Origin of the sequence: Microbulbifer harenosus (genome assembly GCF_005771435.1) — a bacterium.
GTDB classification, from domain to species: Bacteria; Pseudomonadota; Gammaproteobacteria; order Pseudomonadales; family Cellvibrionaceae; genus Microbulbifer; species Microbulbifer harenosus.
This window is the reverse complement of the sequence record NZ_VANI01000010.1, coordinates 1-57,671: the sequence shown is the minus strand read 5'-3', so window position 1 is coordinate 57,671 and position 57,671 is coordinate 1. Positions and strand designations below refer to the sequence as shown.

Sequence of the window (57,671 nt, the reverse complement as noted above, 5' to 3'; positions counted from 1 at the left end):
GAGTGATAAAAGCCTGCTGCCCGCACTGGTCGCACTGCTGCTGCTTGGCAGCTGTGTCTCCCTTGCAGTGGGCGCCATGACTATCGGCTGGCGGGATGTGCTGGCAGGCCTGATCCACTGGAGTTGGCCCGGTTTTCTTGAGCTGGATGTGCCCGAGCAATACGCACTGGTGCTGGGTGAAATCCGGCTGCCGCGACTCGTAATGGGGTTGATGGTAGGTGGCACCCTGGGACTCTGCGGTGCGGTTATGCAGGGGTTGTTCCGCAACCCGCTGGCAGACCCGGGAATTATCGGTGTTTCTGCTGGGGCCGGTGTGGGGGCCGCGTTTGTGCTGGTATTTGCCAGCGGTGCCGCGCTGACCACATTTGCCGGTGGCATATTCAAGGACCTGCAATGGTTTCTGTTGCCGCTTGCGGCCAGCCTCGGCGGGGCGCTGTCTACCTGGCTGGTATATCGTCTCGGCGATCGCGGCAAGTCGGTGGTAATGATGTTGCTGGCCGGTGTTGCGATTAATGCGTTGGCGGGCGCGGCGATCGGCCTGCTCAATTATGTGGCAGATGACCGCGCCTTGCGGGATATCACCCTGTGGCAAATGGGTACCCTCGGCGGTGCTACCTGGGGAACGGTGGCCGTGTCTGCATTGGTCCTGATGATTGGCGGCGCGTTATTGTGGCGGCGCGCTCCGGCGCTGAATGCGCTGCTGCTGGGAGAATCCGAAGCCCGCCATCTGGGGGTGGATGTAGTGCGGCTCAAGCAACTGATGATCGTATTGACCGCCATTGCCATGGGGGCTGCGGTTTCTGCGGCTGGGATGATCGGCTTTATTGGCCTTGTCGTCCCGCATACCATTCGCCTGCTGCGCGGGCCCGACCATCGTTATCTGCTTCCCTATAGTGTTCTCGCCGGCGGTCTGCTGCTGGTGCTCGCGGATACCGTGGCGCGCACCTTGGTGGCGCCGGCGGAAATGCCGGTGGGTATCATTACCGCATTGTTGGGTGCGCCCTTCTTCATTTATCTGCTGTGGCAGCAGCGCCAGCAGATATTCTGAGGGGACAACCGTGTTGCTCGAAGTCACCGACCTCACCATCCAATATCCCCGCGCGACCGCGCCGCTGCTGGAACACATTTCCCTCGGCTTTGCCTGCGGTGAAGTCACCGCGCTGCTCGGGCCCAATGGCTGCGGCAAGACATCTTTGCTGCGCGCCATCAGCGGCGAACTGGATTACCGCGGCAACATCCAATTGTTCGGCCGCCCGCAGGCGGACTGGTACCGCCGTCAGAATGACCACCGCGCACTGGCGCGGCGCTACGGCCTGCTGCCACAGCACTCGAACCTCAATTTTGCGTTTACCTGTGGCGAAGTGGTGCAGTTGGGTCTTGCCCCCGGCAGCCTGTCGCGCGCGGAGCAGGAAGAGCGCATCGGGCACTTCATGCAGCGCGCCGACGTGTGGCACCTTCGCGACCGGCTTTTCCCCAGTCTCTCCGGCGGGGAAAAGCAGCGGGTACAGCTGGCACGGGTGCTGTCACAACTGAGCCTTGCCGACGCCGGCGACAAAAAAATCCTGCTGCTGGACGAGCCCACTTCCGCCCTCGACCTCAAACACCAGCACGACGTGTTGGCGCTCGCCCGCGAGGTGGCCGGCGACAATACCGCGGTGGTCACCGTGCTCCACGACCTCAACCTCGCCGCCCGCTACGCCGATCGTTTGGTGATGCTGGCCAATGGTCTGGTACAGGCCGACGGTAACCCGGCGGAGCTGCTGCAGCCGGAACTGGTAGAGCAGGTTTACGGCTACCGCGGACAGCTGGTGGATGTGGCTGGCTACCGCGCGCTGCTGTAACGGCGTGTAATCCCACAGGGCTGTTGGCGCCGAACTGATTCCAATAGAATGTCGCCTCCAATAACAAGACAGAAATTTCTGGGGGCTCAAATGATGAAGAAAGCGTTGGCCGTTGCGGCCATGGTGTGCTGCTCCGCCACTGTTCAGGCGGCGGAAGGTGGCTACTGGGGTGCTGTTGGCGGCCTGATGAATGTCGATATCGACGGCGATAACCCGTTCAACGTCGGTGTTCGCGGCGGCTACAGCTGGGCGTCTGGTTGGGGGGTCGAGGGTGAAGTGACCACCTCTGCGGTCAAGGGCACCTTTGATTACGACTATTACTACTCTGCAGGCGAAGTGGAATATTCGCTGACCACCGTGGCGCTCTACGGCACTTACCGCAGCCAGGGCGATGTGTACTTCAAGGGCAAGCTCGGCTTTTTGAATGAGAATGTCGACGTTGAAGGGTACGGCGCGGACGACAGCGGCCTGTCACTGGGGGTGGGTGCGGGGTTCAACCTCAGTGAAAACCTGAACCTGGAAACCGAGTACACCATCGTGGAACAGGATGTAGGTTTCTTCTCCGGTTCGCTGGTGTTCCGCTTCTGATCGCTATTGCGTCACGGCAGCGAGAAAACGCGGCTTCCGGGCCGCGTTTTGCGTTGTGGCCTGCGGGATTCTTCAACATGAACAAAACCCGGCACTGAATTGAATTTGTTTCACGTGCATCCTTTGCACTGCGGGCTACCCCTTGGTGTACAATGCGCCGCTTTCTGGGGCGGGCCGGTCACAAACGGGTCGGTAAATGCCCTTGCCGAGATTATGCTTGCGCGATCTGCGCCTTATCCGAGGGATTACCATGTTTGATAAATCAGTCACTCTCGCCTCCTACGACGCCGACATCTGGAGCGCGATTCAGGAAGAGAATCGCCGCCAGGAAGAACACATCGAGCTGATTGCCTCGGAAAACTACACCAGCCCGGCTGTCATGGAAGCCCAGGGCACCAGCCTGACCAACAAGTACGCCGAAGGCTACCCGGGCAAGCGCTACTACGGCGGCTGTGAATACGTCGACAAGGTGGAAGCGCTGGCCATCGAGCGCGCCAAAGAGCTGTTCGGTGCCGACTACGCCAACGTCCAGCCGCACTCCGGTTCCCAGGCCAACGCCGCGGTGTACCAGGCCCTGTGCGCCCCCGGCGACACCGTGCTGGGTATGAGCCTGGCCCACGGCGGCCACCTGACCCACGGTGCCAAGGTCAACTTCTCCGGCAAAATCTACAACGCCGTGCAGTACGGCCTGAACCCGGAAACCGGCGAAGTGGATTACGAGGAAGTGGAGCGCCTGGCGCTGGAGCACAAGCCGAAGATGATCGTGGCCGGCTTCTCCGCCTACAGCCGCATCATGGACTGGGCCAAGTTCCGCACCATCGCCGACAAGGTGGGCGCCTACCTGATGGTGGACATGGCCCACGTGGCGGGCCTCGTGGCTGCGGGTGTCTACCCGTCGCCGATCCCTCACGCGGATGTGGTGACCTCCACCACCCACAAGACCCTGCGCGGTCCCCGCGGCGGCATTATCCTGGCCAAGGCCAACGAAGAGATCGAGAAGAAGCTGAACAGCGCGGTATTCCCGGGCGGCCAGGGTGGCCCGCTGATGCACGTGATCGCGGCCAAAGCGGTTTCCTTCAAGGAAGCCATGAGCCCCGAGTACAAGGCCTACCAGAAGAAGGTTGTGGAAAACGCCCGCGCCATGGCGGCCACCTTCCTGGATCGCGGCATCAACATCGTGTCCGGCGGCACCGACGACCACCTGATGCTGGTGGACCTGATCGGCAAGGAGTACACCGGTAAGGACGCGGACGAGGCCTTGGGCAACGCCAACATCACCGTGAACAAGAACGCCGTTCCCAACGACCCGCGCTCCCCGTTCATCACCAGCGGCCTGCGCGTGGGCACTCCGGCCATCACCACCCGCGGTTTCGGCGTGGAAGAGACCAAGCAGCTCACCCACTGGATCTGCGACATCCTCGACGCGCTGGAGAAGGGCAACGCCGAGGCTACCATCGCCGACGTGAAAGGGAAGGTGCTGGAAATCTGCGCCCGCTTCCCCGTCTACAAGTAATCGCCCGCGATTCGCTGCAGACAACGGCCCCATTTGGGGCCGTTTCTGTTTGCGGCTGGCGCGTGCGGCGCAAGATCGCCTGAAATGCGGTCAATGGCCACCTGTGTGGTAAACTGCCGCCCATTTTCCAAAGGGCTCACTCCTCATGCACTGTCCATTCTGCAGCGCAGAAGAAACCAAAGTCGTAGACTCACGCCTCGTCGCCGATGGCGATCAGGTGCGGCGCCGTCGCGAATGCCTGCAGTGCCACGAGCGCTTCACCACTTTCGAGACCGCCGAGCTGCTGCTGCCGCGCGTGGTCAAGCAGAACGGCCAGCGCGAGCCCTTCAACGAAGACAAGCTCCGCGCCGGCATCCAGCGCGCCGTGGAGAAACGCCCGGTCAGCACCGAACGGGTGGAAGCCGCCGTCGCGCAGATCAAGCACGCCCTGCAGGCCACCGGCGAGCGCGAATTGCCCGCCATGCATATCGGCGAGCTGGTCATGGAACAGCTGCGGGAACTGGATCAGGTGGCGTTCGTGCGCTTTGCCTCCGTTTATCGCCGGTTCGAGGACGTCAGCGACTTCAGTGATGAGATCGAACGCCTCAATACCCGCAAGGCCAAGAGCGAGGAGCGCGGGTGAGCCCTCGTGAACTGATGGCCCGCGCCATCCAGCTGGCCGAGCGCGGCCTTTATACCACCATGCCCAACCCCCGCGTCGGCTGCGTGATTGCCGACAGCGCAGGCAATATCGTGGGTGAAGGCTGGCACAAACGCGCGGGCGAAGGCCACGCGGAAGTTGAGGCGCTGGAGGACGCGGGCGAGAAGGCGCGCGGCAAGATCGCCTACGTGACCCTGGAACCCTGCAGTCACCGTGGCAAGACCGGCCCCTGCGCCGATGCCCTGATTGCCGCCGGTGTCGCCAAAGTCGTTTACGGCATGGAAGACCCGAATCCCACCGTGGGTGGCAATGGGTTACAGAAACTGCGCGATGCGGGCATTGAAGTGGAAGGCCCGTTGCTGGAAGAATCCTGTCGCGCGCTGAATCCCGGGTTTATCAAGCGCATGACCCTCGGTCTGCCGCTGGTGCGCTGCAAGTCCGCCATGAGCATCGACGGCCGCACCGCCATGGCCAGTGGCGAATCCAAGTGGGTCACCGGCCCCGCCGCGCGCGCCGACGTGCAGCGCCTGCGGGCACGCAGCTGCGCCATCGTCACCGGCGTTGATACTGTCCGCCACGACAACCCAAACATGAACCTGCGTCCGGAAGAGATGGGCCTGCCGGCGGACGAAGCCGCCGCTGCGGCACACAAACAACCACTGCGAGTGGTGGTGGACAGCAAACTGCGCACCCCGGCCAAGGCCTTTATATTGCAGGGCGACGCCCCCACATTGGTGGTCACTACCGAGGCATCGGACCCGGAGCGCCGCGCGCGGCTGCAGAAGAGTGGCGCCGAAGTGCTGGTACTGGACGCGGACAAAGACGGCCGCGTACATCTGGGCGCACTGTTAAAGGAGCTCGCGCGCCGCGAGTGCAATGAAGTGCTGATCGAGAGCGGCGCGACCCTCTCCGGTGCCTTCATGTACCAGGGGCATGTGGATGAAATCATCGTCTACATGGCCCCCAAGATTCTCGGCTCCAGCGCCCGGCCGCTGTTTGAACTGCCGATCGAACGCATGGGCTCGATGCTGCCCATCACCATTACCGACATGCGCGCGGTCGGCCACGACTGGCGCATCACCGCCACCACGGATATTGAGCGGTGACTGATAGGCGCGAGGGTGCTTCTAAAAAGCAGGATTTTCGCGTGAGGCTGGAAAGCCCCGCGCGCAGGACCGGAATGTATATGAATACATGAGGATCCGAGCACGGAGCTGACGACGCCCTCGCGGGAAAAGACAATTTTTAGGAGTGCCCGGGTTGTTTACTGGAATCATTGAAGCGGTTGGCACCATCACCGCGCTGCAGCCCAAAGGCGGCGACCTGCGCCTGCGCGTGAATACCGGCAAGCTGGATCTCACCGACGTCAAACTCGGCGACAGCATCGCCACCAACGGCGTCTGCCTGACGGTCGTGGATCTGCCCGGCGACGGCTACTGGGCCGACGTATCCGCTGAAACCCTGGCGGTGGCGACCCTGAAAAACTGGAAGCTCGGCGACCGGGTCAACCTGGAGAAGGCCTTGACGCCCCAGACCCGCCTGGGCGGGCATATGGTGAGCGGTCATGTGGACGGTATCGGTGAAGTGGTGTGGCGCAAAACCACCGCCCGCGCCGAACAGTTCCGTCTGCGCGCCCCGGATGAGCTGGCCAAATACATCGCTCACAAGGGTTCCATCACTGTGGATGGCACCAGCCTTACGGTAAATGCGGTGGACGGTGCCGAATTCGAACTCACCATCGTGCCCCACACCATCGCGGAAACCGTGATCGGTGGTTATCAGGCGGGCACCAAGGTGAACCTGGAAGTGGACCTGATAGCGCGCTACCTCGAGCGACTACTCTTGGGGGATGCCGCGGCCAAGCCCAAAAGCGACGGCCTGACCATGGAATTCCTGGCCCAACACGGGTTTTACAAGGCCTAAACGAAGCACCCTGTAGGAGCCTGCCTGCAGGCGAACCGAACAGTGCCACAAAAGTTCGCCTGCAGGCAGGCTCCTACGAGAAATTGTGGCTGAAAAAATTTCCAAACACGATTTGAGAGAGTTATGGAACTGAACAGCGTTGAAGAACTGATCGACGATATCCGCCAGGGCAAAATGGTCATCCTGATGGACGACGAAGATCGCGAGAACGAAGGCGATCTCGTCATGGCCGCCGAGCAGGTCCGCCCGGAAGACATCAACTTCATGGCCACCCACGCCCGCGGTCTCATCTGCCTGACCCTCAGCGCCGAGCGTTGCAAGCAGCTCGACCTGCCGCTTATGTCACGCGAAAACGGCGCCCAGTTCAACACCGCCTTCACCGTCTCCATCGAAGCCGCCGAAGGCGTCACCACCGGCATCTCCGCCGCCGACCGCGCGCGCACCATTCGCGCCGCCGTCGCCCGCAATGCCAAGCCGTCCGACATCGTGCAACCCGGCCACATTTTCCCGATCAAGGCCCAGCCGGGCGGCGTACTCAGCCGCGCCGGTCACACCGAAGCCGGCTGCGACCTCTCGCGCCTTGCCGGCTTCGAACCCGCCGCTGCCATAGTAGAAATCATGAACGAAGACGGCACCATGGCGCGCCGTCCCGACCTGGAAAAATTCGCGCAGCAGCATAACCTCAAGATTGGCACCATTGCCGACCTGATCAACTACCGCGCGCTGAACGAGAAAACCGTCGAATGCGTCAACGAGCGCAAGGTGCATACCGAATTCGGCGACTTCAAACTGCGCACCTACCTCGACAAAGCCCGTCGCGAACGCCACTTCGCGTTCTATTTAGGCGATTTCAAACCGGAAGAGCCGACCCTGGTGCGCGTCCACGTCGCCAGTACCCTGCGCGATGTGTTCAGCCTTCGTCGCGGCGACGAGAAATACGCCCCCTGGACCTTCCGCAGCGCACTGAAAAAAGTCGCACAGGAAGGCAAGGGCGTGGTCGTGGTGATCTGCCACAACGAAACCACCGATGAAATCGAAGAGAGCATCGACTGGCTGATCAGCGGCAAGCAGCAGCGCCCGAGCCAGGACCTGGTATACAAGCAGGTTGGCACCGGCTCGCAGATTTTGCGCGATCTGAAAGTGCGCAAAATGCGCCTGATGAGCGCCCCGTTCAAGTTCAGTGCAATCTCGGGCTTCGATCTCGAAGTCGAGGAATACCTGAACGCGGAAGAGATCTAAAATCTCTCCCTGTAGGAGCCTGCCTGCAGGCGAACAGATCCAGAATCCGAACTGTTCGCCTGCAAGCAGGCTCCTACAGGACAACAAAAAATTAAATGGAAAACGTCATGAGCAATATCAAAGTCATCGAAGGGGATTTCGTAGGTTGCACCGGCAAATTCGCACTGCTGGTAAGCCGCTGGAACAGCTTTGTAGTGGAGAGCCTGAAAGACGGCGCGCTGGATACCCTGCGTCGCAAAGGCATTAAAGATGAAGACATCACCATCTACTACGCCCCAGGCGCCTTCGAATTCCCGCTGGCCGCGCAGAAAATTGCCGAAACCAAAAAGTTCGATGCCGTTATCGCCCTTGGCGCCGTTATCCGCGGTGGCACCCCGCACTTCGAATACGTCGCCGGCGAATGCACCAAAGGCCTCGCCCAGGTCTCCATGAACACCGGCATCCCAGTGACCTTCGGTGTACTGACCGTAGACTCCATCGAACAGGCCATCGAACGCTCCGGCACCAAAGCCGGCAACAAAGGCTGCGAAGCCGCAGAAACTGCCCTGGAAATGGTTTCCCTGCTGGGCAAAATCTGACTGAGAAACGACTGAAATGACCGTAACCGCATCCGCCCGCCGCAAAGCCCGTCACTACGCCATGCAGGCGCTTTACCAGTGGCAGATGGCCGGCGCCAGCCTCAATGCCATCGAAGCCGAGTTTCATGCCGACAACGACATGAGCAAAACCGACGTGGCCTACTTTCGCGAACTGTTCCACGGCGTGGCCAAAAACCTCGACGACGTCGAGGGCACCTATGCGCAGTATCTGGACCGCAGCGTGGAAGAACTCGACCCGGTGTCCCGCGCACTACTGCGCATGTCCACCTACGAGCTGAAAAACCGCGTCGACGTACCCTACAAGGTCGTCATCAACGAAGCCGTTGCGCTGGCCAAGAAATTCGGCCCCACCGACGCCTTCAAATTTATCAACGGCATTCTCGACAAGGTTGCGGCAAAAGAACGCAGCGTCGAAGTCAAAGCCGATAAAGGCTGACACCCGCCATGGCCGGGCCCGGAGAATTCGAGCTGATTCGGGAGTATTTTACCTCCCGGTTTCAGCCTGACGCGGAGACCGCCTCGTCGGCGGTGGGCCCGGAGTTCGAACAAGGTGTGGAGCTCGGCATTGGCGATGACTGTGCCCTGCTGATTCCTCCCGCCGGCAAACGGCTCGCCACCAGTGTGGATACCCTGGTGGCGGACGTGCATTTTCCCGCGCACGCCGACCCCTACCGCATTGCCAGCCGCGCGCTGCGCGTGAATCTCTCTGACCTCGCCGCGATGAACGCCGATCCCCTGTGGTTTACTCTGGCGCTCACCTTGCCGCAAAGCGATCCGAATTGGCTGGAACCCTTTGCGCGAGGGCTCGCGGAGACGGCGCGACGGTTCGGCATTACCCTCGTCGGCGGCGACACTACCAGGGGACCGCTGTCCATCACCATCCAGGTCACCGGCGCCTGCGAAAATCCCCTGCGTCGCGACGGCGCCAGTGCAGGGGATACAGTATTTGTCTCCAACAAACTCGGCGCCGCCGCCGCCGCACTGCCCATCGTGCTCGGGCGGGTGACCGGCAGCGAACAGCAGCAACAATGGGCGGATGCCGCCTATTATTTTCCCGAGCCGCAGTTTGCCGTCGCCCGAGCAATCGGTCAGTACGCCAGCGCGGGGCTGGATATTTCCGATGGATTGCTGGGCGATATCGCGCATATTTGCAGCGCTAGCGGACTCGGTGCCGAGCTGCAGCTGGAAACGCTGCCACAAGCGGAACTCGTAGCGGAAATAAACGGCGGAGATGCGCTGGAAACTGCGCTCACCGGTGGCGACGACTATCAACTCTGTTTTACCGTGCCGGAAAAACATCTATCCGCGCTGGCGGCGTTGCAACTACCGATTACCGCTATTGGCCGCATGACCGCGGACCAGGGCGTGCGCTGCCTGCTGAACGGCGAGCCCTGGCAGGCCCGCGGCAACGGTTACCGGCACTTCTGAGCGGTGGAGAATTACAACAAGATGACCCCGACGTTTTCCCAGCTGATACGCAGCCCGGTGTTGTTTCTGGCCTTCGGTTTTGGCTCCGGCCTCGCCAAAAAGGCCCCCGGCACCTTCGGCACCCTCGCCGCGGTGCCGCTCTGGTACGGGCTGCAGTTCCTGACGCCGGCACTGTATCTGGTGGTGCTTGTTATCACTTTTGCCCTGGGTTGCTACCTGTGCGGTGCCGCCTCGCAGAAGCTCGGGGTACACGATCACGGCGGCATCGTGTGGGACGAATTTGTCGGTTACTGGCTCACCATGTTTATGGCGCCGGCAGGTTGGCTCTGGGCCCTGTACGGCTTTGTGCTGTTCCGGATTTTCGATATTGCCAAACCGCAGCCCATTGGCTGGGCCGACCGCCGCGTACATGGTGGTCTCGGCATCATGCTCGACGATATACTCGCCGGCATCTACGCCGCGCTGGTGTTGCAGGGCACGGTTTATCTGTTAACGATTTTCTGAGGCCGGATGCCCATGAAATTCCGATTTCCGCTACTCGCACTATTTCTGGTTGTCCTGCCGCAGCTTTCCGTCGCACAGGACGTGCGACTGCAGGCCATCTTCGGCACCAGCGCCATGTTCGAAATCGACGGCAGGCAGCGGTTGCTCAAAGCCGGCAAGACCTCGCCGGAAGGCGTAACACTGAAGTCGGTGACCAGTGACTATGCCTTGGTACAGATCGATGGCCGCGAGCAAAAATTGACATTGGCGGCGCCGGTGGCCGCGAGCTATGCCTCGGTGGAGCGCGCGGAAGTCCGCCTGAGCCCGGATAGCCGCGGCCACTACAACACGAGCGCCTGGATCAATGGCCGCCGGGTGGAGGTGATGGTAGATACGGGCGCGACCAGCATTGCGTTCAATTATCCCACCGCGAAAAGCCTCGGCCTGGATCTGGCCCGCGCGCAGCCGATGACGGTGTCCACCGCCAGTGGCGTGGAGCGGGCCTACCGCCTGCAACTGAGCAGCGTCACCATTGGTGGCATCACGGTGCACAATGTGGATGCGACGGTGCTGGGCAATGATTTTCCCCGGGTGACTCTGCTGGGTAACAGTTTTTTGAGCCGTGTGGATATGCAGCAACAGGATGGCCTGTTGCTGCTGCGCGCGCGCGATTGATGACATACATTGATGGATCGCGAGGTATCGGTTTGACCATTCGCTATGTGGAATCCTCCAAGTTGCCCACTTCCTGGGGCATGTTCGAGATGCACGGATTCGAGGAAGTGGAGACAGGCAAGGAACACGTTGTCCTGTCCATGGGCGACCTGGACACCGATGAACCGGTGCTGGCGCGCATTCATTCCGAGTGCCTGACCGGTGACGCGCTGTTCTCTCTGCGCTGCGATTGCGGCGCGCAGTTGCAGTACGCGCTGCACCGGATTGCCACCGAAGGCCGCGGTGCGGTGTTTTACCTGCGGCAGGAGGGCCGCGGTATCGGCTTGTTGAATAAGATCCGCGCCTACAAGCTGCAGGACTGCGGTGCGGATACGGTGGAGGCCAACGAGCAGCTGGGTTTTGGCGCGGATATGCGGGATTACTCGATCCTGAAGCCGATGATCGAGCATCTGGGGATCAAGTCTATCCGCCTGATGACGAACAATCCGCGCAAGGTAAAGGCGCTGCAGGATCTCGGAGTGAATGTCACCGAGCGCCTGCCGCACCAGTCGGGTCGCAACCCGCACAATGTGAATTACCTATCCACCAAGAAGGGTAAGCTCGGGCATCTGTTGGAGGACGATGAGGACTCCGACAAGTAACGCGCCCCGGGCTGTTTTCGCTGTCACAAACCCTTCATAAGAGTGTCACTTGCAAGAAACCAATTAACGCCATTCTGTGCTGGAGCAAGGCGCTGATCCTGCGGATTGCCAGGGAAGAGCAAAACAGTCATTTACGGAATGGCGGGATCAGAGAGTGCGTCTATACTCAACTTATCTGAGCGCTTGAAGTCGAGAAAGGTGATGTACTGACAGCGATCCGATATCAAGGCCGGCTAAATGCCGGCTTTTGTTTTTGTGCCTCACGGAAACTCTGCTCCTTTGAAGCTGGCTCTGTGGCAGCACAGCACGAGGGCAAAGGTTTTGAAACCGCTGTGAATACATCCCTGTACGCTCTGTCGCAAACATCCCTGTTTGCGACAGTTTCAAAACCTTTGCCCTCGCACCGTGCTTTCAGCAAATCCACATCACTTCGAATCACGACTTTTATGGACTTGCGGTGATTTCCGAGGCCTGCTAGATTGCGCGAAATTCCACCAGCGGAGGATTGTTGATGATTGTATCCAAGCCCCGCCGGGCCAGCCGCGACTGATATCGCCTTTTGCCCGGCAATCTTCTTTTGTCGGGTTTCCCCATTCCATTGGAAACCCTTTCCGAAAGCGCCCAGACTTGGGTATGAATGATGTGTACCTGCGCATTGAGCGTGCAGGATACTTTTGAGGGTTCAGAACCTTGAGTAAATCCCTGATTTCACGCCGCCGGGCTTTCCGGCGCGGTGCTTTCGCTGGCAGCCATGAAAAGGTCGTCAGCGCGGAAACTCCACTGCGCGCATTGGGCTGGAAGCCGTTCTTCCAGCAACAGCTGTCGCTGGAGGAACTGACGGATTGCGAGCCGCTGCGGGTGATGGCGGTGCATCGCAGCCAGATCGAAGTTTCCGGCGAGCGCGGTGACGAAGTGGTACTGGTGAACGGCCCGCTGTTTGAGGATGCACAAGAGAAGCCTACCGTGGGCGACTGGCTCCTGCTCGAACGCGACAGCCGCAGACCAGTGCGCCGCCTTGAGCGCAGTAGCCTGTTCCGGCGCATGGCGCCGGGGGCGAAGCAGGTGCAACTGATTGCGGCGAACATCGACAATGTGCTGATCGTCACTTCCTGCAACGATGATTTCAATCTCTCGCGTATCGAGCGCTATCTGGCGCTGGTCAAGGAAGCCGGCTGCCGTGCGTGCGTGGTGTTGACCAAGTCCGACCTCTTGAGCGAACACGACCAGTATCGCGAAGCCCTGAAAGGCTATCGCGACCTGCCGGTGGTGCTGGTCAATGCATTGGACCGTGCCAGCGTCGAACCCCTGCGGGATTACTGCCGCAGCGGTGAAACCCTCGCGCTGCTCGGCTCCTCCGGGGTCGGCAAGTCCACCCTGCTGAACAGTCTCGCCGGCAGCGAACTTGCCGCCACCGCCGGCATCCGCGAAGACGACAGTAAGGGCCGCCACACCACCCGCCATCGCGCGCTGTATACCATTCCCGACGGCGGACTGCTGCTAGACAGCCCGGGTATGCGTGAGCTCGGCCTCGCCGATATTGGCGATGGGCTCGCGGCGGCGTTTTCCGATATCAGCGAACTCGCCACTCAGTGCCGCTTCGCCGACTGTGCCCACCAGACCGAACCCGGCTGCGCCGTGCGTGCGGCGATGGATGCCGAAGAGCTGGACGAGCGGCGGGTGCGCAACTGGCGCAAGCTGGAGCGGGAAGTAAAGCGGAATAGCCAGACGCTGGCGGAGTCCCGTGCAGACGAGCGTGCCTTTTCGCAATTGGTGCACAGTGCGCTGAAAGATTCACGCTCGCGCAAAAACAGGATCTGACGGCCTTTCTGATTCTGTCCACAACACACAAGCGGCGACCGGTGGCATAGAGAAAATGCCAGTGGTCGCCGCCTTTTTGTCTGGGGTTTTGGTAGTCTGTCTGCCAGTTATTCCAGCCAGATTTCTGTGCCGCCATGAACCCCGCCCCCACGCGCGTTTTATCCACAGCTCCCGCCCGTATCCTGATTGCCGAAGACGATACCGAACTGAACCGGCAGATTGCCGCGATGATGCGCGAGGCCGGTTATCAGGTGGACAGTTGTGTCGACGGTGAGGCGGCATTACTGGAAGCCTCAAAGCAGCGTCACCAGCTGATCCTGCTGGACCTGATGCTGCCGGGGCTCGACGGGTTGTCGCTGCTGCGGTTGCTGCGCAAGACCAGCCAGGTGCCGGTCATCATCGTGTCGGCGAAGGGCGCGGAAGAAGAGCGGATACAGGGGTTGCGCCACGGCGCGGACGACTACATCGCCAAACCGTTCAACCGGGTGGAATTGATGCTGCGGGTGGAGGCGCTGCTGCGCCGCAGCCAGTTGGTGGCGCCGGCCCATGGAGATGTGCTGGCGATCGAACAGCTGGAGCTGCGCCTGTCGGATCAGCAGGCGGCGGTGGGTGCGCGGCAGATCGAGCTCACCGCCATCCAGTTCAATCTGCTGTGGGAGCTGGTGGCAAACCGCGGGGAGGTGCTGAGCAAGGCCTATCTCTCACGCGAGGTGCTGAACCGCCCCCTCGGCGCCTATGACCGCAGCCTGGATATGCATCTCAGCCGGGTGCGGCGCAAACTCTCCGAGGCCGGCTGGCGCGGTGAGCGCCTGCAGACGGTGCGCGGACAGGGGTACTGTCTGAAATGAACCGCCGATTGTTGTGGAAACTGATCCTGCTGATCACCGCCGGCATCGTCGCTATGTTTTATCTGATCAACTACGTCACCGTGCGCGCCGAAGAAGAGATGAGCATGTTGAGCCAAGCCCACCGCGACGAGCTGCGCGGCTGGGGGCGCGAGGCGCAGGCGCTGTATTCTGCCGGCGACGCGGCATCGCTGGAGCGCTGGCTGGATGCCCTGCAACAGCGGGAGTCGACCCTGGCGGCGGTGGTGGGATACAACATCCATCATGTGGCCGGCAGCCGCGGCCTGGAAGACCGCTACAGCGGCAACAATCTGGGGCGGGACGTGGAGTGGAAAATCCACCTGTATTTTGAAGCCAACCCGGTGATGGAGATCCCGTTCGAGGATTCGGACACCAGCTTTATTGTCCTGCTCCCGGACCGGATGCGCCCGGGCAGTTACTGGCAGACGACCCGCCTGCTGTTACAGATTTTCCTGCCGGCGCTGATCCTCGCCATTTTGTCCGTGCTCCTGTACCGGCACATCATGCAGCCGCTCGGCAGCCTGCAGCGGGCCACCCGGGAGTTCAGTCGCGGGGACTTTTCCGTGCGGGTGCGCCCGCAACTGGGCTCGCGCCGGGATGAGTTCAGCGAGCTCGCGTCCACCTTCGACCAGATGGCGGCGCGCATCGGTGAGCAACTGCTGAATCAGCGCCAGCTGATCGCGGATTTCTCCCACGAATTGCGCACGCCGCTGACCCGTCTGGAAATCGCGATCGAGAGTCTCGGCAAGCACTACCCCGACGACCCCAATGTGCAGCGCCTGTACCGGGAATCCCGGCATTTCCGCAAACTCACCGAAGATACCCTGGCGCTGGCGTGGCTCGACAACGAGCAACCGCGTCTGACCCAGGAATCCATGGACCTTGTCGACCTGATCGATGTGATCGTCGACGACGCCCGCTTCGAATTTCCCGACCGTCCGATACAGACCCACCTGCCGGATTCCGCCGGGCTCCACAACAGCAGCCACCAGGCCGTCGGGCAGGCGCTGGAAAATATCCTGCGTAATGCCCTGCGCTATAACCCGGTGGGCAGGGCGGTGGAGGTTGCCCTCGAGGACTGCCAGCTGGCGTCGGGGGAGCGCGGGTTTCAGGTCACCGTCAAAGACTGTGGCCCCGGTGTGCCGGAAGACCTGCTGGAAACCATCTTCCGGCCCTTTTATCAGGCCGATCCTTCGCGCAACGCGCGCGGCACCGAGTCCGGCGGTGTGGGGCTCGGCCTGGCGCTGGCGCGGCGGCAGCTCAAGGCCGTGGGCGGCCAAGTGGTGGCCAGCAACCGTTCGGGCGGTGGTCTGTGTATGACCATCTCACTACCGGCCAACTGATACTGCAGGAATTACCGCGACTTTCTATCAGGTTTCCGCCACGTTTCCATCTGGGACTAGCGCCCAATGTAACAATTGCAACAGCGCTGTACTTTGATAGGGCTAATGGGAATAATTCGCGTTTACGGTTAATAACCCCTGCGAATCCACCCGGAAGGAATGCCCAATGCCCAACAAGACCCTGCTCAACCACTGCGCGCTGCTGCCGCTACTCGCTACCGGTGTATTCGCCGCAGCCCCCGCGTTTGCCGAAGAGATGCCCGCCCTGGCCGCGGAGAAAAAGGCCGCGCGGGACAACCTGGAAACCATGGTCGTAGTCGGCGTGGCCACCGATACCGAAATCACCCCCGAGCAACTGGAAAAACAGCAGGCCAACGATCTGGCCGATATCTTCCGTCACATTCCTTCGGTGTCCGTGGGGGGCTCCCTGGGTATCGCCCAGAAGGTCTATATCCGCGGTATGGAAGATACCCTGCTGAACGTCACCGTCGACGGCGCCCCGCAGACCGGTACCCTGTTCCACCATATCGGTCGCGTTTCCATCGAACCGGAGTTGTTGGACACCGTGGAAGTGCAGTCCGGTGCCGGTGAAGCCACCAGTGGTCCCGGTGCCATCGGTGGTGCCATCCGCTTCAAAACCAAAGATGCCAACGACCTGCTCCGCAGCGGCGAGCAGTTTGGCGCTCGACTGAAGGGCGGCTATTTCAGCAATGACGGTACCAAGGGGAGCGCCTCCGTCTACGGCAAACTCGGCGCGAACTGGGGAGTGATCGGCTCCTTTGTTCAGGTCGAGCGGAACAATATGAAGGACGGCGCCGGCAATGAAATTCTCGCAACCGCTGCCGACCAGAACCTGGCATTTGTCAAAGTCAGCGGCGACATTACCGAGAACCAGAAGCTGACCGTCAGCTACGAACAGCGTGAAGAGTCCGGCGAACTGGGTCGCAGACCAAACTGGTTCGTACTGGAAGGTGACACGCTGTATCCGATGGATGCCGAGCGCGAAACCCTGGTGGCCAACTACAGTGCCAGCCTGAATGATGCCGTGAACCTGGAAATTACCGCCTACGACACCAACTCCGACATGGTGCAGGATGGCCCCTGGGGACTGTACGGTGGTAATACCGCGTCGATTGGTTTTGATATCCGCAACACCAGCAGTTTCGGTCAGCATACCTTGACCTATGGTATTGAGCGGCGAAATCAGAAGGTGGTTGCTGGTGGGCGTGAAGTGGATTCCACATCCAGTATTTCCGAGACCGGGCGAGTGCAGGGCGCCTACATTCAGGATCACTGGCAGGTGACCGAGCCCCTGCTGCTTAGCTTCGGTGTGCGTTACGACGCTTACGAACTGACACAGAATAATTTTGACGGTGAGTTCAGTAGTGACGATGTCAGCCCGAATGTCGGTTTCTCCTATGCACTGAGCGATACCTGGACGCTTTCTGCGGGCCATGCCCAGGCTGTGCGCGGCAAGGAAGTTGGTGATTCCTTTACCCTGGAAAGCGCCGATATCGATCCGGCCCTGAAGGCAGAGTCTGTCGACAACAATGAGCTGGCCCTGGAATATATTGGTGGTTCCCTGGCGGTGAAGGCTGCGGTTTACCAGAGCACCATTGACGATGTTATTTACGACGAAGACCTGTTTGAGAATATCGGCAAACTGGAATCCGATGGTTTCGAACTGAGCGCCGCTTATTCCTACGAGAGCTGGTATCTGACAGCTGCCTACAGTCACAACGACTCTACCCTGAATGGCAACGATATCGAGGGCTACGAGCACAACGGGCTGGGTAATACCCGCGGTGATACCCTGACACTCGCGGTAGATTACGCGCTTACTGATCGCCTCGACCTGGGTTGGAACCTGACCCAGGTTCAGGGGATCGACGTTGAGGTACTGCATCGCTCGGTTGAGCTGGGCTGGATTGACAGCGTGCAGACGATCGACAAATCCGGTTATCAGCTGCACGACATCTATTTGCGTTGGCAACCACTGCAGGACGAGAGCCTGGCAGTAAACTTTGCCGTGCAGAACCTGTTTGACGAGCACTACCGCGACCACTCCAGCGTAGGGGATTATTCCGATATTCCCGGTTGGGGCATTGTTTCCGGTGTTTATGAAGCGGGTCGCGACGTCCGCCTGTCTGTAGATTATCGTTTCTGATTTCTGCCGGTAGCGAAAATAGAGGCGCGGTGTGCGAACACCGCGCCTTTTTCTTTACCGTGGGAGTGTTTGTTGTTGGCGTCTTTGAAAATTAAATAAAATTATGAAATCCAGAACCCGTTTTCTGTGGATAAAACTCCACACGTATTTTTCCTGCTTCTTCCTCCCTTTGGCGATAATGTATCTCGCCACCGGTATGCTGCATATGATGGATGTCGACGGTGGTGTGCGCAGCGAGAAGCAATTCGAAGTAACCCTGCCCGATGGCATTCCCGAAGCAGAGGAGGATGTGCGGGCCATCATGCTGCCACTGATGCGGGAAAAAGGGCAGGATATGACGTTGCCTGCCGATTACTACTACGAACCCAAAGAGCGTTATATCGGTTGGTACGGTTACAAGGGGCAGGTGTACTTTGAGCCGCTGGCAGAACCGGAAAAGGCGATTCTGCACATTAAAAAGCACGACCTCTGGCACCAGTTCCTGCTGATCCACAAGGGGCATGCGGGGCCGATTTTCTGGGTGGTGGGATTGCTGTTCGGGCTCAGCCTGCTGTTCAGCCTGGTCAGTGGGCTGGTGATTGCCATTGCGGTGCCGATGTTCCGCAGAACATCGATCGTATTTACCCTGCTCGGGGTTGTGGCGCTGACGGTGGGGATTACGCTGGGGGTGTGAGGCCTGTTGTTATTTGATCGCCCCGGAAAGCTCCGGGGCGATCTGTTGTTTAGCAGAATTTTGTCAGCTGGAAGCCGCCTTTGTGGCAGGCTGTGGATTGATCGGCGCCAGGCTAATTTCCCCACGCTGAGACTCGATCCATTTATTCATGCGCGTCTCCAGCACATTCAGCGGCAGCGCGCCCGCCCCCAGAAGCGCGTCGTGGAAACGGCGGATATCAAAATTATTCCCGAGCGTCTTTTCTGCGCGCGCGCGAAGTTCCTTGATTTTCAACTGCCCGATCTTATACGCCAGCGCCTGCCCGGGCCACACCAGATAGCGGTCCACCTCCACCACGATATCGTGCTCCGGCTTGGGGCTGTTTTCCTTGAAGTAGGCGATGGCCTCATCCCGGCTCCAGCCGAGCTGGTGCATACCTGTATCCACCACCAGCCGCACCGCGCGCCACATGTCGTAGGTCAGCGCGCCGAACTCGTTGTACGGATTCTTGTACAGGCCGAGATCGTAGCCGAGGCTCTCGGAATACAGGCCCCAGCCTTCCACAAATCCCGTGTACATCTTGGTGCGGCGCAACGGGTGAATATCCTTTTGCTCCTGCGCCAGTGCAATCTGCAGGTGGTGCCCCGGCATTGCTTCGTGCACCGTGAGCGCTTCCATTTCCCAGGTCGGGCGGCTTGCCAGGTCATAGGTATTGGCAAAGAACACACCCGCGCGTCCGGCTTCCATCGAACCCGGCTGATAGTAGGCGGTGGTCTGGGATTTCTCCGAGTAAGCAGGGATCGGCTTCACGCCATAGGGCAGGCGCGGCAGGGTGCCGAACAGCGCGGGCAACTCGCCGTCGATACGCTTGGCTATGTCCCGGTAGTTTTTCAGTAACTCTTCTTTGCTCTGGTAGTAAAAACGCGGATCATTGCGCAGGAAATCGTTGAACTCCTGAAAGCCTCCGGTAAATCCGGTTTTTTCTATAATCGCTTCCATTTCGCTGCGGATACGGCGCACTTCGGCAAGGCCGATGCGGTGAATTTCCTCCGGACTCAGCTCGGTGGTGGTTTCCTCGCGCACTTTGTGGGTGTACCAGCGAACGCCGTCATCATTCCTGGTGAACGCGGTTTCTGTACTCGCATTGGGAATATATTCCCGCTCCACATACTCCGCGAATCGCTGCCAGTTTGGTACCAGCGTTTTCTGGTAAATATTCTGTGCGCGCTGGCGCAGGCGGGTCTGTTGTGCGGCGGGAATACTTGCGGGCATTTCGTTAAATGCCTTTAACAGCGGGCTCTGCTGCGGATCGGCGGGAATCAGCGCACGGATCTGGCCGGGGAGCTCGCGCAGGGTGATCTGCGGCGGGGTCAGCTTTTGCTTCAGGCCCTTTTCCATCAGGATTTGGGTCTGCTCGATCAATCCGGGCAGTTTCTCCAGGCGCGCGAGGATATTTTCATAGTCTGCGGCATTGCGCTTGGGCATGGCGCTGAGTACGGATGGCACGCTGCGCTGGATGCCGCTCATGTGGTTTACCGGCAACAGGTGGTCGGGGAACTGGTAGCCGCGGACCTGGAGCAGGAGGTCCTGGTACAGCAGTTGGTAGTCGAGTTTTTCGTTTTCGAGCAATCTCGATTCATCAATGTGGCGGCTGGCGGCGAGCAGTTCGCGGGTCTGGCCTTTGCGCCGCTCGATGCCTTTGGTGGATTGATCGGTCCACTTTTTTTCCACCCCGGGGTAGCCTTCGTAGGTTCCTCTTTCCGGGTAGCTTTCCATGATCCAGCGGTAGCGCAGGTCCTGCAGGGCCTGAAGCTTTTCGCTCGCGCCTTTTTTGGAGAGCGCATTCAGGTCTTTTTCAAAAACTTTCTGGTCCATGGCCTGGACATTGAAGCTTGCGGCCATGATGGCGACGGATAATCCGACGGATTTAGAGTTCAGGATTTTTTTGAATGAAGTGGGAAAAAGCATGGTACTTCCTGTCTCTGATTGTTCTATTTGTAAATAATTTTTGTATTCGGAGCACCGAGACTGCGCTTTGTTCTGGCGGCTGTGGCGGCCAGGCATCGGGTATTCGTTTTCGAAACCGCTGTGAATACATCCCTGTACGCTGCGTCGGCGACGTGGCCCGGCCGCTTCAACGCGGCGCCTACGGCCCCTGTCGCCGACGCTTTCGAAAACGAATCCCCGACACCCGGCCTTCGCTTTAAGTTATGTACTTCGTAGCGGATACGTAATCAGATAGCAGCAGCCTGGCCGTTGAAATTGTTGTTGCCCATGGCTTCAATTCTTCTGCGAATTTGTTCTTCGATGCCTTTGGCATCCAGGCCGATTTCCGCGAGTAATTTCTGGTGCTTGCCGTGCTCGATGATTTTATCCGGCAAGCCCAGCTGCAACAGTGGTACCGGCCTGATTCTCTGATTCAGGTATTCCGCTACCGCGCTGCCGGCGCCACCGGCAATGGTGTTTTCTTCCAGAGTGACAAGAAGTTCGTGGCTGTCGGCCAAGCGATTGATCAGCTCCTCGTCCAGCGGTTTTACCCAGCGCATATCCACCAGCGTTGCGCCGAGCCTTTCCGCCGCCTCGCGCGCCGGCGCCAGCAGGGTGCCGAAGCTCAGGATCGCCACACTGGCCCCCTCGCGGATGACCCGCGCCTTGCCGATTGGCAGCTCGGTCATTTCCTGTTTGATCTCCACTCCCGGGCCGGTACCGCGCGGGTAACGCACTGCGGCGGGACCTTTGTGCTGGTAGGCGGTGTAGAGCAGCTGGCGGCACTCGTTCTCATCGCTGGGAGCGGCGATGACCATATTGGGCAGGCAGCGCATGAACGTTAGGTCGAAGCTGCCCGCGTGGGTGGGGCCGTCCTCGCCGACGAGACCGGCGCGGTCGATGGCGAAGGTCACATCCAGGTTCTGGATCGCCACGTCGTGCACCATCTGGTCGTAGCCGCGCTGCAGGAAGGTGGAGTAGATCGCCACTACCGGCTTTTGGCCCTCACAGGCAAGACCGGCGGCGAGGGTGACCGCGTGCTGTTCGGCGATCGCCACATCGTGATAGCGCTCAGGGAAGCGCTCGGCAAAGTCCACCATGCCGGAGCCCTCGCACATGGCGGGGGTGATGGCGATCAGCTTGTCGTCCAGCGCGGCGGTATCGCACAGCCACTGGCCGAAAATATCCTGGTACTTCGGACCTTTCTTTTTGGTCTCTGGAGCCGCGACCTGAACCTTGGGTTCCGGTTCGAGCTTGTTCAGTGCGTGATAGCCCACCGGGTCTTCTTCCGCCGGGCCGAAACCCTTGCCCTTGGTGGTGACGATGTGCAGTAGCTGCGGGCCGCGCTGGTTGCGCAGGTTGCGCAGGGTATGCACCAGATCCTGCATATTGTGGCCGTCCAACGGGCCAACATAGTTGAAGCCCAGCTCCTCGAACAGGGTGCCAGGTGTGATCATGCCCTTCACGTGTTCTTCGGTGCGCCGCGCCAGCTGCCAGGCTTTGGGAATCACCGACAGGATCTTGCGACTGCCCTCGCGCATGCTGAGATACGTTTTGCTGGCGAGGATGCGCGCGAAGTAGGTGGCGAGGCCGCCCACGTTCTTGGAGATCGACATGCGGTTGTCGTTCAGCACCACCAGCATGTCTCGGCCGGTGTGCGCGGCGTGGTTCAGGGCCTCGAAGGCCATGCCGGCGGTCATGGCGCCGTCGCCGATGACGGCAACCACCCGGCGCTCGTCCGGGGAGCCCAGTGCCATACCCAGCGCCGCGCTGATGGAGGTGCTGGAATGGCCCACGCCGAAGGTGTCGTAGGGACTTTCACTGCGCTTGGGGAAGCCGGACAGGCCGCCCTGCTGGCGCATGCTCAGCATCTGTTCGCGGCGGCCAGTGAGGATCTTGTGGGGGTAGGTCTGGTGGCCAACATCCCACACCAGGCGGTCTTCCGGGGTGTTGTAGATGTAGTGCAGGGCGATGGTAAGCTCGACGACGCCGAGGCCGGCACCGAAGTGGCCGCCGGTCTGGCCCACACAGTACAGCAGGTATTCGCGCAGTTCGGTGGCCAGCTGGGGCAGTTGTTTTTCCGGCAGGGCGCGCAGTTGAGCCGGATCGTCGATCTGGTCGAGCAGCGGTGTATGCGGGCGCTGGCGGGGTATCTGGTCGAACATCTAGGGTCCTGAATTCGGGCGTTCGGGCCCGTCTTCACGCCCCGCTTGGCGATGGCAAGCGGCGCTGGGCCCAAAGTATCAATTGCAACTGATAATGGAAGGGGATTGTATGCCCACGGGCGCGAGATTGCATCCCAAGGGAAGGAGGCTTCGAATTGCACCTGGGGCGCCAGATCGACTGGTACGGCTTCGATTCGGGGGTTTTTACTACGCCACCAGTCAGTGGTCCCGATGGACTATATAGTCCGCCAGCTGCTGCAGCACGGCAGTATTGCCGCCCAGTTGCGCGAGGGCGTCAGTGGCTTCGCGGTGTAGCTCGTCGGCTTTGGCGCGGGCGCCGTCGAGGCCGAGCAGGGAGACGTAGGTGGGCTTGTTGCGGGCGGCGTCGGCGCCCTGGGTTTTGCCCAGAGTGGAGGTATCCGCGGTCACGTCGAGGATGTCGTCCTGTACCTGAAACGCGAGGCCGATGGCCTCGGCGTAGCGGGTGATGGCCGCCAGTTGCGCCTCATTGGCGCCGCCGATCAATGCGCCCATTCTGGCGCTGGCGCTGATCAGGGCGCCAGTCTTGAGGCGGTGCATCTGCTTCAGTTGTTCCAGTGACAGGGACTGGTTCACTGCGGCGAGGTCGATGGCCTGCCCGGCGACCATGCCGCGGGCGCCGGCGGCGTGGGCCAGTTCGGCAACGAGGCGAATGCGCAGTTCCGCGGACAGTGGTGCGCCAGCGAGGAGTTCGAAGGCCTGGCATTGCAGGGCGTCGCCGGCGAGGATCGCGGTGGCTTCATCGAACTGGATATGGCAGGTGGGACGGCCGCGGCGCAGGTCGTCGTCGTCCATGGCCGGCAGGTCGTCGTGCACCAGCGAGTAAGCGTGCACACACTCCAGCGCGGCCGCCGCTTCATGGCTTTTATCTGCTGCGGCGGTACCACCAAGGGCCTGGGCTGCGGCGTATACCAGCGCCGGGCGCAGGCGCTTGCCGGGGCCGAGGGCGGCGTAGTTCATGGCGGCGAACAGCGCGCTGGCATCGGACTGCTCCGCCAGCGCCGCTTTCAGGGTCTGTTCGACCTGGAGACCGGAGGATTGCAGGAAGGCTCTGAGTTTTGCGGGTATTGCGACCGGGGAATGGGTTTGGGGGGAAGTGCTCACTTACTCCGCATCTCCGGAGAATTCGTCTTCCGCGTCGAACGGCAGTTCCTGTACCTTGCCGCCTTCTTCCATCAATACCTTGACCTTCTGCTCGGCGCTCGCCAGTTTCTGCTGGCACTCGCGGGTGAGCTTCACGCCCCGCTCAAAGTCCGCCAGTGCCTCGTCCAGCGGCAGGTCGCCGCTTTCCAGGCGCTCCACCAACTGTTCCAGTTCCTCCAGTGCGCTCTCGAAGGTAGCGGTTTTCTTTTTCGCGGCCATGACATTGTCCCGATAATAGTCCCGATAAATGGCGTGGGTATCCAATTGCGGGCAACCTTAGCGGCTGCGGCGGAGGGGGTCAATTGGCGGCGCAGGTCACACCCCCTGCGACAATATGGCGCACTTGCGCGGGCGGCGTTTCCGATAGCATTTCCGGGTTTAGAAAAAAAGGAAATTGCCGTGCGCCCTGCATCTCAGTACCGCCATTGGCGGGGAGATGCTGGCGGCGCGCAGAAAGCGCGGCCGGACCCCGCTAACGGCTGCCGTTGGTGCTGGCCCCGGCGCCGCGCCGGCGACACAATAGAGTGCTAAATCCGTTGTCGAGGGCCGGTCTTCGTGACTTCCGCTTTACCCACGCCGCCAGAGGCCGGGGATAAAACCGTCATCACCAATCTGCGGCGCCTCACTGTACTGCGCGCTCTGGCACTCAGTGCCTATATCGGCGCCAGCCTGTGGCTGGCGGATGCGCTGAGCGGTGGCGCGCTGGTGTTTGTATTGCTGGGGGTGATTACCACCCTGATCAGCGCCTGGCGCGCCCGCGGCAGTGTCGCTGTCGGTCGCGCCGAGTTTTTCGGCCACCTGCTGATGGATTGGCTGTGGCTGCCGCCGCTGCTCGCCTTCAGCGGCGGCGCTGCGAACCCGTTCGTCACCTATCTGCTGGTCCCTCTCACCATCGCCGCCGCCACCCAGCCGCGTGTTTACGCCTGGTTGATGGCCGCCATCAGCATCGCCATCTACACCGCACTGATGATCTTTTTCCCCGGAGTTGATGGCGGTCACAGCGGCCACGCAGCGCCCGATATGCCAGCGGCCAGCAGCGAGTTCTATCGCCACCTGATCGGCATGTGGGCCACGTTTACCTTTTCTGCGCTGCTGATTGCGGGATTTGTTAACAGCATGGCGGAAGCCCTGCGCAGGCGCGACCGCCATCTGCACAAACTGAGGCAGGAGCAGGCGCGGCGGGATCAGGTGTTGTCGCTCGGCACCCTCGCCGCGGGCACCGCGCACGAACTGGCCTCGCCGTTGCAGACCATTGGATTACTTGTGGAAGAATTGCAGGCCCAGCGCGATAAGGATAACGACATCGACGAGCAGGATCTGGCTCTGCTGCAGCAGCAGGTCGGCCTGTGCAAGCAGGCACTGGAGCAGTTGAAGAGCCGTGCCCGCGACCCGGAGGGCCGCGACGAATTCCAGCCGGTGGCGAAATTTCTCGAGCGCAGCCTGGAGCGCTGGCAGCTGCTGCGCCCAGACGCGCGTTTTGCACTGGTACAGCAGGGCCCCGCAACTCTCGAGGCGCGACTGCCGCTGACCCTGGAGCAAACCCTCATCAACCTGCTCAATAATGCGCTGGATGCCTCGCTCGCGGCGGGAAAAAAAGCACCGGTGGACATAAAGGCCCAGTGGAACGGCGAGCGCCTGTCTGTGGAAATCGCCGATAGCGGCGCGGGGCTGGATATCGGCAGTCTGGAACCCAAGGGTTTTGGTATCGGTCTGATTCTGAGTAAAACCGCGCTGGCGCAATTGGGGGGCCGCCTCACCTTGAAGGCCCGCGAGCGGCTTTCCGGCACCGTGGCCATCATCGAGCTGCCACTCGCCACCAAGCCCAGGGAGATATTGTTGCCGTGAACAAGCCGCGCCTGTTGATTGTCGACGACGAATCCGGCACCCGGAATATGCTGGAGCGGGCTATGTCCCGCCGCGGCTTTGAGACCCGGGTGGCGGCAAATGTGGATGAAGCGCAGGGTATCATTGCCCGGGAAAGGTTCGACAGCGCGCTGCTGGACCTGAAAATTCACCACGACAGCGGCCTGGAGCTAATCGCGCCGCTGCGCTCATCGAATCCCCGTGCGCGCATCGTTCTTCTCACCGGCTATTCCAGCATCCCCACGGCGGTGGCGGCGATCAAACTCGGTGCGGACGATTATCTGTGCAAACCCGCGGGTGGTGATCAGCTGGTGGCGGCACTGCTCGGGGATCCGGGTGCCCGCCATGAGGCGCCGCCGCTGCCGGATATCGCGAGTGCGCCACCTTCGGTAAACCGGCTGGCGTGGGAGCATATCCAGCGGGTGCTCGCGGAGAATGATGGAAATATTTCCGCCACTGCCCGGGTGCTGGGAATGCACCGGCGCACGCTGCAGCGGAAATTGCAGAAGCGGCCGAAGGTGCAGTAATACTTACTATCGTCATACCGGCGCAGGCCGGTATCCAGAGTTTGGCTTTGGTGGAGCTGGATCCCGGCTCAAGGCCGGGATGACCTACTCAGGGTAGAAAATTCTGGATCTGTCGCCCGCCGCCTTGAATCTCCCGCTCCATCAAATAGTGCGCCAGCGCCCGTTTCTGACTGTTGCTAAAGCCATAGTTCGGCATCGGCGGTGTCGGTGTGTCAAAGTAATCCGCCAGCTGTTTGAGCGTGTACCTGCGGCTCAGGTCTTCCAGCGGTAGTTGCTGGTGGCAGCGGATGCAGTTGCGTCGCTCGAAGATCTGCGCCCCCTGGCGCGCGGCGTCACCATCAATAGCGAGCGGCTTTTTGGGCGCGATGATCGAGGGGCGTTGGTCTGCGGGTGCGGCGGATGCATTCTGTTTCGCCGCGCCCGGTTGCACCCGGTACACCGCGCCGGCGTAGTCGTCGGAGATGTAAATATTACCGCGCGCATCTTCGGCGATATCCACCGGGCGGCCGTACACCGTATTGCGGTCATCCCCCAGAAATCCCCACAGAAAATCTTCCGCGCGAATCTTGCCGCTGCCATCCCAGTGCAGCGCCACCACTTTGTAGCCGTCTTTCACATCCCGGTTCCAGGATCCGTGCAGTGCCACCAGCGCGGCATCGCGGTATCTCGCCGGCTGTTCCGGACTGCGCAGAAAACGCATACCCAGCGGCGCGTTGTGAGCGCGAAACTCGTATACCGGAGGGATGGATGCGGCGATTTTCTGCTGGATCTCCGAGTTTTTCCCCTCACCAAAATCCGGATCGGGTACGCGGTCGCCGTTGGCATAGGGCCAGCCGTAAAAGCCATCCTGCACAATACGGTTCAGCTCGCAGGGCGGAAAGTCGTTTCCCAGCCAGTCGCGTCCGTTGTCGGTGGCGTAGAGGGCACCGTCTTTCGGCGACCAGTCGAATCCCACACTGTTGCGCAGTCCTGTGGCATAAATCTCGAACTGACTGCCGTCCGGGCGAAAGCGCATAATGGCAGCGCGGTGCGGGTCTTCCTCTTTGCACACATTGCAGGTGGAGCCGCTGGAGAGGTACATCCAGCCATCCGGCCCCATGCCGATGGTCTTGGTCCAGTGGTTTCCGGTATCCGCAAGCCCGGTCACGATCTTCTGATAGCGACCGGCGATGCGTCCGTCGGAGTGGTCGAATAGCGCGCGGCCGACACCATTGCTTTCGGCGATGTACAGCCAGTCCTCAAACAGTGCCAGACCGTGGGGACGCTGCAGGCCATCGATCAGTACCCGCTGGCCGTCGGCCTTGCCATCGCCATTGCGATCCGCCAGCAGCAGGCTCACCTGTCCGAGCCTGGGCTGTGAAACCAGCAGGTCGCCGTTGCGGGTTACCGCCATAAAACGCGCGTTGGGTACTTCGTCGCTGTAGAGGTCCAGACGATAACCCGGTGCCAACTGCAACTGGTGCCGCACCGTCTTGTCATCGGTATGCGCGCCCAGCAACTGACCCCAGGGCAGATTGACACCGGGAATCAGGCCAGCGACGACCGCCGCCACCAGTAAAACAATGCTGATGGCGGCAAATACTGCCATGAAATAAGAAGTTAGCGCGCTTTTCGACGAGGCTCTCACAATCGTCTTGATCTCGTAACAAAAGTAACTATAGTAGGCCGCTAAATGTCGCACAGCAGTACCAGTTGCGACACACGACACCGCTCCCCCGAATCCCTTTCCAAGAAAAGTGTGACGCCAGTCACATGTATGTAAGACATCTCTTACATCAAGTTCAGCACTTTCCCACTACCCGAATTTTCTCCAGCGACCATAATGTAATTGCAAGGACGGATAACGGATTGCACCGGCGGCAAGGACAGGTTCCCAAGGATTGGAGACCGCGCTGCCAGCCTGAATGGATTTGGGCACCATCCTGTGAGACGCACCGCTTGGGCTGGACTGCTCAAGCGGTGTTTTACATTTGGGGCGCTGCAAATTTCCCCTCTGGCCGCCGATTCCATTCTGGCTCTCCCGCGCTTTCTCCCTCATTTAGCACATCCTGTAATGGGTGCCGATCGTGACACTTTGCCGTTCTGCACCAAAGATCTGCACCACATTCTGCCGGCTGTCTGGAAATCGTAACAAACCTCCGCTTTAATCAGCACAAGACGGTCCAAAAATTGTGGCCGCGGAGGATAAAGCATTCAGTAATCTACTGCTGTATTCGTTTGTTACGCAGCCACCCTGGCATCATTGGTGGTCAAGCCTTCATCGCTTCCAGATTTCGTCTCTTTTCCCCAGTTTCTCTCGCGCCACCGCATTTTCCCGCTTTATCCGTCGTTATTTCCCGCTCCAGTCCCGATCCCTGTTTCAACGCCTTTTCCTGCTCCGCCACCAGAACCGCGCCGGAATTCCTTCGGGGCTCTGTGGTTTTCGGAGTATGCCAATACCGGAGGTGAACACATGCAAGCACAAATCCTGAGATTGAATCTCGCAGGGCAGCCGCTGGAGTGGTTGAGTTGGGAGGAAGCCGCCTGTCTGTATGTACGCGATCTGGTCACCTGGACCCTTGGCGGTGTGGTGCAGACGGTGCGCGGCGGCGTCAACCGCAGTGGTGAGCGCTCGCGGCTGGATCTCGCTGCGATCATCGCCTGCGGTGGCGAGCGCATGGCGCGCCCACGCAATCGCCCTCCGCTCACCAACCGCGCTCTGTTTGCGAGAGACGAACACACCTGCCTCTACTGCGGCAGCTGGTTTCCGCTGCGCGAACTGACCCGGGACCACGTACACCCGGTGTCCAAAGGGGGGCGCGATGCCTGGGAGAATGTAGTCACTGCCTGCCGGCGCTGCAATCAGCACAAGGGAAACCGGCTGTTGCAGGATATTGATATGGAGTTGCTGGCGCTGCCGTTTGTACCCAATGCGGCGGAGTACCTGGCGCTAATTAACAGTGTGCGGATTCGCGGCGACCAGATGGAGTTTCTGCGCGGCCAGTTTTCCCGGCCGCGGCAGGTGGGGTGGCTATTGGCAGACGGGATGCCGAAAGCGGGTTGACCTCTGCGGTCTCACACCGCACGGCGGATCAGTGCGGTGAGGTAGGCGCAGAAGTCGTGCCCGTGGTTCTGCAACATTTTCGGAAACATGGAAATGGGCGTCATCCCGGGAAAGGTGTTGACTTCGTTCAGATAGATTTCGCCGCTCTCGGTGAGGAAGAAATCAATCCGCGACAGGTCTTCCAGTTGCAGGCCGACAAAGGCCCGCCGCGATGCCGCGTCAATCCAGCCCAACTGGGCTTCAGACAGCCCCTCCGCCACCACATGAGTCAGTGCACGGCTGCCCTCCGCGTATTTTTCATCGTAGCTGTAGAAGGTATCTGATGGCGCGCAGACTTCGCCGGGCGCGGTAATCACCAGCTCTCCCTCATAGGTGTAGGCCGCGACTTCCAGTTCGCGCACCTTGAGGCATTTTTCCACCAGCACGTAGGGGGACAGGGTAAAGGCTTCCTGCAATGCGCTTTCCAGCGCGGCTTCGTCGCTCACCTTGTAGCAGCCCACAGAGGAACCCTGGCTGGATGCTTTTACAAACACCTCGCCCCACAGCTTGAGCGCGTCGCGGGCCTTGGCGGTTTCCTCCGCGGTGTTGGCACAGAGGAACTGGTAGGGGGTATTGTCGATACCGAGCGCGCTGAGCCACAGTTTGGTGGTGATCTTATTGAAGCAGATCTTGCTGGCCTCGGGACCGCAACCGTAATAGGGGAGGCCGAGTATCTCCAGCTGCGACTGCAGATCGCCGGTTTCACCCGGATAGCCGTGAATGGCGGGAATGACGTAATCCACCGGCTGCGCGGCGCCACTGGCGCTGTAGAGCAGCTTGTCCGAGCGCAACTCACGCAGGGTGCCTTCGGCATCCTGCAGCCGGCCGGCGCTGTCCATGGTGACCCGGGTGAGCTGGATGCCTGGTGATTTCGCCAGCTCGCGCTGGATGAAATCCGCGGTGCGCAGGGATACATCGTGTTCGCTGCCGCCACCGCCGCAGATCAGCAGTACCTGGATATCATTCTGTTGGCTCATCGGGCTCTCATCCGTCGAATTCTTATCAATCGGTCTATTTGTCAGGGCGCCGCCGGTGCGGAGAGTACCTGCGCACATTGCGCCGGCATTTCAGGCTTTTTCGGCGGTTTCTCCGGTTTTGGTTTTGCCGGCGCAGTGCCGTTCAGGATGGCGTAAAACTCATCGCTAAACCACCAGTCCAGGCCGCCTTCACAGGGTTTGCCACTCACTTTGGGCTGCGGCACACAGCTGCTGTCTCCCGGCGGGCAGTTCAGGCGCACATGAAAATGATAGTTGTGCCCCCACCAGGGGCGCACTTTGCGCAGCCACTCGTTGTCGTTACCGGCAATATCGCACATTTTCCGCTTGATGGTAGGGTGCACGAAGATTCGCGCGACACGGGGGTCCTCGGAGGCAATGCGCAGAATGCCGGGAATACGCGGGTCCCAATTCCGTTTCAACAGAATGTGTTTGCGGTCGTCGGCGATGGGTGTGGCGGATATGTTGTCCCGTTCCCATGCGGTCAGCGGGCGCTCCGCCGCGCGCTTGTCCTGGGAGAACCAGATATCCGCGTCCAATCCCATCTGATGGCTGGCGTGGCCGCTGCTGAACGGGCCGCCGCGGGCCATCGACATGTCGCCGATCTGCAGGCGGCCTAGCCCGTTTTCTTCCACCGCGTTGGAAAAGTCCTTGAGGAACTCCACCAGGTAGGGGCTGCCGTAGTGGCGGTTGCGTCCGGTGCGCACCAGTTGGAAACCCTCCCCCCGCAGCGGCATCTTCTCCGCGCCACTCAGGCAACCATTGCTGTAGCTGCCGATACTTTCGGGTAACTGGTTTGACGGGCGTTTTATCGCCTCCCACGGATTCTTGGCCAGAGCCGGAGCCGCGCTACCCAGAAGCAGTGCGCTGAACAGCGCCAGGCCAAGGAATCGGGCAGTGAGTGAATGGGGCGTTACTGAAATGCTGATTGGCGACATGGTGTACTGCAATTGTGTCGGTTAGTGTTTTTGTGCCCGGAGAATTATAGAAGTTCCGCCGGCGAGTTCTGTCGAACGATCCGCTTTCATGCAGATTCGCGAATATTGCCCCGGCACAAATCCACTATGTTTGTGATTGACCCGCTGACTTCCCGCGGGCGAAACAAGCCGCGGAATCCTGCCATTCTATGACCCTCGACCAGATCGTAATTCTCGCGATTATTGCCGTCACCATCGTGCTCTTTATCTGGGGGCCCTGGCGACACGACATGGTGGCGCTGGCTTCCCTGTTGGCTTGCGTGTTCACCGGGCTGATCGAACCGGAAGCGGCATTCAGCGGTTTTGGCCATCCCGCCGTTGTCACCGTTGCCTGTGTGCTGATCCTGAGCCGCGGGCTGCAGAGTACCGGCGCGATGGACGCACTGGCGCAGAAAGTCGTCCCCAAGCGCGGTGGTGTCACACTGGCCATTGCCTCGCTCACGGCGCTCGGCGCCGGCATGTCTGGCTTCATGAACAATGTCGGCGCCATGGCGCTGTTGATGCCGGTGGCCACGGATGTGGCTGATCGCTATGAACTGCCGCCGGGCAAGGTGCTGATGCCGCTGTCCTTTGGCACCATTCTCGGGGGGATGACCACCCTGATCGGCACACCGCCAAATCTGATCGTATCCGGCTTCCGCGCCAATGCTGGTGCGGGCAGCTACGGCATGTTCGATTTCACGCCGGTGGGATTGGTGGTGGCGCTGGTGGGGGTGTTGTTCGTGGCGCTGATCGGCTGGCGTCTGGTACCGGCGCGCACCCAGGTGGGTGCGAATACCTTTGAAACGGGCACCTATCTTACCGAGGCTCTGGTAGGGGAAAAGAGCGCCGCCATCGGCAAATCGCTGGCGGAGCTCGTGAAAATGATCGGCGACGAGGATGCACAGGTAATTGGCCTCGTGCACAACAATGCGCGGGTCTCAACCGCCATGCCGGGGCTCAGGGTGCGCGCGGGGGATTTGCTGGTCATTGAATCCGACCCGGAAGCCCTGTCGGCGGTCCTTTCGAGTCTGGGGTTGACGCTGGCGGCGGACACGGAAAAAACGGACAGAGACAAGGACGAAAAGGAAAAGAGCGAAAAGGACAAAAACGGCAAGGACAAAAACGGCAAGGACAAAAACGGCAAGGACAAAAACGGCAAGGACAAAAACGGCAAGGACAAAAACGGCAAGGACACAACGGGGGCACGGGAAAGCAGCGGCGCCAGTGCCGGCGGGACCTCTGGCAAGCCCCCCAGGCCAGCGACGAACGGCTCTGATGCCCGTCGTGAACTCGTCGGTCCGGGTACAGTGGATGTACCTCCCGAGCTGGGGCGCGCGGAAGAGAAAGCGAAGAGCGCCGCTGAAGTGGAAGAGATAAAGCGCGGACAGGAGAAAAAAGAGGCGGAGGAGAAACGCGCCCGCGATCGCGCCGAGATGGTGCTGCGGGAAATGGTCGTGTTGCCGGACTCATATCTGATTGGGCGCACGGCGGAAAATCTGCGCCTCGCCGGCCGCTATGAAATCAACCTGTTGGCGCTGTCGCGCCAGGGACGTCGCTCGGTCAAGCGCCTGCGTTCCACACCGCTGACCGGTGGCGATGCGTTGCTGATGATGGGTACCGAGGAAAACCTGCGCAACTTCGCCAACGAACAGCGGTGCGTGCCTCTGGCGCAGCGGGACATCACCATTCCCAATAAGGAAAAGGCGTATGTAGCGCTCATTGCGATGGCACTGGCGGTGGCGGGAGCGGCGTTTGGTCTGCTGCCGGCGGCCATTTCCTTCGCGACCTGTGTGCTGGCCTATATGGCGCTGAAGGTGGTTCCGCTGCGACATGTGTATGAGTCGGTAGATGGATCGGTAATTGTGCTGCTGGGGGCGCTGATTGCGGTGGCGGAGGTGATGGACTCCAGCGGCGCCGCCGACGTGGTGGCCAAATCGATGCTGGACAATGTGGCGCAGGGGCAGCCGGTGGTGGCGCTGGTGCTAATACTGGTGGTGACCATGACCCTGTCGGATTTTATGAATAACGCGGCGACGGCGGCGGTGATGTGCGCAATCGCACTCAGTGCGGCGGGGCAACTCGACGTGAATCCGGACAGTTTCCTGATGGCGGTGGCCATCGGAGCTTCCTGTGCCTTCCTGACACCAGTCGGCCACCAGAACAACACGCTGATTCTGGGCCCGGGCGGGTTCAGGTTTGGGGATTACTGGCCGATGGGATTGCCGATGGAGCTGCTGGTCGTCGCGGTGTCGGTACCGATGCTGTTGTGGGTCTGGCCCCTCTAGGCCACATCGTCGTCCGGTGCCGCCGCCAGGTCCGCAAGATATTTTCCGCAGAAGCGCAGCGCATCGGTGACCGTGACTATCCCCGCAAGCTCGCCTTCTTTCATCACCAGCACCGAGCCTATCCCAGTCTCCGCCATGGCCAGCAGGATCTTGTCGAGGGGGTCGTGGAGGTCGGCAATGTAGGGGCGGCGGGCGCAGACGTCGCGCACATAGAGCTGTTGCTCTTCCAGCCGGTGACCGGGAGAGCGCACGCGGTCTATGTCGCCCTGGGAAATGACGGTTTCCAGGTCGCCCTCGCGGGTGACCGGCAAATGATGGACACGGTGTTCCTCCATCAGCGCCTCAGCGGCCTCAATGGGGGCGTCGATGTCGATATGGTAGGGAAATGGCGTCATTAACGCCGCCAGTGTGGGCATACGGTGGATATCCCGTATTTTTGCCATAAGCCTCGGTACTCCCTAACGGATTGCATCTCGATGTTCTGTTGCCGGGCAGCGCGCCGTTCCGGCAACGGGTTCAACAAGAATAGAACGAGGTCGAATCAATATCCGCTAAATAAAAAATTATTCGCCCTGTTGGCTATTCATAAACAAGTCAGTATTATGCGCAGCGCCTGGCCGGAGGTCTCATATGCTGGGGCCTTGTAACGCGGCGGTCTGGATTTGGCATCCGGACCCGGGTTGAATTTCCGGAAACAGGCATTATCTATAGCCATATCTTGTGATCTTCATTTAACTGAACAGTCGGCCTTATGCTGTTTTTAGTCGAGTGTTTAATTATTACCAGTAAGTGGAAACCGTGGATATGGAATATCGGTGAACACCGGTGGTCTATCGTCGAATGGCCGGGGCTGAGCGTTGGCTTTACATTGTTTTGAATTGATATTTCTTTACACAGCAAGCACTTGACGTGCCGATATAACGGAATTTGGGTGGTATTTCTCAGGGATTGGCGTGCATCGTTCGACGCCTGTTGAATTCCGCTTGGACTATTTCGTTTGTGTCTATCTTAATAAGGTGGGTGATATACGGCATTTCGGGTCAGCTTGCGCGCGATTGATTCAAAGCGGTGGATTGGAAGTCGCGAAGTCTGTCCGGCGGAAATTTTATCGGGATTGAACACCGCTAAACCGGTGATTCTTCATTAAAACACACTATCAAAAGCATAAATCTTTTATATATATCGAGGCTCAGTATATATGTTTCAGGAATACGACCAGATCGAACAGCAAATCGCCGAGCACCAGGCCAGAATTGAAGAGCTGCAGGAGCAGATGGCCAAGGCCGAGCGCAAGAAGCAGGGCGTAATCGCGTTCGACAAGGCGTTGGTCAATCTGGCGGCGGAATATGAAATGGAAGAGGAGGAGCTGTACTCCGCGCGCGGTGAGCAGATCGTCGAGTGGCTGGTTGGTCAGCTGAACAATGACGATGCGCCGGATTACATCCGTACCCTTAAGGCCCGCGTTGCCCGCACACTGAAGCGCGAGGGTGAGGCACCGCGCCGCAGCGCCGGCCGCCGTGCCACCGCTTCTGCCAAGCCGGCGGAGCCCAAGCTGGAGACCGGTCACTACCGCAACCCCTATACCAACGCCACCATCGAAAAGAAAAAGCGCAACCCCAAACAACTGAACCAGTGGGTTGCCGAGCACGGCCTGGACAAGGTGCAGAGCTGGAAAATCTGATTCCACCTGCGCACTGACGGATAAAAAAGCCCCCGGTAGTCCCAGCTACCGGGGGCTTTTTGTTTTTCTGGTGCCACTTTTTCAGGCAATGCCGCTCGATTTACGCCAATCGGAATATTCCCGCGCTAGCCGGTAAACGCGTGTAAAGCATTTCAACAATACTTTTCGGAGTCTCGAGCCTGCAGCCATTAACACTCAGCTGCGAGTTCCACGTTGAAGTGCGTCAACAAGGAGTACCTTGTGCCAGTGAGGTTATCTTTACCGGGTATCGGCCATTTTTTTCTGCCTTGTTGTCGGTGCATGCGCGCCGCGTTCAGCCTCGTGTTTCTCCTGTGCCTGTTGCTTGCGCTCGGCGGCTGTGGTTCCGGCAGGACCGGTACTGACCGCGCGCTGGGCAGCGGCAGCTCGAGCAGTGGCGGATCAAGCTCTGGATCGAGCAGTGGTGGCGGGGTTGGCAGTGGGCCGGAGCTGACCGGCATTCTCGCCGGCAGTATCCTGGGCCTGTACTACGAGACGCCGAGTTTTTCCGGTCTCACCGATGCCAGCGGTACTTTTCGCTACCGTAAGGGCGAAGAGGTTCGATTTACCCTCGGCGATGTCGACTTTGGGAGCGCGCCGGGAGCGCCGGAACTCAGTCTGTTTGAGCTGGCGGACAGCGCGCCACTGACATCGGAACTGGACCTGCGGGTGGCGCTGGAAGACCACCAGCGGGTGAATGCACTGGATCTCGTGTCGAACAGGATGTTGCTGCTGCTCACGCTCGACCGCGACCAGGATCCGACAAACGGCCTCGACCTTACCGACTGGAACCGGGATCTCGCCGATTACCAGGTGGACTTTGCCTACGATCTTTACGCCTTTCCCTTTCGTCGCGGTGTGGATTCCCTGCCCGCCATCAAAAGCGCGTTTGCCATCAAATACCAGGTGCCGCTCGATGCGCCACTGCTGTACCTCTACGATGCGCTCGGCATAGTGGTGCCGGTGCACGTGCCGATCAGGGAGACCCGCGATTTCAACGACGACGGCAGCATCGAGCAGGAAGTGCGGTGGAAGTACAACAGCCTCGGCCTGCCGCGGGACATTCGTTTCACCCTGGAGCCGGACAACACCGACTTCTGGCGCGAGCGCGTAGTGCTCGAATACGACGGTCAGGGCCGCCGTACAATCATGCTGCGGGAAACCGACATCGACGAGAACGGCAGCGTGGAATATTTCTACCGCTCCGAAAACTTCTACAACGGGCGCGGATTCCTGGTGGAAGTTCTTGAGGAAGACGGCCAGTTGGAAGTGAGCGAGCGCCGCCGCTATCTGTTTGAATACGACGATGGCGGGAATAATTCACTCTTCACATTCGAGCAGGACAGCAGTGTGGGCACCGGCGTCGACGCCGCCGTTGACGGCATACTCGACACCATCTTTCGTGTGCGCAGCCTTTACGACGACCGCGGATTGCTGGAAGTGCGGGAGGAGGAAACGGATCTCGACGCCGATGGTCTCATCGAGCGCCGCCGGATTTTCGAATTCGGCTACAACAACGCCGGGCGTCTACTGGAACAGGTGGATACTCTCGACAACGGCGAAACCGTTGCCGTGGACGGTGTGGTGGATGCGCGTATTAAGGTCGGCTACCGCTACAGTGCCAGCGGGCGCCTGTTGAAGGAGATTCTGCGCTTCGACGACAACGGCGATGGTGAGATGGACCGTGAAAACACCTACGAATTTGTGTATCTGAGCAGCGGCTTGCTGCGCGAGCAGACGTGGTCCTTCGATGCGAACGCAGACGGGCGGATAGATTCCCGTCGCACCTTCACCTACCGCTACCGCAGCGACGCGTTGCTAACGCAGGTGAAGATGGAACTGGACAGCGACGCCAGCGGCACCACCAATGCTAGTGAGGTGACCGACTACCTCTACAACAGCCGCGGTCAACTGCGGGAGACCGTCGTCGCCACATTCAACAGCGCCGGCGAGCGCCAGAGTTTGCTCACCGTTACCCGTGTCTATGGCGCCAATGGCCAGTTGCTCGACTGGTATCGCGAGGGCGAGGGCTTTACCGGCACCACCAATACGCTGCTGCATCTGCGCTGGCAGTACCTGCCGCTGGACGACGGTCTGCGCTACCTTGTTGACCACTACGGCTATCGCCAGCCGGCGTACACGGAAATCGGCATCACCGATGTGTATCTGCCGTGTATTAATTACCGCTTTGCGGAGGGCGGGACCCTATGCGCGAGGAGCTGGCCGCTGGAGTGGAAATTCCGCTGGGCGGAGGTGTGGAAGGCGCCGGGAGTGAATCTCGGTGGCCCGGTGGTGATCCGGCCCGGCGATGTACCGGAAGCCGTATATTGAGCCGGGGAGCGTCGCGCTGGAGCGGGTGCTTCAGCGCGACGGTCTGGATCAGTGCATTTTCAGGCGCGGCTTGACGAAGCGGTTTGCCTGCCCGATCAGGTAGAGCAGCATGGCCTTGGGCCAGCCGTGCAGGGCCGCCAGGTGCATGCGGTACAGCGAGCGGTAGGCGAGGCCGGCGAGGCGCCCTTCAATGGTGAAACTGCCTTTTACCAGTCCGCCCATCAGGCTGCCCACCGCATCGAACTTGGACAGCGAAACCAGTGAACCCCGGTCTTTGTAGGTAAACTGCTGCAGCGGTGCTTCCGGAGTTTCCACCAGGCTGATCAGATTGTCGCGCGCGGTCTTTGCCATCTGCTGCGCCGACTGGGCCCGCGGCGGTACCTTGTGCTCCTGTGCATCCAGGCAGCCGGCGCAATCGCCAAGGGCAAAAATATCCGGATCGCTCTTGCTGCGCAGGGTCGCTTCCACCTCGATCTGGTTCTGGCGGTTCAGCGTCAGACCGTCCAGTTGCTGGAGAAAATCCGGCGCCTTCACCCCTGCCGCCCACACACGGATATCCGCGGGAATCACTTCGCCGTCTTTGGTGGCAAAGCCTGTTGCCGTGGCTTCCGCCACCTGGGTACCGGTCAGTACGCGCACACCCAGGTTGCTGAGTTCCTTGGCGGAGCTGTTGCCGAGGCGCGGCGGCAGGGCCGGTAGCAGGTGCGGCCCGGCTTCGATCAATGTCACCTTGAGGTCGCCGTTCTTGATGCGCCCGTAATGGCCCATCTCGTGTACCGCGTCCACCAGTTCCGCCGCCAGTTCCACGCCGGTGGCGCCGCCGCCAACAATGGCAATCTCCACCTTGTCGCGCACGCGGTTTTCCAGCTGCAGGAAGCGGTCCAGCAGTTTGTTGTGGAATCTCTGCGCTTGCTCCGCGCTGTCGAGAAACAGGCAGTTGTCGCGCACCCCGGGGGTGTTGAAGTCATTGCTCTGGCTGCCCAGCGCAATTACCAGATAGTCGTATTCCAGTTCGCGCGTCGGCACCAGTGGTTTGCCGTCTTCGCCGCTAACTTCCGCGAGTTCGATGGTTTTCGCTGCACGGTTCAGTCCCTTCAGGCTGCCCAGCTCGAATTGGAAACCGTTGGCGCGGGCGTGCACCTGATAGTTGAGAGCATCGAGACTGGAATCCAGCGCGCCGGTGGCCACCTGATGCAGCAGCGGCTTCCAGATGTGGGTGCGGTTGCGGTCGATCAGGGTGACTTCCGCCGCGGGGGATTTATTGCGACGGTGAAAACGGTTGAAGGAGAAATGGCGCCCGAGGCTGGTGGCGAGCTGCAGCCCGCCGGCGCCGCCGCCGACAATGACGATTTTTTTCATGACAGAGATTCCTGTAGAGCTAAAAAAATTCTGTGCTCTTCCCGTCCGCTGCTGCGGCTCGCGCTCTGTAATGACCTTACGGTTCTGCTTTTTGACGTGTTCCGCTCGCGGCCTTCGGCTGAGCCGCGGATGTTAGCGGCGAATATTACCGCGCCGGCGGCATTTCGCAATCAAAGAATGGTTACAGGAGAAATGGTCTCCGTAGCAACCCGGCTCGGGCGGGGGCAGGGGATCCCGGTGAGGCGTATGGCGTCAGACCGGGGCGTTCAGAACGCAACAGGCGCTGGGAGTACTGCAAAAATTGCGCGATGAACACTGGCGCGACAGCTCACCGGTGACGGCTGGTCTTTACTGTAGGAGGTGCGCAGACCGTACTGAAATGCCATTTGCGCGCGAAACTTCCTGTGCGTCGAGCTTAGATGTCCACATCGCCAGAAAAAGAATCCGCCGAATTCAGAGGATCCCGCCGCCTGCTATGGCTGCTGGTATTCCTGTTGCTGTTAATTGGCGCGCTGAATTTCTTTGTTGCCACGTTACTGCCCGGCGCGGTGCAGCGCTGGCTACACGAGCGCGGCCTGGAAGCGCGGATCGAGCACATGGAAATCTCACTGCCAAGCCTGCGTGCGCACATGCGCGGTGTACAGGTGCGCAACAAATCCGACCGCGGTTTCCAGGTGGGTGAAGCCACGCTTGGACTCAGCTGGTTGCAACTGTTGCGTGGAAACATACACGTAAAACTGGTGGAGCTCGAAGACGCCTACATGGATCTCGAATCGGCGCCGGGCGAACGCGGGCGGGTGTGGGAGATCGGCGGCTGGCGCTTGCGCGAAGGGGAAGTGAAGCCCACTAACTGGCGGGTGGACCTGACTGCTGTCCGGGTGCGTAACGGCGTGGTCTGCTACCAGCACAAACCCCAGTGGGAAACCCCCACCTGCGTGCGTATGGGGCAGCTGGAGCTGGATGACTTTTTTGTCAGTGGCTTCCGCGAGGCGCAGGAGTCGTTGCGCTTTGCCATCGGTGCCGACGATCTCGCGTTGGATAACCTGCTCGCCTGGGACGAGCAGCCCCAAAAAACGTCGCCTGCATCCGCAGGCGCACGGGCCCAGGAACCGGGGGAGGGGGATATGTTCCGCACACCGGGAGAAAATCCCACGGTGGCACTGGTGCGGCTCAAGACCGATGCCATCCGCTTCGAGCGCCCGGGCAACCAGCTGACGATTGCGGAGGCCTTTGCGCGCAAATTTGCCGGCTGTCCGCCGGAGCGCTGGGCAGAGGCGGCGCCGGGATTGCGGCGCATCATCGGCCATTGCGGAAGCGCGCGGCGGCTGCAGATACGCGGCCCCACGAATTTCAGTTTTGGCAAACAGTCGGAAATCACCTGGCATCGTATCAATGGCCAGGAAGTGCGCCTGCGCTATAACAACCGCCGTCACCCCAACTGGCACGCGCAGTCCATCGCCATTAACGATTTCGACTTCCAGCGCGAGCAGAAATCCCTCAATTGGAAGAGTGCCGGTGCCAGCGGTTTCTCCTGGTGCCCGAGTGGCCTGCGCAGCGACAAGCATCACTACTGCGTGAATGCCGGCAGCCTGCGCCTGCCTCAGCCCACGCAGTTTGCATGGCGCGATGGCTTGCGCGTGACACTGGCGGAAGCGAGCCTGGATCAGGGCACTGTGCTGGATATGGAGGCACCGCGCCCGCACCCGAAGGCGCTCAACACCCATGGCCTGCGGCTCGGTGCCCTGACCTACGCAAACAACCGGCGCCGCCTGGAACTGGAACAGCTGGTGCTGGACGGCGCGGCGGGCTGTGTGCCCGGGGATCTGTGGGGACGCAACGATTACTGTGTGTCTGTAGCCGAGCTGAAACTGCCGGAAAATTTCGCGCTGCAGTTCCCGCGCCGCGTTGCCGCGGACAACCGGCCGGTGCAATCCTGGCAACTGGAGAGTGGGCCTCTGCAGCTGGCCAAATTCCAGATGCGCGAGGGCGACGCCACCGCCTTTCTACTCAGTCGATTCCACTGGGCGCGTGCGGAAATGGCGCCCGATGAGCGGCGCTATCTACTGGAGGATTTCGCGCTCGAACGCCTCGCGGGCTGTGTACCCGATGGCTGGCTGCCACAAAGGATATCTCCCCTGTGCGCGCGCCTGTGGAAACTGGCAGGGCGCGGCGATTTTATTCTCGACCTGAAGGAATCCCCCTATCTGGTGCTGGGTGAACTGCAACTGGCGAGCATGTTGCTGTCGGATCACCTGAGCGCGGACCCGGCGCAGCAGACCGGTCTCGCCCTCAACGAACTGCACACCGGCAATGGCTTCTTCCGCATGCGCCGCCAGGCACTGCAACCGGGGGAGTATTTCGCCAGCGGCGATGCCCACTGGTGGGGAGAGACGGAGCAGGTGCCAGCGGACGATACCGACGGCGCGGAGAAAGGCCAGTCGCCTGCGGAGCTGAAAGCCGCGCGCGCGGCGGCAGATGCCGCAGCCCGCGCCGCCATCGGCAAATCCCACCGTGTGCGCGAAACCGAACTGGAACTCGCCTCCCTGTCGCTTATCAGCCTGGATGGCTGTTTGCCCACATCGTGGCAAGTGCTGCTCGCCAGCGGCGGAGAGCGGCGCCCGGAATGTTTTGCGGTGCACCAGCTGCGCCAGCAGCAGCCGCTGCGGTTGACGCTGGAACAGCGCATCGACGGCAAAAGCGAAAGCAAAAAAGCCAGCGGTTTCCGCCTGGGGTTCAGCGCCGCGGAATTGACCCTCGCCAACGCGGATATCACCAGCGCCAGTGGCGAACCACTGCTCGAAGTGGCACAGCTCAAACTGCCGCAGGCGGATATCCGCCTGCAGTCCCCGCCGACGCGCGCGCGCCTGCAGTTGCCAGGTGCCGCGCTGGATAGGGCCGCCTTCTGCCTGAGCCCGGGGCGCTGCGTGGATGCGACGTCGCTGCGCACCGGCGCGCGCTTTGCGCTGGACTACGCACCCGGCCATTTCACTGCGGACCTCAATGATCTCGCGCTGGCGCACTTCTCCCTGAGCGGCGGCAAAAACCAGTTCACCGCGGAAATCGACCAGCTCGCTGGCAAGGCCCTGCAGGTCAGCCTTCCGCGCACGCCTGGCGCCCGCGCCGATTGGACATTGCAGCAGCTGCAGGCAGAAAAACTGGCGCTGTGCTGGCCTGAGACCGGCGACCCGGAGCGCAGGTTGCCGCGCTGCGCGCGCGCCGAAGGGCTGCAATCCGAAGGCGGTGGTATTGCCGCCACTCAGCTGACACTGCACCGCGCGTTGGACGACCCGGCACAGCTGACCCTGGGACGCCTGCGTATCGAAACGCTGGGGGTGGTGCAGCACGGCGCTGCGGGCAGTAATCCCGTGCAGCTGAACCTGCACAACCTGCGTCTCGACGCCATAAACGGCTGCGGTCTCAACGACTGGCTCGCGGCGGGTGGAAACACCAGTGCCCGCTGGGGCGGTTGCCTGTCGTCCGGGCAGTTGCACTTGAGTGGCGACAATCTGGTGCTTCTGGGCAGTGGCCAGACGGGTGCTGATCGCATCCGTCTTGGCCCGCTGCAGGCGGCCGACCTGAAACTGGTACCGGCGCGCGGGAAAACGCCAAGCTTGCGCCTCGCGCAACTTGAGTGGCGGTCCCTAGGCTGGCCCGGCGGCGCACGGTTGCGGGTGGAAGATCTGTTTGCCAGGGATTTATATGGGTGTCTGCCAGCGACCCCGGGCGAGATCAATCGCGACCCTGTCTGCGTCGCCATCGGTCAACTGCAGGTGGCCGGTCCACAAACCCTGGCATTGGGCGAAGCCCTGCGCCTCAACGGCCAGCTGCTGGTGGAGGATTTTGCCCTGAGTCAGGGGGAACGCCAGCGTCTCGCGTTCAACCGTTTAGGGTTGGACAGCCTGGCATTCTCCGCCGGGACCCTGGAGCTGCAGCAGGGGGAATTGTCGGGACTCAGCGGTTGCCTCAGCCCGATGAAACTGGGCGAGAAACCTCTAGCGCCGTGCTATGAAGTGGGCCGCATTACCGTTGCTGGCGAACACAAAGTGACGCTGGGCGATCTACCGCGCGGCGCATCACAGCGCTACTTTCGCGATGTCCGTATCGAAGGGTTGCGGATAACACAGGCAGACTACCCCGCAGGGCTGCCGGCGGACCTGCTGCAAATAGAAAACATCGAAGCGGCGCAGCTGGGGTTCGGCGCCCGAGAGCTGATTGGCGAAAACCTGCGGTTGAAGAATCTCAGCAGCTGTATCCCGGATGGCTACATCAATGGTGTTGACCATTGCGTCAACGCACAGGAACTGCTGACCACCGGTCACTTCAATTTTGCCGAGCGCAGACTGGAGTTGGCGCAGGCGCGCGTGGATCAACTGATTGTGCTGGGAAGAAAGGGCGACCGCCTGCTGGAAACCGGGTATGCCGATGCGCGTGCGCTCACCGTGGCCAAAGACGTAATTCGCCTGCTGTACCTGGAAATTGCCGACAGCAAGTTGTTTCGCCGCAGCGAGCGGGCGCAGGAGTTCGTCAATCATCAATGGAATACGGAAATCGAGCTGCTGCAGGTGAATCAGTTTGAATATTTTCCCGGAGATCGAATCCTCAATATCGACGCCATTGATATGATCCGGCCTCGCAGCATTCTGGCGCGCGGACGCGAGGGTGATTTCGGTGCCTGGGAACGCCTGCGCAGCGAAACGCCGCCACCCGGCCACCACAAATATGTACGCGGGGATATCGCAAGAAAAGCCAACCGGTTTCTCTACCGCATAAACCAGGTCACTGTGAACCGCGGGCGCTTCCTGTGGCTCGACAACGCCCGCGATCAGGAAGCCAAATTACCACTGCGCCGTATCAATCTTTTGCTGCGCGGGCTCAGCAATTATCACCAGGACCCGCCGGCACTGGTGATACTGAATGGGCGCCCGGGTGGCTTTAGTGAGATGCATCTGGCCGGGCAGATCAATCTGCTGGAGAACAACCACTGGGACGCGGGTTTGCTAGGCTATGTGGATGGCGCCAACCTGATTCCGGCAACCCCGTATATCGCCGCACTGCTCGGTTACAAGATCCTGCAGGGCCAGCTGGACGCGCTGGTGGACATCCGGGTAGACAACAACCAAGTCGATGCGCTGGCAAAAATGAAACTCGAGCGCATCCGGGTACGCCGGGTGCGCGACAGCGACCAGCTGAATGTGAAACGAAGCATCATACCGCTGAGCCTGGCTCTGGCACTACTGAAAGACGGTAACGGCGATGTGCGTTTCGAGATGCCGGTGTCCGGCGATCTCTATGATCCCAAGTTCAATTTCAGTTTCATTTTCAGCGAACTGTTGCAACGCGCCATTCTTGAAGCGCTGTTCGCCTACTTCACCCCGGTGGGTTTCTACAGCCTGGCGAAACTCGCGTGGGCCAGGTTCCGCGCCGTGAGTTTCTCCGACCTCGAGTTTGCACCGGGCAGCGATGTGCTGAGTGAATCGGCGAAAGCGAGCCTTAGCGGCATGATCGAAAAACTGCGCGATAACCCGCAAGCGCGCCCGGGTATCTGCGCCGTGGCAACCGCGCAGGATATGGAAGTTATGTTCCCCCTCGAAGTCAATGCCGCGCGCGCAAGCCGCGAGCAGCGCAGAGAGCTGTACCACAACCCGCCGCGGGGACTTCGCGAGGAGCTGCTGCAACTCGGCAATCGCCGCAGCCGCCACGTGCAGCGGTTTCTGATTGAAGCCGGACTCAATCAAGACGACTTTATCCAGTGCGCGCCGGACTTTATCGGCAGCGATTCCGGTGCGCCCAGAGTGGAATTTTCCAACTGAAGTGTGTCACGTCGCAATGCGGCGTAATAAAGAAACAACAGCGAGGCATTTATGGCAAGGAATCTCACCCAGCAGCTGATCGAGCAGCATCTCGTCAGCGGCCGCATGCAGGCGGGCGAAGCGGTTCACCTCAAAATCGACCAGACCCTGTGCCAGGACGCCACCGGTACCATGGTCATGCTGGAGTTTGAAGCGCTCGGATTGGAAAAGGTCAAAACCGAGCTGTCGGCCCAGTATGTGGATCACAACATGATCCAGGCGGACTTTAAGAACGCCGACGACCATCTATTCCTGCAGAGCGCTGCGCGCAAATGGGGATTGTGGTTTTCCCGCCCGGGCAACGGCATCAGCCACGCGGTGCACATGGCCTGTTTCGGTATACCAGGCAAAACCCTGCTGGGTTCCGACAGCCACACCTGCGCTGCGGGTTCCATGGGCATGTTGGCCATGGGCGCCGGCGGCCTGCAGGTGGCGCTCGCCATGGCGGGCATGCCGTTTTCCCTCACCATGCCGGAAATCATCGGTGTGGAAGTTACCGGCAAGTTGCCGCCCTGGGTGAGCGCCAAGGATGTGATTCTGGAAATGCTGCGCCGTTACGATGTAAAGGGCGGTGTGAATAAAATCTTCGAGTACTACGGCCCGGGGCTCGCCAACCTCACCGCCATGGACCGCCATGTAATCGCCAACATGGGCCAGGAAATGGGCGCGACCGCCAGTGTCTTCCCCGCGGATGAACAGGTGAAAAATTTTCTCCGCCAGCAGGGGCGCGAGCAGGATTATGTGGAAATGAAAGCGGAACAGGGTGCGGGTTATGATCGGCGCGACAGCCTGGATCTCTCCAAGTTGGAACCGCTGATCGCCTGCCCATCGAGCCCCGGCAAGGTAGTCACGGTGCGTTCGGTTGCCGGCAAACCGATCTATCAGAGCTATATTGGTTCTTCCGCCAATCCTGGCCTGCGGGACTTTGTGGTGCCGGCAAAAATGGTGGACGGGCGCCGCATATCCGAACAGGTATCGCTAGACATCAACCCGAGCAGCCGCCAGTTGCTGGAAGAAATCAGCCGCAACGGCGACCTGAACCGCCTGCTGCAGGCGGGCGCGCGCCTGCACCAGACCGGGTGCAACGGCTGCATTGGCATGGGGCAGGCGCCGGCCAGCGGCCGCATCAGCCTGCGCACGGTGCCGCGCAACTTTCCCGGCCGCTCCGGCACGCCGGAGGATCAGGTATACCTGTGCAGCCCGGAAACGGCCACCGCAAGTGCACTCAGCGGAACAATCACCGATCCGCGGGATATGGACATGGAGTACCCCGAATTTCACGAACCGGAAACACTCCAGGACATGCGCCCACTGATGCAGCCGCCGCGGGATTTTTCCAAAGAAGTACCGGTGGAAATCGAACTGGTAAAAGGCCCCAATATCCAGCCACTGCCCGAATTCGAAGCGCTGGCGGAAACCATCACCGGGCCGATTTTGTTGAAAGCCGGCAGCAATGTATCCACCGATGAAATTCTTCCCGCCGGCGCCGAGATATTGCCACTGCGCTCGAATATTCCCGCGATCAGCCACTATACCTTTTCCCGCATCGACGAGACGTTCTACCAGAGGGCAACACAACACGCTGGCGATAGCTTCGTCATCGGCGGGGAAAATTACGGCCAGGGTTCCAGCCGCGAACACGCCGCCATCGCACCGCGCTATCTTGGTGTGCGCGCCGTAATTGCCGTTTCCATGGCACGTATCCACCGCCGCAACCTGATCAACTTCGGCATAGTACCGTTGCTGTTCGCCAAACCGGAGGATCTGGCGCGATTAAATCAGGGCGATGTACTGGCGGTGAATGATTTTCCCGCGCAGCTGAAACAGGGGAATCAAATAGTGGTGCAGCTGGCCGGCGGTGAAATCCTGAAGGTGACCCACAACATGAGCGAGGAAGAGGTGTCCACCGTCATTGCCGGCGGCCTGATCAATCAAGTACGAAAAGAGCACCTTATTAATTAGCGGAGTCAGCGAATATGAGTAATCACGAAATAACGGCGTTACAGGAGCAGATCGGCGAACTCAAGAATAAACTGGCGGCGCTTCAGAAACAGTCCGCGGGCGAAGAAATTCCTGACTACACCTTCAAAACTCTGGATGGTGAAGTCCACCTGCGAGACCTGTTCGGCGAGCACGACACATTGCTTGTTATTCACAATATGGGGCAGGGCTGTCGTTACTGCACACTATGGGCGGATGGTTTCAATGGTCTGCTGCCGCACCTGGAATCGGCCATGTCGGTCGTGTTGGTTTCGAAAGATTCGCCGGAAGTACAACGCCTCTTCGCCAACAGTCGCGGCTGGCGCTTCCGCCTCGCAAGCCACGGGGGCGGTGACTATATCGAGCAGCAGAGCGTGATGGCGGGTGGCGGCAACATGCCGGGCGCCGTGGTTTACGAGCGCAAGGGCGAGAACGTCTTCCGCAAAAATGTCAGTGTGTTTGGCCCCGGTGACAATTACTGTGTCATGTGGGATCTGCTGAATATGGCGGGCCTAAACGGGGACTCGTGGACACCGCAATTCAATTACTGGCAGCGCCCCAAAAAAATGGATGACGGTGGGGAAAATCTCGTCGAATAGGGTCCGGCATCGAGCGGTATATCACCTGAGTGTGTATGCCTGAGTAGCGAACCTTGTATAATTACGCGCCAGAATTTCTAATGTCCCGCGCCTACAAACCGGGTGCGGGACATTAGTGCTGCATGCGCATTTTGCATAAAAAACAACCAAGAAGAACAAATAGATTTACAAGGGGTAAGATTTTGATTCGCAACCGGAACCTGCTCGTGGCCGCCCTGGCCACACTCATTTCGTCCACCACCGCTGCTCAGGAGATGAACACTTTTGAGCCGGTAGACAGTGTCTACCGCGGAAGCTGGACTTTCCATGGAGAGCTCTTCAACTTTGACAAGCAAGTGGCGCGTTACGAAGGCATATCTGACAGCGGTTATGGCCTGGGAGCCGGGTACAGTGGTGAAAAAGGGCTGTTCAATTTCAATGTCGGCCTGGGTGTGATCCTGATCGACGATAAAGACAAGTTCGACCAGCTTGTAGAAGACAATGATGGCGATGTCTCGACGAAGAGCTCTTCCATCAGTGCCGTTACTGCCAATATTGACGCCGGCATACAATACCCGGTAAGCAGAAATGGAAATTTTGTTCTCGGCCTGAATGTCGGGTTCCGGGAATTGGAAGCTGAACGGGAAATTTCCAACTGCAGAAACTGCTACACCGAAGGAGTGGGGCTTGGCGGCGAGACGTACTTCAAACCATTCGTCAAGATGACATTCAGTAATCGCTTCGACGGAACCCTGGCTCTGTACAGTTATACCGGTGACAAAGGACTGGATAATTCACTGCAGTTTAATTTTCACTGGAAAAGATAAGCCCTTCTTGTCGCCATCCTTCCAGCGTATTCTGTAGGAGAAGTGGCGCCGTGGACAGTTCACCCGGCGCCATATTTCAAGCTGAATAGTCTACAGAGAAGAACTTAAAAAAATAACAAAGAAAGTTCTAATGGCTTTATCGCCCCTCGTACTCACTCGCAACCTTAGCTGAGGTAAGAATTATGCATGTTAAATTACTAACTTCAGACGAAGACTTGAATGAGATCGGAAAGGTTCTTTTACAACTTCGACCTCAGTACGACCTGGAAAACCTCAAAGCCCAGATTAAATTGCAGCAAGAGTCTGGCTATAACCTTGCGTACGTTAAATCTGATGGGCATATTTTATGTGTGGCTGGATTTGTTATCGGTCAGAAACTAGCGTGGGGCAAACATATCTATATTGATGATCTGGTCACGGATGAAAATCATAGGTCTACAGGGGCCGGAACACTTTTGATGAATTGGCTGAAGGAGTACGCCAAGGAAATCGGCTGCGACCAAGTGCATCTTGACTCTGGCGTCCAGAGATTTTCGGCGCACAGGTTCTACCTGCGAGAACGATTCAGTATTGCCAGCCACCACTTCTCTATTACCGAGCTGTAACTCGGTGAACAAACGCCAGCAGTACCGCAAATCACAAGCGGTAATGGTCTTTATCTGAGCGAAGATAAAAAAGCGCGATGACCCGTTACGGCGACGAATTCGGTCACCGGTTCCGTCGCCTTTGTGACATATATTGCGTTTCCCTCCCCCCGCCTTGTTACCGATTGAAGAGCCCTGTGGGTTGCCCTAATCTGGGGCAGCCTCCGATGCTGTCTATTGTTTGACGCATAGAAGGTGACACGAAATGGCAAATAAATAGAAATACATATCCCAGTTAATTAAAAAATAATAGGACGGGAATCTATGAATAATTTTAATAAGAATGCAATTTCTTTCGCCGTAGCGGCTGCGATGTTGATCCCGGCAGGCCGGGCAATGGCGCAGTCTGATGACGAGAACCCCAATAGCGATCAACAGGTAATGGAAGAGGTGATCGCCACCGGTACCCGTAAAGCCGGGGTGCTACCCACCGAAACCCTGTCGCCGGTAGACGTGCTCGGCGGCGCCAATTTGGCTGAGCAGGGCAGCTTCGATCTCACCGACTCCCTTTCCAAAATCGCCCCCTCGTTCAACACCCAGCGCTTCCCCATTGCCGACGGCACCGCCTTTATCCGCCCCGTCACCCTGCGCAACCTTTCCCCGGACCAGACCCTGGTACTGGTCAACGGCACCCGCCGCCACCGCTCCGCACTGGTCAACCTGCAGCTGGCGCCGCTCGGCACCAACAACCAGGGCGCCCAGGCGGTAGATTTTTCCGCGATTCCCTCCGCCGCCATTGCCCGGGTGGAAGTACTGCGGGATGGCGCATCGGCTCAATACGGCTCCGATGCCATTGCCGGCGTAGTGAACGTGATCCTGAAAGACGACGCCGAGGGCGTAAGCCTGAGCGCGCAGACCGGTGAATACTTTGAGGGGGATGGCACCCGCACCAGCCTCGCCGCCAACGCCGGTTTCGGCCTGGGCGACAGGGGCTTTGTAAATGCCACGGTAGAGCACTCCACCGCGGATAAAACCTGGCGCGGCGCCGCGCGCCCGGATGCGGAGTTTGTCGGCTCCGTAGTGGGGATAGACCAAGTACCGCTGGATGGCCTCGGCCAGCGCTGGGGCGATCCGGACGTGGAGACCACCAAGCTGTTCATCAACACCGGCTACGACCTTAACGAAAGCGTCGAGCTCTACGGCAACTTCGGCTACTCCGATAACGCGACTATTTCCGACTTCTTCTACCGCGGCCCGGTACTGGACCCGGAACACGCGTTCGAAGCCCGCGCCACCCTGCAGGCAGACGCAGACGGCGACTTTATGCCAGACAACGCCCCGATGGATCTAGTCAACAGCATCCTCGGCCAAAACCTGAACCCCGCCGACTACCTGGTAGCCGACAGCAACAGCCCCAGCGGCTACGTACTGCGCAACCCGATTTATACCCAGTTCCCCGGCGGCTACAACCCGCAGTTCGGCGCCGATATTGTGGATATCTCCGCGGTGGTGGGTGCCCGCGGTGAACTGGCTTCCGGCATGACCTGGGACCTGCGCGCACGCACCGCCGAAAACGAAGTCACCTATGTACTGAAAGACTCCATCAACCCGAGCCTGGGTCTGCTTTCTCCCACCAGCTTCAACCCCGGCACCCTCACTCAGCAAGAGACCAGCGTGAACGCCGACTTCGTACAGCCCATCGAAGTCGCGGCACTGGCCACGCCGCTGAACCTCGCCTTCGGTGCCGAGTGGCGGGACGAGACCTACAAAATCGGCGCCGGTGATGAGGCCTCCATCGCAGTCGGCCCCACCGCAGCGATATTCGGCGTGGGTTCCGATGGCTTCCAGGGCTTCCCCACCGAAGCCGCGGGCAGCTACAGCAGCGAGAGTATGGCCGCCTACGTGGACCTGGAAGCGGACCTCAACGACCAGTTCACCGTCGGCGCCGCGCTGCGTTACGAGGACTACGACCTGTTCGGCTCCACCGCCAACTGGAAGCTCTCCGCCCGCTACGACGTCTCCGAGGCCTTTGCCCTGCGCGCCACCGCCAATACCGGCTTCCGCGCCCCCACCCCCGGGCAGGTAAACACCCTCAACGTCACCACCACCGCCAACCCCGACGGCAGCCTGACCCCCAGCGGCACCTACCCGGTAGACCACCCGGTGGCCCAGGTGCTGGGCGCCCAGGCCCTGAACCCGGAAGAGTCCACCAGCTTCACCCTGGGTGCCGTGATCAACCCGCTGCCGAACACCAGCATCACCATCGACTACTACAACATCGACATCGAAGACCGCCTCGCACTGCGCAACAACACCATCGGCGCGGATGAAGTGGCCCTCCTCACCAGCGCCGGTGTGGAAAATGCCGACCTGCTGCTGAACAGCAACGTCAACTACTTCACCAATGCCTTCGATTCCACCGTGCGCGGTATTGATCTCGCCGTCACCAGCGATTTCGACCTCGCCGGCGGCCTGCTGGTGGTGGACCTGCGGCATAACTTCAACGAACAGGAAGTCACCGACGTAGCCCCCAACACCGTCAACGCCACCCGCGTGTTCGACTTCGAAAACCAGGTACCCAACCAGCGCAGCACCCTCACGTTTGATTACGACACCGGCGGCATACTGCAGGGCTACCTGCGCTTCAACCGCTACGGCGATTGGCAATCCACCGGCGGCCAGCTGGAAGCCGACGGCAACGACACCTCCAACGCCACCCGCTACAGCGGCGAAATCCTCACCGACATCGAAGCCCGCTTCACCATCGCAGAAAACTACACCCTTGCCCTGGGCGGCGAGAATATTTTTGATGTGGAAGCCGATGAAGAGGGCAACGGCACCCTGCAGTTCCTCGGCGTACGCCAGTCCCTGACCTCACCGTTTGGGTTTAATGGTGGGTTTTGGTATTTGCGGGCCAGTGCGAATTTCTGATTGGCAATTAACCCGACCAATGAAAAGGCCACCCTTCGCGGTGGCCTTTTTTGTTGTGGAGATTACTTATGGAATAGCCCAATAGGGCTAATGCTGCTGATCAATTAACCGGTGTAATTGGGTGTAATGGATAAGCGAGACTGAAAACGTGACGTATGTAGCAATTTGTGGCTAGATAGTGGTTTGTAGCAGATATAGACACATCAATGGTCCGGGTGCATATATGGATATTTGGGGGCAGATGTAGACATCTTTGGCGGTTCCTATATATGCACATGCCCATGATCAAACTGTTAGGCAACGAAATTATGCCCACGATATTTGAAGCAAAAATGGATGGAAGTAATGCAGTAAGATACTTCCACATATCAATGGTGAGATTTTATCTTGACCAAGCATATGAAAATTGTCTGAAAGCAAAGGAGGATTGCCAAGAGGGTCTCCTTCTTGCCTCAAGCGTTATTGGAATTGTATTTTCCGCCATGTCTATAGAGTCATTCGTAAATGAAATATGTGAAGACGTTGTCTCCAAAGAAGATCTTAAGGATTTCATACATCTGAGAAAATCCTTTAGAAAAGAAAAGGGTGAGTCATCTGTAGCGGCGAAACTACGGATTTTGTTTAATATGAAATTTAATCAAAACTTACCTGATGAGTTAAGAGTCGGTATGGAAGAGGTAATTTCACTTAGAAATAATTTGGTTCACTACAAGCTAAGTGAAATGGCTGGCAAATATATATTACCGCCGGTAACAACAACCCCAACCTCAGATGGTCAATATATGCACACTATTGACTTTACTGTGAAGCCTGAGCGGGTGGAGCCTCCATTCATTCAAAAAGTAAGTGGCTCTGCGGCAGCAAATTGCTTCAATAGCGCTCTAGCTTTAATTAATGAATGGGGCAAACTGCATGGAGAAATGGATAGTGTTCCAGGGATGCAAAAAATTGCCTAACGAAGCAATCAGGCGCGGCGTTATGCAATAACGCCCCACGAGTCATAGACGTCTAAGGTGATATATGGTGAAAAGCCTACCGCCTATTCACAAGCTGCTGGAAGACGCTGATCGTCGTGGTGAGTTGATCCCTTGTCTTCTTTCGCATGAGAGTCGTATTCATAGGCAGGAATATGGCTCCTTGCTATGTCAGCTTCATAATTCCGGGAAAATCTCATTGGTTTCAGATAATAATCTTGCCGCCATTGAGCTACTTGCTCAGAACGATTTTTGGTCGGTCATACATTCTTTGGACCAAGCAATCCCCGAACTAGAGTGTTCATATCGAGATGTACTGAGATTAGTCCACACTCTTGTCAGCAAGGCTGGATCAGACGGTGCAGCAGGCATGCCGAATGTGTCTCTGGTTAAATGGTGCAAAGCTAATCCTGAAAAGGCTCAACTGATTTTCGAGGAGGCTAAATCTCTCGATACACTGTGCCTTTCACATTGTGTATTTGCGATCCAAGGACTTGGGAGCACAAAGCTTGCGTTCGAGTTGCTAGAGCACCCAGACAAAGGCGTTGCCGCGGTGGGGCTGTGCGCTCTAGGGAGGCTTGATATAGACGAAGAAGCAGTTGCTAAGCGTGTCATTGATGAGTGCTGCCGAGCCGTCGAGATGGATTACGGTCAAGACTTCAGGTCTTCCGCTATCGAAACCGCTTTCAAAATATGGGAAAAGCTTGGTCCGTCGGAACCATACCGGCAAAACGAGTTGCTTGAAGCCGTTATCAATGCAAATGAAGGTGATGAGTTAGTTCAGATGTCAGCTGCTCTGTTTTACTACCCCAAAGGCTTGGCGGCAGAGAGTATTGATCGGATTTTGGTGGCTTTAGCTGGAGAGGTTTCAAATCCCCAAGCAACCGTTCATTGGTTAGATCATGCCTTGCATTCCAATGAACAAAATTTCGATCTCGATAAAGTCATAGATATCTTCACCACACAAATCCCGAAGTTGGAGGACTCAATTAAGCCGAATTACCTTTACAATTTTTGTCAATGGATTTGGAGAGATTCAGGCAATTCTGCTCAGCTATTTTCTAGGTGGCTTACTAAAGGTCAGTTTGAACTATGTGAATTTCTCGCGAGCATGGTTGGAGAAAGCGGCAAGAAAAACGCGATTATTGATATCCCTAGGGCTATTCTACCGAATGAATTGGCCGATCAGATCTTCATGGCACGAAAGTGCGTTGGTTTTCTATGGTTTCATGAGGTTACTGCCGCGTCTATTCTATTGAGTATTGTCAAAAATGGAAAAAAGGGCGCACGAGAAGAGGCAGAGAAACTATTGTATGATCCATTATTGCTAAGCTACAGCGGTAATCTTCGTGATTTTCTTGAGGAGCAGGCTAAAAATCCATCACGGCGTATCTCCGACGGCATTGGGCGCCTTATAAAACATCATGACGCTTACCTCGCAGGTCTTCAACAAACAGAACATTTGGTCGAGTTTCTTCCCACGATTGCGCAACGCCGTGCCGCAGCGATGAAGGATCGCGAGCGTAATAAAGGCATCCAAGAACAAGCGCATAAAAATTCAATACTCTCCCAGCTGGTTTCTCGCCAAACGCTTCTTTACGGAAAGAAAACCTTTTCCGTTATTCATGGAGAGGGAGGAAAGAAGATCCCCAGCATAATGCCATTGTCTGAGTTTTCTTATAGTGCCGAACTCCCCAGACTTTCTGTAATTGACCCTGTGGGTTTTAATGAAATGCTCATGGTTTTTAGAATAGAGCAAAAGGTTTCGCGATGAAGATAATTTTGAAAGAGTATCTCGCATCGCTTAAGGAGCGTGGCGATTTAGATAAATCTGTTTTGCCAAACCTTCTATCGGAGATTGGGCTGCGCGTACTGAATACACCAATGATAGGGACAAGGCAGAATGGGGTAGATATAGCCGCGGTTGGAAAGGTCAAAGGTGAAGATAAGCATAGATATCTATATCTATTCTGCATCAAAGCGGGAAACATTTCGCGTAGCGATTGGTCAACGGGGATTCAGGCTGTACGTCCGGAACTGGATGAGATTAGAGATGTTTATCTAAGGAGCAATATAGCGCGAGAGTACGTAGACCTTCCGATCAAGATCTGTCTGTGCTGCGGAGGAGAGTTAGAGGAAACTGCTCTTATGAATTGGGCGGGATACACTGATCGGTACACGACGGAGAAAGTAAGCTACGAAGAGTGGAATGGAGATCGACTCGCTGATCTCATGATGCGATGTCTCTTAGCGCGTGAACTTTTGGAAGAGGAACCACGGAGGAACTTCCAAAAAGCTGTGGCAATGGTCAACGAGCCTGACGCTTGTTACGAGTACACGCGCGCCTTTCTCGGAAACCTACTACGAGAAGAGCCTGAATCCAAGAAAGATCAGCTTCTTAAATTGCGCCAATCCTTTATCTGTTTACACGCAGTGATAGCTTGGGCGATTGATGCTAAAAATTTAGAGAGCGCTTACAAGGTTTCCGAGATTGGCATGCTGTTTTGCTGGAATGCAATTCGAAAGCGAGACCAAAAGAAAAGGCCAACTAAACATGACAATGCTTTAATGTTTATTTTGAATCAGTTCCTGAAGCTGTATCTCATGGCATCGGAGATTTACTTTGAAAAAACAGCATACGCATACGGTGGCACGCCGCACGCACTCTCTGTAGCTGTACGATCACGGGAGTCTGTTGATGTTAATCTTGCGATGTTTGAACTCTTAGGAAGATTGGCGATACGTGGAATTTGGACCGATCTTTTTTTCAGGGGGTTACCAGATGCCGATCCGGAATTCTTGAAATCCTTAGCAGAAAGCACTAATCGCACACTGGATACAATGGTTTCCGTTATCAATTCTAATCCCACACTCAGCTCGCCGATTCGAGATGATCACATGATTGAAATTGCGTTAGTCATGTATCTTTCGCAGCTAACGCAGTCTGAGTCTCGCTTCCTGCCTTGGCTGAAATCCATTTCCCATAGAACAACTTTCGCTCTTATTACTAATTCCCAGTATCCTACATGTCTGAGCGAATACGCTGATCTAATAGAACATCCAGAAAGTTCAGAACAATCGTACCTTGATGAAGCATGTGTGGGGAGTATTTTATATCCCTATGTCTATTTTTGGATGCAGTACATGGCCAATGAGAAAGATACGGCGGAGTTCACGGAACGGCTAATGAAAAAGATACCGAACTGCACTCATCAAGCATGGTTTCCAGATGAAGATTCTGATGATCTCATTTGGTGCGGTGAGACATATCATGGAGTATGTGTGACCGATGTATCACCTCATAATGGCCATGAAGCATTGGTAGATACACTAAACAAGTCTATAGAGACTTGCACGGCTATAACTGAAATTAGCGCGGTTAAGGCTGGCCTGATTCCCATGTTCTTGACTGCTTGTAGGCACTACCGATTACCTATCCCTCCAAATTTCTGGTTTTTGTGTACGTAGGGAGAATTCACGATTTTGATTGGCTCGTTTTAATGCTTGGTAATATCAAAAGATTTCTGGCTGCATCGATTAAATACAAATGCATAACAAGTTGCTGCACTCGGATAAATTACTCGCTGCGCTCCTAATTTACCGGTGAGCAAGGCGTTAACATTCCAAAAAGGGAGGTCGAGTGCCCACAAACTTTTTTAAAACAGTAAACACCTATGGAGCGATGCTGAATAAACTCGCGACAGCAAACTTCTTTGTGGGACTAATTGCGTTCTACTTTATTACTACTCAATCTAGTGCTCTAAATGACATCGCAGCTCGATTCTCTTTAGATATCTCAGTTTCTGGCTTTAAAATTCCCGCAGGATTTCTGATGCCGCCATTAGTATTAGCAATTTTGTTTCGAATAATAAAATTGCATGACAGGATTTCTGATATTTTTAGGCTTCGTGCATTTTATGATTGGGAGTATGTTCTAAAGCCAATAAGGGATACTGTTGGATCCAGCCTAGACAAGAAGACTATATTGTCAAATCGAGGGCGTCTGATGTCCAAGGTCTTCTACAAATATGCTTCGAGCCGCTCTGACAATCCCGTTGTCGATAAACATTTAATAGAGATGGTTCTTGATCAGCTAACATGGTACTGGATGATAATTGAGTCCTCATTCATCGTGTTCTGCGTTTTCGGGATTTTGTTGTATTTGGAAGCTTTTGAGCACGCCCTAGTTGTACTCTACTTAGGGCTAGGTCTTGTTATTTTTTCGAAAGTTCTTCAAGGATCATGTTCTAAATATACGGTTCAAGAGGTGGACGTAATTCTAGATTCTGCTCCCAGAAAAAGAGAGATAAGGGAGCAGTTTGATGCACTACAAAATTAAAGGGCATAGTATAAAAAGTCATAATGCTGCAAAACCACATACACAAAGTTCAAAGCAAGTTATAGAAGAGCTAGAAGAAATAGTTGTAACTGGACAAATACTGGACCTGGGTTGTGGAAAGTTGCGCTATAGCGATTACCTTAATGAATTGTCTGAAAAAATTTGTTTTGCTGACTCAAGGGTTCAACTAGAGCGAATGCAGGTGATAAAAGGTATTCGCTGTTCTGTTCAAGAGTATGTGGCGAAAAATTACCCTTCAAGTAGATGTGTAGCGATTGAGGATATTCAAGAAGTAAGCGATCAGTTTAACTTCATTTTTTGCTCCAACGTTCTTTCCGCTATTCCTTGTGAGAAAACTCTAAATGCCACAATGTCAATTATTTACAACCTGCTGTCTGAAACGGGAAGAGCTCTAATTGTAAACCAGCATCGTAGCAGCTATTTTAAAAAATTCGAAATGGGTAGGCCACACCTTCACGGCTATTTGTACAAAGGTAATCGAGGATCTTCATATTACGGAATTATAGATAAGTCGACCATAGAAGACCTTTCTAGAAAGCATGGATTTTCTATAGAAGCTTTTTTAAAAGGTGATCGAACCTTCGCATACTTGACCAAAAATCCTAGTATCAAGTTTGAACCGCGACAATGACGACTATCTTCCATAGTACATTTCCTCTGGTGTTTTGTAGCCGAACCGCTTTCTGGGACGGCTATTTAATTTCATTGCAATAGCGTCACATTGTTGCTGTGTTATGTC

The 57,671-nt window shown here is 58.3% G+C and carries 45 protein-coding genes and 1 pseudogene (1 of these 46 running past the window's edge); 36 read left to right on the top strand and 10 right to left on the bottom strand.

The window, feature by feature from the left end; all coding sequences use genetic code 11:
• From FDY93_RS09785 to FDY93_RS09695, 19 genes are all read left to right on the top strand, one after another.
• Positions 1 to 1,048, top strand: the 3' portion of a protein-coding gene (locus FDY93_RS09785; protein ID WP_138235564.1) for a FecCD family ABC transporter permease. Its footprint begins 14 nt before the window's first position; the window shows 1,048 of its 1,062 coding nt (coding positions 15-1,062); its start codon lies beyond the left edge, outside the window; its stop codon occupies positions 1,046 to 1,048.
• Between the two features lie 10 nt (positions 1,049 to 1,058).
• Positions 1,059 to 1,841, top strand: a complete 783-nt coding sequence (locus tag FDY93_RS09780; RefSeq protein WP_138235563.1) for a heme ABC transporter ATP-binding protein — start codon at positions 1,059 to 1,061, stop codon at positions 1,839 to 1,841.
• 93 nt (positions 1,842 to 1,934) lie between these two features.
• Positions 1,935 to 2,429, top strand: coding sequence for a porin family protein (locus tag FDY93_RS09775; RefSeq protein ID WP_220446153.1), 495 nt, complete (start codon positions 1,935 to 1,937; stop codon positions 2,427 to 2,429).
• 250 nt (positions 2,430 to 2,679) lie between these two features.
• Complete coding sequence (glyA, locus tag FDY93_RS09770; protein ID WP_138235561.1) at positions 2,680 to 3,942, top strand: serine hydroxymethyltransferase; 1,263 nt, start codon at positions 2,680 to 2,682, stop codon at positions 3,940 to 3,942.
• 145 nt (positions 3,943 to 4,087) lie between these two features.
• The gene (gene nrdR, locus FDY93_RS09765) at positions 4,088 to 4,564 is read left to right on the top strand and encodes a transcriptional regulator NrdR (protein WP_138235560.1); all 477 of its coding nucleotides are present in this window, start codon (positions 4,088 to 4,090) and stop codon (positions 4,562 to 4,564) included.
• Between the two features lie 14 nt (positions 4,565 to 4,578).
• Complete coding sequence (gene ribD / locus FDY93_RS09760) at positions 4,579 to 5,688, top strand: bifunctional diaminohydroxyphosphoribosylaminopyrimidine deaminase/5-amino-6-(5-phosphoribosylamino)uracil reductase RibD (protein ID WP_138235752.1); 1,110 nt, start codon at positions 4,579 to 4,581, stop codon at positions 5,686 to 5,688.
• 154 nt (positions 5,689 to 5,842) lie between these two features.
• Positions 5,843 to 6,505 (top strand): riboflavin synthase, encoded by a 663-nt coding sequence (locus tag FDY93_RS09755; RefSeq protein ID WP_138235559.1) that lies wholly within the window; start codon positions 5,843 to 5,845, stop codon positions 6,503 to 6,505.
• A gap of 123 nt (positions 6,506 to 6,628) precedes the next feature.
• Complete coding sequence (gene ribBA / locus FDY93_RS09750; protein ID WP_138235558.1) at positions 6,629 to 7,744, top strand: bifunctional 3,4-dihydroxy-2-butanone-4-phosphate synthase/GTP cyclohydrolase II; 1,116 nt, start codon at positions 6,629 to 6,631, stop codon at positions 7,742 to 7,744.
• 107 nt (positions 7,745 to 7,851) lie between these two features.
• Positions 7,852 to 8,322 carry a 6,7-dimethyl-8-ribityllumazine synthase gene (gene ribH, locus FDY93_RS09745; protein WP_138235557.1) on the top strand — a complete coding sequence of 157 codons (471 nt, stop codon included), beginning with the start codon at positions 7,852 to 7,854 and terminating at the stop codon, positions 8,320 to 8,322.
• A gap of 16 nt (positions 8,323 to 8,338) precedes the next feature.
• Entirely contained in the window at positions 8,339 to 8,779 is a 441-nt protein-coding gene (nusB, locus tag FDY93_RS09740; RefSeq protein ID WP_138235556.1) for a transcription antitermination factor NusB, read from the top strand.
• Between the two features lie 8 nt (positions 8,780 to 8,787).
• Positions 8,788 to 9,771 carry a thiamine-phosphate kinase gene (thiL, locus tag FDY93_RS09735; protein WP_138235555.1) on the top strand — a complete coding sequence of 328 codons (984 nt, stop codon included), beginning with the start codon at positions 8,788 to 8,790 and terminating at the stop codon, positions 9,769 to 9,771.
• Between the two features lie 21 nt (positions 9,772 to 9,792).
• Positions 9,793 to 10,275, top strand: a complete 483-nt coding sequence (locus tag FDY93_RS09730) for a phosphatidylglycerophosphatase A family protein (protein ID WP_138235554.1) — start codon at positions 9,793 to 9,795, stop codon at positions 10,273 to 10,275.
• A gap of 12 nt (positions 10,276 to 10,287) precedes the next feature.
• Positions 10,288 to 10,929, top strand: coding sequence for a retropepsin-like aspartic protease family protein (locus FDY93_RS09725; protein WP_138235553.1), 642 nt, complete (start codon positions 10,288 to 10,290; stop codon positions 10,927 to 10,929).
• Positions 10,930 to 10,961: 32 nt separating this feature from the next.
• Positions 10,962 to 11,570: a GTP cyclohydrolase II gene (ribA, locus tag FDY93_RS09720; protein WP_138235552.1), complete on the top strand. Its 609-nt coding sequence runs from the start codon at positions 10,962 to 10,964 to the stop codon at positions 11,568 to 11,570.
• A gap of 690 nt (positions 11,571 to 12,260) precedes the next feature.
• Complete coding sequence (gene rsgA / locus FDY93_RS09715) at positions 12,261 to 13,388, top strand: ribosome small subunit-dependent GTPase A (RefSeq protein WP_138235551.1); 1,128 nt, start codon at positions 12,261 to 12,263, stop codon at positions 13,386 to 13,388.
• A gap of 134 nt (positions 13,389 to 13,522) precedes the next feature.
• The gene (locus FDY93_RS09710) at positions 13,523 to 14,236 is read left to right on the top strand and encodes a response regulator transcription factor (RefSeq protein ID WP_138235550.1); all 714 of its coding nucleotides are present in this window, start codon (positions 13,523 to 13,525) and stop codon (positions 14,234 to 14,236) included.
• Positions 14,233 to 15,597, top strand: coding sequence for a sensor histidine kinase (locus FDY93_RS09705; RefSeq protein WP_138235549.1), 1,365 nt, complete (start codon positions 14,233 to 14,235; stop codon positions 15,595 to 15,597). The genes FDY93_RS09710 and FDY93_RS09705 overlap by 4 nt, the downstream gene beginning before the upstream one ends.
• A gap of 166 nt (positions 15,598 to 15,763) precedes the next feature.
• On the top strand, positions 15,764 to 17,764 hold the full coding sequence (locus FDY93_RS09700; RefSeq protein WP_240914070.1) for a TonB-dependent receptor domain-containing protein: 2,001 nt from the start codon (positions 15,764 to 15,766) through the stop codon (positions 17,762 to 17,764).
• Between the two features lie 103 nt (positions 17,765 to 17,867).
• Entirely contained in the window at positions 17,868 to 18,437 is a 570-nt protein-coding gene (locus tag FDY93_RS09695; RefSeq protein WP_138235548.1) for a hypothetical protein, read from the top strand.
• 63 nt (positions 18,438 to 18,500) lie between these two features.
• Here FDY93_RS09695 and FDY93_RS09690 read toward each other — a convergent pair whose 3' ends face one another.
• From FDY93_RS09690 to xseB, 4 genes are all read right to left on the bottom strand, one after another.
• Positions 18,501 to 20,384, bottom strand: a complete 1,884-nt coding sequence (locus FDY93_RS09690; protein WP_246068533.1) for a DUF885 domain-containing protein — start codon at positions 20,382 to 20,384, stop codon at positions 18,501 to 18,503.
• A 266-nt stretch (positions 20,385 to 20,650) separates the two neighbouring features.
• Positions 20,651 to 22,567 carry a 1-deoxy-D-xylulose-5-phosphate synthase gene (gene dxs / locus FDY93_RS09685; protein WP_138235547.1) on the bottom strand — a complete coding sequence of 639 codons (1,917 nt, stop codon included), beginning with the start codon at positions 22,565 to 22,567 and terminating at the stop codon, positions 20,651 to 20,653.
• A 219-nt stretch (positions 22,568 to 22,786) separates the two neighbouring features.
• A complete protein-coding gene (locus FDY93_RS09680) occupies positions 22,787 to 23,674 on the bottom strand; it encodes a polyprenyl synthetase family protein (protein WP_138235749.1) in 888 nt (295 codons plus the stop codon).
• Positions 23,675 to 23,710: 36 nt separating this feature from the next.
• Entirely contained in the window at positions 23,711 to 23,968 is a 258-nt protein-coding gene (gene xseB, locus FDY93_RS09675) for an exodeoxyribonuclease VII small subunit (RefSeq protein WP_138235546.1), read from the bottom strand.
• A gap of 336 nt (positions 23,969 to 24,304) precedes the next feature.
• On the opposite strand from xseB, the gene FDY93_RS09670 reads away from it, so the two are divergent.
• Complete coding sequence (locus tag FDY93_RS09670) at positions 24,305 to 25,594, top strand: sensor histidine kinase (protein ID WP_138235545.1); 1,290 nt, start codon at positions 24,305 to 24,307, stop codon at positions 25,592 to 25,594.
• Positions 25,591 to 26,139, top strand: coding sequence for a response regulator transcription factor (locus tag FDY93_RS09665; RefSeq protein WP_138235544.1), 549 nt, complete (start codon positions 25,591 to 25,593; stop codon positions 26,137 to 26,139). The genes FDY93_RS09670 and FDY93_RS09665 overlap by 4 nt, the downstream gene beginning before the upstream one ends.
• An 88-nt stretch (positions 26,140 to 26,227) precedes the next feature.
• On the opposite strand, the gene FDY93_RS09660 is transcribed toward FDY93_RS09665, so the two are convergent.
• The gene (locus tag FDY93_RS09660) at positions 26,228 to 27,727 is read right to left on the bottom strand and encodes a PQQ-dependent sugar dehydrogenase (RefSeq protein ID WP_246068531.1); all 1,500 of its coding nucleotides are present in this window, start codon (positions 27,725 to 27,727) and stop codon (positions 26,228 to 26,230) included.
• An 864-nt stretch (positions 27,728 to 28,591) separates the two neighbouring features.
• Between FDY93_RS09660 and FDY93_RS09655 the strand changes: the two genes are divergently transcribed.
• The gene (locus tag FDY93_RS09655) at positions 28,592 to 29,182 is read left to right on the top strand and encodes an HNH endonuclease (protein ID WP_138235543.1); all 591 of its coding nucleotides are present in this window, start codon (positions 28,592 to 28,594) and stop codon (positions 29,180 to 29,182) included.
• Between the two features lie 11 nt (positions 29,183 to 29,193).
• On the opposite strand, the gene FDY93_RS09650 is transcribed toward FDY93_RS09655, so the two are convergent.
• Both FDY93_RS09650 and mepA read right to left on the bottom strand, forming a co-directional pair.
• Positions 29,194 to 30,198, bottom strand: coding sequence for a D-alanine--D-alanine ligase (locus FDY93_RS09650; protein WP_138235542.1), 1,005 nt, complete (start codon positions 30,196 to 30,198; stop codon positions 29,194 to 29,196).
• 41 nt (positions 30,199 to 30,239) lie between these two features.
• On the bottom strand, positions 30,240 to 31,154 hold the full coding sequence (gene mepA, locus FDY93_RS09645) for a penicillin-insensitive murein endopeptidase (protein ID WP_138235541.1): 915 nt from the start codon (positions 31,152 to 31,154) through the stop codon (positions 30,240 to 30,242).
• A 188-nt stretch (positions 31,155 to 31,342) separates the two neighbouring features.
• Between mepA and FDY93_RS19765 the strand changes: the two genes are divergently transcribed.
• Positions 31,343 to 33,460 carry an SLC13 family permease gene (locus FDY93_RS19765; protein ID WP_138235540.1) on the top strand — a complete coding sequence of 706 codons (2,118 nt, stop codon included), beginning with the start codon at positions 31,343 to 31,345 and terminating at the stop codon, positions 33,458 to 33,460.
• Here FDY93_RS19765 and FDY93_RS09635 read toward each other — a convergent pair.
• On the bottom strand, positions 33,457 to 33,903 hold the full coding sequence (locus FDY93_RS09635; RefSeq protein ID WP_240914077.1) for a CBS domain-containing protein: 447 nt from the start codon (positions 33,901 to 33,903) through the stop codon (positions 33,457 to 33,459). The two genes, FDY93_RS19765 and FDY93_RS09635, sit on opposite strands and share 4 nt — an antisense overlap.
• Before the next feature lie 755 nt (positions 33,904 to 34,658).
• Here FDY93_RS09635 and FDY93_RS09630 point away from each other — a divergent pair.
• Both FDY93_RS09630 and FDY93_RS09625 read left to right on the top strand, forming a co-directional pair.
• Positions 34,659 to 35,141, top strand: a complete 483-nt coding sequence (locus FDY93_RS09630) for an ABC transporter C-terminal domain-containing protein (protein WP_138235539.1) — start codon at positions 34,659 to 34,661, stop codon at positions 35,139 to 35,141.
• A gap of 300 nt (positions 35,142 to 35,441) precedes the next feature.
• Entirely contained in the window at positions 35,442 to 37,490 is a 2,049-nt protein-coding gene (locus tag FDY93_RS09625; protein WP_138235538.1) for a hypothetical protein, read from the top strand.
• A gap of 48 nt (positions 37,491 to 37,538) precedes the next feature.
• Here FDY93_RS09625 and FDY93_RS09620 read toward each other — a convergent pair whose 3' ends face one another.
• A complete protein-coding gene (locus tag FDY93_RS09620) occupies positions 37,539 to 38,849 on the bottom strand; it encodes an NAD(P)/FAD-dependent oxidoreductase (protein WP_138235537.1) in 1,311 nt (436 codons plus the stop codon).
• A gap of 419 nt (positions 38,850 to 39,268) precedes the next feature.
• Between FDY93_RS09620 and FDY93_RS09615 the strand changes: the two genes are divergently transcribed.
• The 11 genes from FDY93_RS09615 to FDY93_RS09565 all read left to right on the top strand — a co-directional run bounded on the left by FDY93_RS09615 (position 39,269) and on the right by FDY93_RS09565 (position 57,563).
• Positions 39,269 to 44,659 (top strand): DUF748 domain-containing protein, encoded by a 5,391-nt coding sequence (locus FDY93_RS09615; RefSeq protein WP_138235536.1) that lies wholly within the window; start codon positions 39,269 to 39,271, stop codon positions 44,657 to 44,659.
• A 51-nt stretch (positions 44,660 to 44,710) separates the two neighbouring features.
• A complete protein-coding gene (locus FDY93_RS09610) occupies positions 44,711 to 46,660 on the top strand; it encodes an aconitate hydratase (protein WP_138235535.1) in 1,950 nt (649 codons plus the stop codon).
• Between the two features lie 14 nt (positions 46,661 to 46,674).
• Complete coding sequence (locus FDY93_RS09605; protein ID WP_138235534.1) at positions 46,675 to 47,277, top strand: DUF899 family protein; 603 nt, start codon at positions 46,675 to 46,677, stop codon at positions 47,275 to 47,277.
• A gap of 122 nt (positions 47,278 to 47,399) precedes the next feature.
• Complete coding sequence (locus FDY93_RS09600; protein ID WP_138235533.1) at positions 47,400 to 48,083, top strand: hypothetical protein; 684 nt, start codon at positions 47,400 to 47,402, stop codon at positions 48,081 to 48,083.
• A gap of 182 nt (positions 48,084 to 48,265) precedes the next feature.
• Complete coding sequence (locus FDY93_RS09595) at positions 48,266 to 48,688, top strand: GNAT family N-acetyltransferase (RefSeq protein WP_138235532.1); 423 nt, start codon at positions 48,266 to 48,268, stop codon at positions 48,686 to 48,688.
• A 303-nt stretch (positions 48,689 to 48,991) separates the two neighbouring features.
• A complete protein-coding gene (locus FDY93_RS09590) occupies positions 48,992 to 51,598 on the top strand; it encodes a TonB-dependent receptor plug domain-containing protein (RefSeq protein ID WP_138235531.1) in 2,607 nt (868 codons plus the stop codon).
• A 281-nt stretch (positions 51,599 to 51,879) separates the two neighbouring features.
• A complete protein-coding gene (locus FDY93_RS09585) occupies positions 51,880 to 52,554 on the top strand; it encodes a hypothetical protein (protein WP_138235530.1) in 675 nt (224 codons plus the stop codon).
• 67 nt (positions 52,555 to 52,621) lie between these two features.
• On the top strand, positions 52,622 to 54,346 hold the full coding sequence (locus FDY93_RS09580; protein WP_138235746.1) for a hypothetical protein: 1,725 nt from the start codon (positions 52,622 to 52,624) through the stop codon (positions 54,344 to 54,346).
• Entirely contained in the window at positions 54,343 to 56,040 is a 1,698-nt protein-coding gene (locus tag FDY93_RS09575) for a hypothetical protein (RefSeq protein WP_138235529.1), read from the top strand. The genes FDY93_RS09580 and FDY93_RS09575 overlap by 4 nt, the downstream gene beginning before the upstream one ends.
• Before the next feature lie 172 nt (positions 56,041 to 56,212).
• A complete protein-coding gene (locus FDY93_RS09570; RefSeq protein WP_138235528.1) occupies positions 56,213 to 56,911 on the top strand; it encodes a hypothetical protein in 699 nt (232 codons plus the stop codon).
• A complete protein-coding gene (locus tag FDY93_RS09565; protein ID WP_138235527.1) occupies positions 56,895 to 57,563 on the top strand; it encodes a methyltransferase domain-containing protein in 669 nt (222 codons plus the stop codon). The genes FDY93_RS09570 and FDY93_RS09565 overlap by 17 nt, the downstream gene beginning before the upstream one ends.
• A gap of 3 nt (positions 57,564 to 57,566) precedes the next feature.
• Here the strand turns inward: FDY93_RS09565 and FDY93_RS19960 are convergent.
• A pseudogene (locus tag FDY93_RS19960) lies at positions 57,567 to 57,671 on the bottom strand (IS30 family transposase); the annotation flags it as partial.

Bases quoted from the DNA above. Each gene is read 5' to 3' on its own strand.
- FDY93_RS09775 (WP_220446153.1), top strand. From the start codon at position 1,935: ATGAAGAAAGCGTTGGCCGTTGCGGCCATGGTGTGCTGCTCCGCCACT.
- glyA (WP_138235561.1), top strand. From the start codon at position 2,680: ATGTTTGATAAATCAGTCACTCTCGCCTCCTACGACGCCGACATCTGG.
- nrdR (WP_138235560.1), top strand. From the start codon at position 4,088: ATGCACTGTCCATTCTGCAGCGCAGAAGAAACCAAAGTCGTAGACTCA.
- ribD (WP_138235752.1), top strand. From the start codon at position 4,579: ATGGCCCGCGCCATCCAGCTGGCCGAGCGCGGCCTTTATACCACCATG.
- ribBA (WP_138235558.1), top strand. From the start codon at position 6,629: ATGGAACTGAACAGCGTTGAAGAACTGATCGACGATATCCGCCAGGGC.
- ribH (WP_138235557.1), top strand. From the start codon at position 7,852: ATGAGCAATATCAAAGTCATCGAAGGGGATTTCGTAGGTTGCACCGGC.
- nusB (WP_138235556.1), top strand. From the start codon at position 8,339: ATGACCGTAACCGCATCCGCCCGCCGCAAAGCCCGTCACTACGCCATG.
- thiL (WP_138235555.1), top strand. From the start codon at position 8,788: ATGGCCGGGCCCGGAGAATTCGAGCTGATTCGGGAGTATTTTACCTCC.
- FDY93_RS09730 (WP_138235554.1), top strand. From the start codon at position 9,793: ATGACCCCGACGTTTTCCCAGCTGATACGCAGCCCGGTGTTGTTTCTG.
- FDY93_RS09725 (WP_138235553.1), top strand. From the start codon at position 10,288: ATGAAATTCCGATTTCCGCTACTCGCACTATTTCTGGTTGTCCTGCCG.
- FDY93_RS09710 (WP_138235550.1), top strand. From the start codon at position 13,523: ATGAACCCCGCCCCCACGCGCGTTTTATCCACAGCTCCCGCCCGTATC.
- FDY93_RS09705 (WP_138235549.1), top strand. From the start codon at position 14,233: ATGAACCGCCGATTGTTGTGGAAACTGATCCTGCTGATCACCGCCGGC.
- FDY93_RS09700 (WP_240914070.1), top strand. From the start codon at position 15,764: ATGCCCAACAAGACCCTGCTCAACCACTGCGCGCTGCTGCCGCTACTC.
- FDY93_RS09695 (WP_138235548.1), top strand. From the start codon at position 17,868: ATGAAATCCAGAACCCGTTTTCTGTGGATAAAACTCCACACGTATTTT.
- FDY93_RS09690 (WP_246068533.1), bottom strand. From the start codon at position 20,384: ATGCTTTTTCCCACTTCATTCAAAAAAATCCTGAACTCTAAATCCGTC.
- dxs (WP_138235547.1), bottom strand. From the start codon at position 22,567: ATGTTCGACCAGATACCCCGCCAGCGCCCGCATACACCGCTGCTCGAC.
- xseB (WP_138235546.1), bottom strand. From the start codon at position 23,968: ATGGCCGCGAAAAAGAAAACCGCTACCTTCGAGAGCGCACTGGAGGAA.
- FDY93_RS09660 (WP_246068531.1), bottom strand. From the start codon at position 27,727: ATGGCAGTATTTGCCGCCATCAGCATTGTTTTACTGGTGGCGGCGGTC.
- FDY93_RS09655 (WP_138235543.1), top strand. From the start codon at position 28,592: ATGCAAGCACAAATCCTGAGATTGAATCTCGCAGGGCAGCCGCTGGAG.
- FDY93_RS09650 (WP_138235542.1), bottom strand. From the start codon at position 30,198: ATGAGCCAACAGAATGATATCCAGGTACTGCTGATCTGCGGCGGTGGC.
- mepA (WP_138235541.1), bottom strand. From the start codon at position 31,154: ATGTCGCCAATCAGCATTTCAGTAACGCCCCATTCACTCACTGCCCGA.
- FDY93_RS19765 (WP_138235540.1), top strand. From the start codon at position 31,343: ATGACCCTCGACCAGATCGTAATTCTCGCGATTATTGCCGTCACCATC.
- FDY93_RS09635 (WP_240914077.1), bottom strand. From the start codon at position 33,903: ATGGCAAAAATACGGGATATCCACCGTATGCCCACACTGGCGGCGTTA.
- FDY93_RS09630 (WP_138235539.1), top strand. From the start codon at position 34,659: ATGTTTCAGGAATACGACCAGATCGAACAGCAAATCGCCGAGCACCAG.
- FDY93_RS09625 (WP_138235538.1), top strand. From the start codon at position 35,442: ATGCGCGCCGCGTTCAGCCTCGTGTTTCTCCTGTGCCTGTTGCTTGCG.
- FDY93_RS09620 (WP_138235537.1), bottom strand. From the start codon at position 38,849: ATGAAAAAAATCGTCATTGTCGGCGGCGGCGCCGGCGGGCTGCAGCTC.
- FDY93_RS09615 (WP_138235536.1), top strand. From the start codon at position 39,269: ATGTCCACATCGCCAGAAAAAGAATCCGCCGAATTCAGAGGATCCCGC.
- FDY93_RS09610 (WP_138235535.1), top strand. From the start codon at position 44,711: ATGGCAAGGAATCTCACCCAGCAGCTGATCGAGCAGCATCTCGTCAGC.
- FDY93_RS09605 (WP_138235534.1), top strand. From the start codon at position 46,675: ATGAGTAATCACGAAATAACGGCGTTACAGGAGCAGATCGGCGAACTC.
- FDY93_RS09600 (WP_138235533.1), top strand. From the start codon at position 47,400: ATGCGCATTTTGCATAAAAAACAACCAAGAAGAACAAATAGATTTACA.
- FDY93_RS09595 (WP_138235532.1), top strand. From the start codon at position 48,266: ATGCATGTTAAATTACTAACTTCAGACGAAGACTTGAATGAGATCGGA.
- FDY93_RS09590 (WP_138235531.1), top strand. From the start codon at position 48,992: ATGAATAATTTTAATAAGAATGCAATTTCTTTCGCCGTAGCGGCTGCG.
- FDY93_RS09585 (WP_138235530.1), top strand. From the start codon at position 51,880: ATGATCAAACTGTTAGGCAACGAAATTATGCCCACGATATTTGAAGCA.
- FDY93_RS09575 (WP_138235529.1), top strand. From the start codon at position 54,343: ATGAAGATAATTTTGAAAGAGTATCTCGCATCGCTTAAGGAGCGTGGC.
- FDY93_RS09565 (WP_138235527.1), top strand. From the start codon at position 56,895: ATGCACTACAAAATTAAAGGGCATAGTATAAAAAGTCATAATGCTGCA.